The 41,924-nt window shown below is 75.0% G+C and carries 39 protein-coding genes and 3 pseudogenes; 17 read left to right on the forward strand and 25 right to left on the reverse strand.

Translation table 11 applies throughout. The features are described from left to right. Positions 1-447 precede the first annotated feature (447 nt). On the reverse strand, positions 448-1,458 hold the full coding sequence (locus LG634_RS30095; protein WP_226738369.1) for an alpha/beta hydrolase: 1,011 nt from the start codon (positions 1,456-1,458) through the stop codon (positions 448-450). A 167-nt stretch (positions 1,459-1,625) separates the two neighbouring features. Here LG634_RS30095 and LG634_RS30100 point away from each other — a divergent pair, with 167 nt between their 5' ends. The 4 genes from LG634_RS30100 to LG634_RS30115 all read left to right on the forward strand — a co-directional run bounded on the left by LG634_RS30100 (position 1,626) and on the right by LG634_RS30115 (position 5,303). Continuing rightward, positions 1,626-2,852, forward strand: a complete 1,227-nt coding sequence (locus LG634_RS30100) for a serpin family protein (RefSeq protein ID WP_226738371.1) — start codon at positions 1,626-1,628, stop codon at positions 2,850-2,852. 382 nt (positions 2,853-3,234) lie between these two features. Further along, positions 3,235-3,960, forward strand: a complete 726-nt coding sequence (locus LG634_RS30105) for a bifunctional 4-hydroxy-2-oxoglutarate aldolase/2-dehydro-3-deoxy-phosphogluconate aldolase (protein WP_226738373.1) — start codon at positions 3,235-3,237, stop codon at positions 3,958-3,960. Continuing rightward, complete coding sequence (locus LG634_RS38030) at positions 3,957-4,790, forward strand: PfkB family carbohydrate kinase (RefSeq protein ID WP_264203784.1); 834 nt, start codon at positions 3,957-3,959, stop codon at positions 4,788-4,790. The genes LG634_RS30105 and LG634_RS38030 overlap by 4 nt, the downstream gene beginning before the upstream one ends. Before the next feature lie 204 nt (positions 4,791-4,994). Continuing rightward, on the forward strand, positions 4,995-5,303 hold the full coding sequence (locus tag LG634_RS30115) for a hypothetical protein (protein WP_226738375.1): 309 nt from the start codon (positions 4,995-4,997) through the stop codon (positions 5,301-5,303). Positions 5,304-5,327: 24 nt separating this feature from the next. Here LG634_RS30115 and LG634_RS30120 read toward each other — a convergent pair whose 3' ends face one another. Next, positions 5,328-5,654: a hypothetical protein gene (locus LG634_RS30120; protein ID WP_226738377.1), complete on the reverse strand. Its 327-nt coding sequence runs from the start codon at positions 5,652-5,654 to the stop codon at positions 5,328-5,330. Positions 5,655-5,794: 140 nt separating this feature from the next. Here LG634_RS30120 and LG634_RS30125 point away from each other — a divergent pair, with 140 nt between their 5' ends. Together LG634_RS30125 and LG634_RS30130 are read left to right on the forward strand one after the other, a co-directional pair. Next, positions 5,795-6,331 carry a GNAT family N-acetyltransferase gene (locus LG634_RS30125; RefSeq protein ID WP_226738379.1) on the forward strand — a complete coding sequence of 179 codons (537 nt, stop codon included), beginning with the start codon at positions 5,795-5,797 and terminating at the stop codon, positions 6,329-6,331. A gap of 268 nt (positions 6,332-6,599) precedes the next feature. Then, on the forward strand, positions 6,600-8,267 hold the full coding sequence (locus LG634_RS30130; RefSeq protein ID WP_226738381.1) for an ATP-binding cassette domain-containing protein: 1,668 nt from the start codon (positions 6,600-6,602) through the stop codon (positions 8,265-8,267). Positions 8,268-8,358: 91 nt separating this feature from the next. Here the strand turns inward: LG634_RS30130 and LG634_RS30135 are convergent, their stop codons facing one another. From LG634_RS30135 to LG634_RS30145, 3 genes are all read right to left on the reverse strand, one after another. Beyond that, positions 8,359-9,033, reverse strand: a complete 675-nt coding sequence (locus LG634_RS30135; RefSeq protein WP_226738382.1) for a YoaK family protein — start codon at positions 9,031-9,033, stop codon at positions 8,359-8,361. A 53-nt stretch (positions 9,034-9,086) separates the two neighbouring features. Next, complete coding sequence (locus tag LG634_RS30140; protein ID WP_226738384.1) at positions 9,087-9,887, reverse strand: hypothetical protein; 801 nt, start codon at positions 9,885-9,887, stop codon at positions 9,087-9,089. Positions 9,888-9,955: 68 nt separating this feature from the next. Then, positions 9,956-10,420, reverse strand: coding sequence for a MarR family winged helix-turn-helix transcriptional regulator (locus LG634_RS30145; protein WP_226738386.1), 465 nt, complete (start codon positions 10,418-10,420; stop codon positions 9,956-9,958). 204 nt (positions 10,421-10,624) lie between these two features. On the opposite strand from LG634_RS30145, the gene LG634_RS30150 reads away from it, so the two are divergent. Together LG634_RS30150 and LG634_RS30155 are read left to right on the forward strand one after the other, a co-directional pair. Continuing rightward, complete coding sequence (locus tag LG634_RS30150) at positions 10,625-11,893, forward strand: MFS transporter (protein WP_226738388.1); 1,269 nt, start codon at positions 10,625-10,627, stop codon at positions 11,891-11,893. Between the two features lie 101 nt (positions 11,894-11,994). Beyond that, positions 11,995-13,647: a beta-N-acetylhexosaminidase gene (locus LG634_RS30155; RefSeq protein ID WP_226738390.1), complete on the forward strand. Its 1,653-nt coding sequence runs from the start codon at positions 11,995-11,997 to the stop codon at positions 13,645-13,647. Positions 13,648-13,671: 24 nt separating this feature from the next. On the opposite strand, the gene LG634_RS30160 is transcribed toward LG634_RS30155, so the two are convergent. The 4 genes from LG634_RS30160 to LG634_RS30175 all read right to left on the reverse strand — a co-directional run bounded on the left by LG634_RS30160 (position 13,672) and on the right by LG634_RS30175 (position 18,272). Further along, a complete protein-coding gene (locus LG634_RS30160) occupies positions 13,672-14,706 on the reverse strand; it encodes a sulfotransferase family protein (RefSeq protein WP_226738392.1) in 1,035 nt (344 codons plus the stop codon). Positions 14,707-14,832: 126 nt separating this feature from the next. After that, entirely contained in the window at positions 14,833-16,605 is a 1,773-nt protein-coding gene (locus LG634_RS30165; protein ID WP_308072705.1) for an immunity 49 family protein, read from the reverse strand. Between the two features lie 29 nt (positions 16,606-16,634). After that, positions 16,635-17,582 (reverse strand): allantoinase PuuE, encoded by a 948-nt coding sequence (gene puuE, locus LG634_RS30170; RefSeq protein ID WP_226738394.1) that lies wholly within the window; start codon positions 17,580-17,582, stop codon positions 16,635-16,637. Between the two features lie 123 nt (positions 17,583-17,705). Beyond that, on the reverse strand, positions 17,706-18,272 hold the full coding sequence (locus LG634_RS30175; RefSeq protein ID WP_226738396.1) for a 3'-5' exonuclease: 567 nt from the start codon (positions 18,270-18,272) through the stop codon (positions 17,706-17,708). A 121-nt stretch (positions 18,273-18,393) separates the two neighbouring features. Between LG634_RS30175 and LG634_RS30180 the strand changes: the two genes are divergently transcribed. Beyond that, positions 18,394-18,573 (forward strand): hypothetical protein, encoded by a 180-nt coding sequence (locus tag LG634_RS30180; protein ID WP_226738398.1) that lies wholly within the window; start codon positions 18,394-18,396, stop codon positions 18,571-18,573. A gap of 79 nt (positions 18,574-18,652) precedes the next feature. Here LG634_RS30180 and cpt read toward each other — a convergent pair whose 3' ends face one another. The 3 genes from cpt to LG634_RS30195 all read right to left on the reverse strand — a co-directional run bounded on the left by cpt (position 18,653) and on the right by LG634_RS30195 (position 20,588). Further along, positions 18,653-19,174, reverse strand: a complete 522-nt coding sequence (gene cpt, locus LG634_RS30185; RefSeq protein WP_372482519.1) for a chloramphenicol phosphotransferase CPT — start codon at positions 19,172-19,174, stop codon at positions 18,653-18,655. Between the two features lie 63 nt (positions 19,175-19,237). Continuing rightward, on the reverse strand, positions 19,238-19,636 hold the full coding sequence (locus tag LG634_RS30190; RefSeq protein WP_226738402.1) for a hypothetical protein: 399 nt from the start codon (positions 19,634-19,636) through the stop codon (positions 19,238-19,240). A 55-nt stretch (positions 19,637-19,691) separates the two neighbouring features. Next, the gene (locus tag LG634_RS30195) at positions 19,692-20,588 is read right to left on the reverse strand and encodes an RNA polymerase sigma-70 factor (protein WP_226738404.1); all 897 of its coding nucleotides are present in this window, start codon (positions 20,586-20,588) and stop codon (positions 19,692-19,694) included. A gap of 136 nt (positions 20,589-20,724) precedes the next feature. Here LG634_RS30195 and LG634_RS30200 point away from each other — a divergent pair. Continuing rightward, a pseudogene (locus LG634_RS30200) lies at positions 20,725-21,414 on the forward strand (MBL fold metallo-hydrolase); the annotation flags it as partial. 65 nt (positions 21,415-21,479) lie between these two features. Here the strand turns inward: LG634_RS30200 and LG634_RS30205 are convergent. Then, a complete protein-coding gene (locus LG634_RS30205; RefSeq protein WP_226738406.1) occupies positions 21,480-22,142 on the reverse strand; it encodes a CAP domain-containing protein in 663 nt (220 codons plus the stop codon). 178 nt (positions 22,143-22,320) lie between these two features. After that, a complete protein-coding gene (locus tag LG634_RS30210) occupies positions 22,321-23,736 on the reverse strand; it encodes a M1 family metallopeptidase (RefSeq protein ID WP_226738408.1) in 1,416 nt (471 codons plus the stop codon). A 230-nt stretch (positions 23,737-23,966) separates the two neighbouring features. Between LG634_RS30210 and LG634_RS30215 the strand changes: the two genes are divergently transcribed. Both LG634_RS30215 and LG634_RS30220 read left to right on the forward strand, forming a co-directional pair. Beyond that, complete coding sequence (locus LG634_RS30215; RefSeq protein WP_226738410.1) at positions 23,967-24,710, forward strand: M15 family metallopeptidase; 744 nt, start codon at positions 23,967-23,969, stop codon at positions 24,708-24,710. Positions 24,711-24,840: 130 nt separating this feature from the next. After that, on the forward strand, positions 24,841-25,320 hold the full coding sequence (locus tag LG634_RS30220) for a phospholipase (protein ID WP_226738412.1): 480 nt from the start codon (positions 24,841-24,843) through the stop codon (positions 25,318-25,320). Between the two features lie 36 nt (positions 25,321-25,356). On the opposite strand, the gene LG634_RS30225 is transcribed toward LG634_RS30220, so the two are convergent. The 4 genes from LG634_RS30225 to LG634_RS30240 all read right to left on the reverse strand — a co-directional run bounded on the left by LG634_RS30225 (position 25,357) and on the right by LG634_RS30240 (position 28,559). After that, complete coding sequence (locus LG634_RS30225; protein ID WP_226738413.1) at positions 25,357-25,977, reverse strand: L-threonylcarbamoyladenylate synthase; 621 nt, start codon at positions 25,975-25,977, stop codon at positions 25,357-25,359. 41 nt (positions 25,978-26,018) lie between these two features. Continuing rightward, positions 26,019-26,276 (reverse strand): hypothetical protein, encoded by a 258-nt coding sequence (locus LG634_RS30230; protein ID WP_226738415.1) that lies wholly within the window; start codon positions 26,274-26,276, stop codon positions 26,019-26,021. A gap of 201 nt (positions 26,277-26,477) precedes the next feature. Continuing rightward, the gene (gene gap, locus LG634_RS30235) at positions 26,478-27,473 is read right to left on the reverse strand and encodes a type I glyceraldehyde-3-phosphate dehydrogenase (protein ID WP_226738417.1); all 996 of its coding nucleotides are present in this window, start codon (positions 27,471-27,473) and stop codon (positions 26,478-26,480) included. Between the two features lie 129 nt (positions 27,474-27,602). Next, positions 27,603-28,559, reverse strand: coding sequence for a GlxA family transcriptional regulator (locus tag LG634_RS30240; RefSeq protein ID WP_226738419.1), 957 nt, complete (start codon positions 28,557-28,559; stop codon positions 27,603-27,605). Between the two features lie 435 nt (positions 28,560-28,994). On the opposite strand from LG634_RS30240, the gene LG634_RS30245 reads away from it, so the two are divergent. Beyond that, positions 28,995-29,561 (forward strand): CAP domain-containing protein, encoded by a 567-nt coding sequence (locus LG634_RS30245; protein ID WP_226738421.1) that lies wholly within the window; start codon positions 28,995-28,997, stop codon positions 29,559-29,561. A gap of 103 nt (positions 29,562-29,664) precedes the next feature. On the opposite strand, the pseudogene LG634_RS30250 reads toward LG634_RS30245, so the two are convergent. Together LG634_RS30250 and LG634_RS30255 are read right to left on the reverse strand one after the other, a co-directional pair. Beyond that, positions 29,665-29,850: pseudogene (locus LG634_RS30250) on the reverse strand (response regulator transcription factor); the annotation flags it as partial. Positions 29,851-29,945: 95 nt separating this feature from the next. After that, positions 29,946-31,127, reverse strand: coding sequence for an alpha/beta hydrolase family protein (locus tag LG634_RS30255; protein ID WP_226738423.1), 1,182 nt, complete (start codon positions 31,125-31,127; stop codon positions 29,946-29,948). Between the two features lie 297 nt (positions 31,128-31,424). Between LG634_RS30255 and LG634_RS30260 the strand changes: the two genes are divergently transcribed. Beyond that, positions 31,425-31,706, forward strand: coding sequence for a hypothetical protein (locus LG634_RS30260; RefSeq protein WP_226738425.1), 282 nt, complete (start codon positions 31,425-31,427; stop codon positions 31,704-31,706). A gap of 124 nt (positions 31,707-31,830) precedes the next feature. Here LG634_RS30260 and LG634_RS30265 read toward each other — a convergent pair whose 3' ends face one another. Continuing rightward, a complete protein-coding gene (locus LG634_RS30265) occupies positions 31,831-32,772 on the reverse strand; it encodes a CPBP family intramembrane glutamic endopeptidase (RefSeq protein WP_308072706.1) in 942 nt (313 codons plus the stop codon). Positions 32,773-33,206: 434 nt separating this feature from the next. On the opposite strand from LG634_RS30265, the gene LG634_RS30270 reads away from it, so the two are divergent. After that, the gene (locus LG634_RS30270; protein WP_226738427.1) at positions 33,207-36,239 is read left to right on the forward strand and encodes an AfsR/SARP family transcriptional regulator; all 3,033 of its coding nucleotides are present in this window, start codon (positions 33,207-33,209) and stop codon (positions 36,237-36,239) included. Positions 36,240-36,357: 118 nt separating this feature from the next. Then, a complete protein-coding gene (locus LG634_RS30275; protein WP_226738428.1) occupies positions 36,358-37,662 on the forward strand; it encodes a CHAP domain-containing protein in 1,305 nt (434 codons plus the stop codon). Positions 37,663-37,722: 60 nt separating this feature from the next. On the opposite strand, the gene LG634_RS30280 is transcribed toward LG634_RS30275, so the two are convergent. The 3 genes and pseudogenes from LG634_RS30280 to LG634_RS30290 all read right to left on the reverse strand — a co-directional run bounded on the left by LG634_RS30280 (position 37,723) and on the right by LG634_RS30290 (position 39,530). Then, complete coding sequence (locus LG634_RS30280; protein WP_226738430.1) at positions 37,723-37,986, reverse strand: thioredoxin domain-containing protein; 264 nt, start codon at positions 37,984-37,986, stop codon at positions 37,723-37,725. Positions 37,987-38,398: 412 nt separating this feature from the next. Continuing rightward, a pseudogene (locus LG634_RS38035) lies at positions 38,399-38,524 on the reverse strand (MerR family transcriptional regulator); the annotation flags it as partial. A 70-nt stretch (positions 38,525-38,594) separates the two neighbouring features. After that, positions 38,595-39,530: a DMT family transporter gene (locus LG634_RS30290; protein ID WP_226738432.1), complete on the reverse strand. Its 936-nt coding sequence runs from the start codon at positions 39,528-39,530 to the stop codon at positions 38,595-38,597. 71 nt (positions 39,531-39,601) lie between these two features. Between LG634_RS30290 and pdxR the strand changes: the two genes are divergently transcribed. Beyond that, complete coding sequence (gene pdxR / locus LG634_RS30295) at positions 39,602-41,155, forward strand: MocR-like pyridoxine biosynthesis transcription factor PdxR (RefSeq protein WP_226738434.1); 1,554 nt, start codon at positions 39,602-39,604, stop codon at positions 41,153-41,155. 28 nt (positions 41,156-41,183) lie between these two features. Here pdxR and LG634_RS30300 read toward each other — a convergent pair whose 3' ends face one another. Further along, positions 41,184-41,720, reverse strand: a complete 537-nt coding sequence (locus LG634_RS30300) for an NUDIX hydrolase family protein (RefSeq protein ID WP_226738436.1) — start codon at positions 41,718-41,720, stop codon at positions 41,184-41,186. Positions 41,721-41,924: the final 204 nt, after the last annotated feature.

Below are 41,924 nucleotides of genomic sequence, written 5' to 3' on the forward strand. Positions count from 1 at the left end.
CCCGGTGCCCGGCGCCGGCCGGGTTGCAGTTCTGGGGGCTCCGCCCCAAACCCCGCTCCTCAAACGCCGGAGGGGCTGGATTTTGCCCTGCCCGTTGGGCAACCGGTCCGGGCGGGCTGGATTTTGCCCCCGCCCGGTGGGCGACCGGTCCGGGCGGGGTGGAGGGCGGGGTGGAGTTCCCCCACCCGGTGGGCGACCGGTCCCGGCAGGGTGGGTGGCCCAGCCTGGTGTGCAGCTCCGGCAGAGCGGGTTAGCCCGCCTGGTGTGCAGCCGGACCCGGGAGGGTGGACGGGCCCGCGTGGCGGGAAGGCGGAACCGGGAGGGCGGGTGGGCCCGACTGGCGGGCCGCCGGATCCGGCCAGGTGGGTGGCTCCCTTACGGCGGGGAGGCGGTCGAGAGCGGGGTCGCCCCACCGGCGCGGCGGCCGCGGGTGGCAGACCCCGCGGGTCAGAGCGTGCCGGGCGGGGGCGGCGCGAGGAGGCGGCGGAGCCAGCGCGTGCGGGCCTGCGCCGCGTCACGGCTGACGGCCGCCCGGGGTGCGACCGAGTCGAAGCCGTGGAACGCCCCCGGCCAGACGTGCAGTTCGGCCTGACCCCCGGCCCGCCACAACGCATCCGCGTAAGCCACGTCCTCGTCCCGGAACGTCTCGGCCGCCCCCACGTCGACGTACGCCGGCGGCAGCCCCGACAGATCAACCGCACGCGCCGGCGCCGCATACGGCGGCAGCTCCTCGTCCCCCCACCGGTCACCCAGCAGCGCCTGCCACGCAGTGGTGTTGGAGGTCCGGTCCCACAGGTCCACCCCGGCCATCTGCCGGCTGGAGAACGTCACGCCGCGATCGTCCAGCATCGGGCACAGCAGCAGCTGCCCGATCAGCGCCGGCCCGCCCCGGTCCCGCACCAGCAGGGCCAGCGCCGCCGCCAGCCCGCCGCCCGCGCTCTTCCCGCCGACCACGATCCGGTCCGGGTCCACCCCCAACCGGTCCGCGTTCCCCGCCGCCCACAGCAGTCCGGCGTAGCAGTCCTCCAACGGCTCCGGATACCGCGCCTGCGGCGCCAGCCGGTACTCCACGGACACGACGGCCAGCCCCAGCGGGAGCGCCCACTCGCGCAGCACCCCCGGCAGCACCGACCACGCATTCCCGGTGATCATGCCGCCGCCGTGCAGGTAGTACAGCAGCGGCAGCGGCCCGACGGCACCGGCGGGCCGGGCACTGACCAGCGTCACGTCCGGCGCCCCCGCATGCCCCGGCACCCGGTGCTCCGCCACCTCGAACCGGCCGCCGTCCGCCAACTCCCTCACCCCGGGCCGCGGCCGGCGCACGGCATCCCGCTCCTGCACCGCCGCCAGGTTCTCCGGCGTGACCGGCTCCCGCACCTCCTCGTCCAACGCGGCCAGTGCCGCCCCCAGTTCGGGATCGAAGGCCGGTGGCGGGGGAGTTGGAGGAACTCCTGACACGCCTGTTTTCCCAAACACATGATGGTCAGTCATGATCGCAGTCAACCACCGCGCCCGTCCGCACGCACCGCACCGTGCACGGCCACCCGACGGCCGGTGATCAGCCGGTGATCAGCAGGTGATCAAAGGAGATGCCCGTGAGCCCGCCGGTGCGTACCCTCCCCGGAATGAGAGATGCGACGGTACGCGCGGTCAACGGCCTCACGGCACACTGGGCCGGAGCGGCAGTGACCGGCGAGCAGGGCACGGTACTCACGGCCGCCGGGGTCTGGCCCCTGCTTGCCCTCCTCGCCGACGGCGCCGGCGGACCGGCCCGCGGCGAACTCGCCGCAGCCGTCGGCCTCCCGGCGGACGGCGCGGCAACCGCCGCCGGCGACTTCCTCGCCGGTCTCGGCCGCGTCCCCGGCCTGGTCACCGCCACCGGGCTCTGGACCCGCCACGACCTGCCGCTGTCGGAAGGCTGGACCGGCCGGCTGCCCGCCGGCACCCGCGGGCAGCTCACCGGCGACGCCGACGCCGACCGCACCACCCTCGACGAGTGGGCGGTACGGCAGACCGGCGGACTGGTCGACCACATGCCGGTGCCGCTCGACACGGACCCGCCCATGGTCCTGGCCTCGGCCCTCGCCCTGCGGCTGAAGTGGATACGCCCCTTCCACCCGGTGCCGCAGGACTTCACCGAAGGACCGTGGGCCGGGCAGGAAGCCCTGGGCCTGGTCCGCAGCACAGCCCTCCTCGACCGGGTGCGGGTCGCCGAAACGGCCACCGGCCCGGTCACCCTGCTGGAGGTGGTCGGCGCCGGCGGGGTCGACGTCCACCTCGTGCTCGGCGAACCGCACGCCCGCCCGGGGGAGGTGCTGGACGGCGGCATCGCCGCCGTGACCCGCGCCGTCCCCTCGGTCGACGGCCGCGCCCTGCCCGAGGGCACGCCCGGCCCCGGCCTCCACATCGGCACCCGCCTGTCGTACGACCGCGAACCCCGACTGGACGTCGGCACGGTCGCCTTCTCCGTCACCGGCACCCACGACCTGCTGGCCCACCGCCGCCTGTTCGGCCTGGAGACGGCCACCGACAGCCGCTTCGGCCACTTCCCGGACATCAGCAGCCACCCGCTCGCCGTCGGCTCGGCCCGGCAGTCCGCCGTCGCCCGCTTCGACGCCGAGGGCTTCGAGGCGTCCGCCGTCACCGCGATCGGCATGGCGGCGGGCTGCGGCCTCCCCGCCCGCGTGATGTACCGGACGCGCCACATCCGGGCCTTGTTCGACCGCCCGTTCGGCTTCCTCGCCGTCCACCGCACCTCCCGTCTCGTCCTCGCCGCCGGCTGGGTCGCCGAGCCGCTGCCGTGCCCGGAGGACGACTGGGGGTACGACTCGGACGAGGAGGACGACTTCTAGGGTCCGATCCGGAACGCAGCCCCTGAGGCGGTCCCCTGTCGTCGCCATCGGCCGGTTGCTACCGGCACGTAGCGTGGCCGGGACCAAAGGCCGTCGCCACTCGGGGCCAACGGATGTGGCCGGGGCGCGCGGCCGCCGGAACACTGGGGGAGTGCCGGGACCTCCCGGCCGCCCCTGAACCGAACGGATCCGGGCCCCGGAGCGAAGCCGCGCTCCGGGGCCCGTCCGTGCGCAGCGGTGCCCAGGCCGGACGGTGCCGTCCGGGCGGGGCGCCGCCGCGTACCGCAGTGCATCGGCACGGCGTCCGTACGCCCCCAGCCGTGCCGCGTACCGCCGCGCAGCCGAAGCGTCCGTCCACCTTCCGACCCCCCTGGAGACCGTCGTGCCGACCGCCCTGACCGCGCCGATCGCCGCGGGACACCGACCCCCGACCCGCGGCGGCCGTGCGCCGTCCTGCGACAACGTTGTCAGAGAGGGCCACTCCGCGCAGGCCCTCCGTGGCGCCCTCCGCGAGAGCCGTCTCATCGGCATCGTGCGCGGCCGGGACGCCGACGCGGCCTTCCGGACGGTCCTCACCCTGGTCGAGCACGGTCTCGACCTCGTCGAGGTGTCGCTCAGCGGGGCCGACGCCCTGGACGTCATCCACCGCGCCCGGCAGGCCCTCGGGGTCCGGGCCTGGCTCGGCGCGGGTGCCGTCACCACCGCCGGGGACGTCCACCGGGCCGCCGACGCGGGCGCGAACTTCATCGTGACCACGGGCGCCGGAACCGCGCTGACCGAGGCGGTCCGCCGCCGCGTTCCCGTGCTCGCAGGCGCCAGCACCCCCGAGGAGATCCGGCGCGCCGACACCGCCGGCGCCACCGCCCTGCGCGTCGTCCCGGGTTCCGTGGGCGGGGCCTCCTACCTGCGGTCCCTGCGCGGCCGGTTCCCCCGCCTGTGCCTGGTCCCGTCCGGCGCGGCGACCGCGGCCGAAGCCGCCGCGTTCCTCGATGCCGGGGCGTGCGCGGTCGGCGCCGGCCGCATCCTCACCGGCGACGCGGCCGATGGCGGCGACCTGCACGCACTGCGCAGCCAGGTCGCGCGGTTCCGAGCGGAGTGCGCGGCATGAGCGTGTTCATGTTCGGCCCCGCCGAGTCCGACGTGGCCCGGCGGCTCGCCCGGCACGGCCGACCCGTCGTGTGGGCGGGTGCCGTCGGGAACGACGAGCTGGGGGAGGCCCACCTGGCCGCCCTGGCCGCCGCCGGTGTGGACGTGTCGTACGCACAGCGCGACCCCCGCGCCGCCACCGGCGCGGCGGCCGTCCGCATCCTGTCCTGTGCCCTGCACGCGGCGTTCGTGGCGACCGGGCCGCGGGTCCTCTACCTGACCGGCGTCACGCCCGCGTTGGGCCGGCAGGCGCGCTCGGCCGCCCGGCTGGCGCTCCAACTCGCCGCCGAGCACTCGGCGCTCGTCGTTGTGGACGTCCACCACCGCCCCCACCTGTGGTCTTCGGACGAGGCCAGGACCGTGCTGTCGGAGTGGGCCCCGCACGCCGACGTATTGCTCGCCACCCACCGGGAGCTGGCCCTCTGCCTGCCGGACCCGCCGGGCGGCACGGACGCCGGCGCCGCGGACGCCAACGCCACGGACGCCGGCGGCACCGACGTCCAGATCAAGGAGCTGCTCGCCCTGGGCCCCGGTGAAGTCGTGCTGAAGGCCGCCGCCCCGCACCCCGTGCCCGCCGACGGCGCACCGCACACCGCCACTTCGCACGCCGCCACTTCGCACACCGTCACCTCCTACACCGACGACGGGCCGACCGCTGCCCTGCCCCTCGGAACGCCGGCCGCAACGCCCGACGACGACACGTTCGCGGCCGGCTACCTGGCGGGCCTCCTCGACGGCCTGCCCGCCGCCGCCCGCCTGGCCCGTGCGGCCGGGCATCCGCCGCGCCCCTGACGGGGCCGCCGCCCCGCCCCGGGGTACTGTTCCGGCATGGCATCCGCACGCGCGACCGGACCGACGGGCTTCGGCTAGCCCGCCAGGAGATCCCTGGCGGTGGCTGCGAACGGAGTCCCCGTGGCACGCACCGCCCGTCACCGTCCCCCGACCGCCCCTCGCCGAAAAGATGTTGACGATTCGTCAGGAAACCCCTGGCATCACGTGGTCCTGTACGACCTCCGGTACAGCGCGGCCGACCTCGGCGAGGCGGCCCGCGCCTCCCGCAGGCCGCAGCCGCGCCGCATCCGCCGCACGGTGGCCGTCTACGCGTTCCCGCGCTACGCCCAGGACCGCTCGGTCGCCGAGTCCTCCACCCGGGCGGAACGCCGCGAGCGGCAGCGGCTGCGCACCCGTACGGGCCTGCTGCTCCGCCTCCTGCACTCCGCCCCGCCCGCCCGCGCCGCCGCCCTCGCCGGCCTGGTCGACGTGGCACCGGCACGGCACCGGCGCAGCTCGCTCTGGTTGGCGTGACCGGAACGCCACCCCGGGCCGGGCTCAGGCCGTCATCACCAGCCATGCGACCGCCAGGGAGGCGGCGTAGAGGAGGGCGCCCGCCGGCAGGAACGGCCACGGTGTGGCACCCCGGCGGGCCGCCCGCAGGCCCAGGCCGAAGCAGCAGAGCAGGGCGGCGGCCAGCCCGGCCCAGGGGAGGGCCCACAGGGTGAGCAGCCCGGCCCCGGTGCAGCGGAGGGCCGGGCGGGCCGGTCCACAGCTGTCGGTGGCGAAGATCGAAACGTACAGGGCGAGGGTGTTGACGAAGACGGCCAGGGCCGTGAGCGCGCTGACCGTGACCCCGTAACCGGCCGTCGACTTCTGGTTCATGTCCACCGACGGTAGGACCCGCGCCCACCGCGGTCCTGAGCACCGGTACTCAGCCTCCGTGGGTCCGGTCCCCCAGGGGCAACCGGGCTGTGGAACAAAGCAGTTGTGCCCGTGCGGCCTCGCCGACTACAACGATGCGCGTGATCCGAGGAACCAGAACGGTCCTGCGCGCCCGCCGCGACGAAGACCTGCCCGTGCTCCACCGCGAGCTGTACGACGACGTGGCCACCCGGTCCCGGGCCGACTCCCGGCCCTGGCGGCCGCTGCCCGCCACCGGCCCCGAGGCCCCCTACTCCGCCGCCGGCCCGGGTGAGGACGTCGTCCTGTTCTCCGCGGTCGACGCGGAGAGCGGCGAGCTGGTCGGCGAGGCGCTGCTGTGGGGGATCGACACCTACAACCGGCTGGCCCACCTCGGCATCTCCCTGCGGCCGGACTGCCGGGGCACCGGCCGCGGCACGGAGATCGTCGGGCTGCTGTGCCACTACGGGTTCACCGTGCGCGGCCTGCACCGCCTCCAGCTGGAGACCCTCGCCGGCAACATCCCGATGATCACCGCCGCCGAGAAGTCCGGCTTCACGGTCGAGGGCCGCCTGCGCCGCTCCGCATGGGTCAGCGGCACCTTCGAGGACGAGGTCGTCCTCGGGCTCCTGGCCGCGGACTGGCTCCCGCACTCCTGACCGGCACCGCACCCTGCCCCACCGCACCCTGCCCCACCGCACCCGTCCCCGGATAAATCGGGCGATCCGAGAAGACCCCGCGGCTAGCATGACTCCCATGGCACGAGGCATCTGGTCGCAGAGGACCCGCTCCGCCCGCTGACGGCGGCGCCCCTTCCCTGTCGAATCCGCGCTCGCCGTCCCGGTTCCCGCCGGGCGGCCGCCTCCCGCTGCCCGGCTCCCTGCGAGCTGCGGAGCACCGTTGCACCCCACCACGACCCCCCATGCCATGCCCCTGTCCGCCGCGGCGGACGGCCGGGCCCACCTCCGCGCCGACGGCATCACCGTCACCCGCGGATCCCGCCGCGTCCTCGACGAGGTCTCCGTCACCGTCGCGGCCGGCACCCGGACCGCCGTCGTCGGCGAGAACGGCCGCGGCAAGACCACGCTGCTGCACGTCCTCGCCGGCCTGATCACGCCCGACACCGGCACCGTGCACCGCGCCGGTACGGTCGGGCTGGCCCGGCAGGAGCTGTCCGCACGCGACGGCGAGACCGTCGGCACCCTCACCGCCGAAGCCCTCGCCGCCTCGCTCGCGGCCCTCACCGCCCTGGACGCGGCCGCCCGCGCCATGGCCGCGGGCGAGCCCACGGCCGGCGAGCGGTACGCCGCCGCGCTCGACACCGCCACCCGGCTCGACGCGTGGGACGCCGAACGCCGCATCGACGTCGCCCTCGAAGCCCTCGGCGCGTGCACCGACCGCGGCCGCCCGCTGTCCACCCTGTCGGTCGGGCAGCGCTACCGGATCCGGCTGGCCTGCCTGCTCGGCGCCCGCCACGACATCCTGCTGCTCGACGAGCCGACCAACCACCTCGACGCCGCCGGGCTGGACTTCCTCACCCGGCGCCTGCGCGCGCACGACGGCGCCCTCGCCCTCGTCAGCCACGACCGGACACTGCTGCGCGACGTGGCCGACCGGTTCCTCGACCTCGACCCGTCCCGCGACGGCAGGCCGCGCCGGTACGCCGGCGGCTACGACGCCTGGCAGGAGGCCCGGCGCCGCGACCGCGACCGCTGGGAGCAGGACCACGAGGAACAGCAGGCCGAGCACCGGCGGCTGCAGGGCGAGGTGGCGCGGGCCCGCGACCGGCTCAGCACCGGCTGGCGGCCCCCCAAGGGCACCGGAAAGCACCAGCGGCAGTCCCGGGCGCCCGGCACCGTCCAGGCCCTGCACCGGCAGCAGCAGGCGCTGGCCGCCCACCGCGTCGACGTGCCCGAACCGCCGCCGGCGCTGCACTGGCCCGACCCCGGCATCCGGCCCGGCGCCCCGCAGCTGCGCGCCCACGGCCTGTCCGTCGTCGGCCGCCTGACCGGGCCCGTCGACCTCACGCTCGACGGCGGCGACCGCCTCCTGGTCACCGGCCCCAACGGCGCCGGCAAGTCCACCCTGCTCGCCGTGCTGGCCGGTGCCGTCGACCCGGCCGGCGGCTCCGTCCGTACGGCCGAGGGCGCGCGGATCGTCCACGTCACACAGGAGACCGCCGACCACGACCCCGCGCGCACCGCCCGCGAGACCCTCGAACGGCACGCGGCGCGGCTGGTGGCCGCCGGCACGAGCCGCACCGTCGAGGAGCTGCCCGCCGGGGCCTGCGGGCTGCTCGACGCCGACGCGCTCGGCACTCCCGTCGGGCGGCTGTCCCAGGGGCAGCGCCGCCGCCTCGACCTGGCCCTCGCGCTGGCCGCACGGCCCGGCCTGATCCTGTTCGACGAGCCGACCAACCACCTGTCGGCGGCCCTGGTCGACGAGCTGACCGCGGCGATCCGCACCACGACCGCCGCCGTCGTCGTCGCCACCCACGACCGCCGCCTGCTGCACGACCTCGCAGACTGGCCCCGCCTGGCCATCGACGCGCACCCGGCTGCGCCGCATCCCACCGCGCCGCGGTCTGCCGCCTGATGCGCCCCGGTCCGCCGGACGCGGGCCAGTCACACCCCACGGAACCGCTCCGGCCCCCGTAACCGTTCCGGCCCGCCGGGCCGGAGCGGGCTCACCCGTCCACCCCGCCCGCCATTCGCCGGGCGGCCACCGCCACCCCGGCCGGCAGGACGACCGCCATGCCCAGTGCCCAGCCCGGCCCCGGACCGGCGTACAGCAGGCCGCCGGCCAGCGCGCCGAGGAACAGCACGGTCACGGACAGCCCCCGGCGTACCGCCGCCGCCCGGTCCCGGGCGGCGGCCAGCCCGGTCAGGGTGCCGGTCATCACCGTGGTCACCAGGTCGGGAACGCCGAGCCGGCGCACCGCCCCGTTCTGCATCCCCATCGCCACCGCGAGCGGCACCAGCACGGCGTACCGCCCGGCCCCGCACGCGTGGCAGACCAGCGCCGCCCCGGCCAGCACCGCCTGGGTGGCGGCCGTCCCTGCGAGCAGCCGGTCCGCACCGGCCTCCGGCCACCGTCCGGCCACCGCGGCGCCCGCCAGGAACGCGGCCAGTGCGGTCAGCGACGCCGCGACGGAGAAACCGCCGGCCCCGGCCAGCGCGAAGCCGAGGAACACGACGTTCCCCGTCATGTTCGCCACGAACACCCGCCCCAGCGCCAGGAAGCTGACCGCGTCCACCAGCCCGCTGACCAGCGTCAGCACCAGCAGCAGCGGCGCCTGCCGGGCCCGCGGATGGCCCTCCGGGAACAGCCACCGGGCCGGCCCGCGCTCCGCACCCCGCATGCCCCCAGTGCACCAGCCGGGGCGCCGCCCCGCGACTTGCGCCCGGCGCGGCCCTACAGCGCGAGCACCGGCCGGACCGAGAGGCAGTCCCACAGGCCCCCGCCGTCCGGCCCGTACACGAACTCGGCCGTGTACGGGTTCCGGTTGGCGGTGGCCAGCGGGAGCCACGACAGCAGGGTGCCGTAGCCGCCGCAGACGGACTCGCCGCCGTCGCCGCCGTGGACCGCGGTGCCGTCGGTGGACATCTCCGCGCGGTAGGTGTCGTACGCGATGCGCAGCCCGAAGGCGTTCGGCAGGTTCTGCGGGCCGTCGGCGTCGCCGTAGGGGATGCGGTCGAGGGGGCATGCGTCGCCCCAGCGGAACAGGGTGCCGCGGCCGGCGCCGCACGCGTGCTCCCACTCGTCGGGGCCGGGTATCCGCAGGCCGTCGGCCGCGAGCAGGGCCGGCAGCCCGTCGGGCTCCTCGGTCAGGTCCTCGTCCTGCACGGCCATCAGCACGGCGGGCAGGACGACCTCGCGGCGCGGGCTCAGCAGCTGCGCGAGGTGGCCGCGCAGGTCCTCGGCGCCGTACCCGTACCCCTCCGCCGCGCTCTCGGCGAAGTCGGCCTCCTGCTCCGGCGTCGGCTGCCAGGCGTCCGGGTCGAAGCCCAGGGTCACCCGGCCGCCCGGTATCAGTGCGAAGTCCCGCCCCGCCCGCTCGATCCGTACGCGGTGCAGCGGCGCGCCGAGGTGCGCGGCGGTCGTGACGGCGGCCACCCGGCCGCCGGCCTGCGCCGCGGCCCGCTCGGCGAACCGGCGTGCGGTGGCCCCGTCGAAGGAGCGCCACTGGTCGAGGGTGAGATCAGCGAGGGACATGACCGGAGTGTTCCACAGGGGTCCGACAGCGCCCCCGGTGCAGGCGGCGGCTGTGGAAAACCCCCGGGTCACGCTCCCTCGCGCCCCAGCCCCTCCACCGCGGCCACCAGCGGAGCCAGCTCCGGCACGGCCGCCGCCGCGGCCAGCGCCTCGCGCAGCGCGGCGTCGTTGGTCGGGCGGGCCTCCTCCAGCAGGGTCCGGCCCGCCTCGGAGACGTCGGTGTAGATGCCCCGGCGGTCGGTCGGGCACAGGTACCGGGACAGCAGGCCGCGGTCCTCCAGGCGCGTGACCAGCCGGGTCGTCGCGCTCTGGCTGAGCACCACGGCATCCGCGACCTGCTTCATCTGCAGGTGCCCGCCCGGCCCGTCGTGCTGCTTGCCCAGCACGTTGAGCAGGGAGAACTCGCGGACGCTCAGCCCGTGTCCGGCCTGGAGGGCCTTCTCGACATGGGCCTCGATCCGGCCGTGCAGCAGGGACAGGGCGCACCAGCCCTGCGCCAGGGCGGCGGCGGGTGCGCTCTCCGTGGCGGTCATCGCGGCTCCTTCTCCGGTTTCCGGGCGTCCGGCGCCTTCCCGGCGTGCCCGCCCCGCCCAGGATAGTCGACCACCGCGATAGCCCGCGTTTGCAAGTATCAGGCGTCTGCAATTAATGTGGACGCATGCAAACCGCGGACGCCGTGCAGTTCCTGCCCCCGACCCGCGGACCACCCCCTCCGGACCTCTGTGAAGGACCCCGCCATGCCCCTCGCCCTCCTCGCCCTCGCCATCGGGGCCTTCGGGATCGGCACCACCGAGTTCGTCATCATGGGCCTGCTCCCCGAGGTCGCCGCCGACTACGGGGTCCCCATCCCCACCGCCGGCCTGCTGGTCACCGGATACGCACTGGGCGTGGTGCTGGGCGCGCCGCTCATGACGGTCCTCGGCACCCGGATCCCCCGCAAGCGCATGCTGATGCTGCTCATGGGCCTCTTCATCGCCGGAAACCTGCTCTCCGCCCTGGCCCCGGCCTTCGGCCTGATGCTGGCCGGCCGGGTCGTCGCCTCGCTCGCCCACGGCGCCTTCTTCGGCATCGGCGCCGTCGTCGCCGCCGAGCTGGTGGCCCCGGAGCGACGGGCCGGCGCCATCGCCCTGATGTTCACCGGCCTCACCACCGCCAACGTGGTCGGCGTCCCGCTCGGCACCGTCGTCGGGCAGCACCTCGGCTGGCGGATCACCTTCTTCGCCGTCGCCGGCCTCGGCGTCCTCGGCCTGCTCGGCATCGCCCGACTGGTCCCCGACCTGCCCCGGCAGGAAGGCGTCCGGATCCGCCACGAACTGGCCGCCCTCCGCCAGGTCCAGGTGCTGCTCGCCATGGCGATGACCGTGCTCGGCTTCGGCGGGGTGTTCGCCGCCATCACCTACATCACGCCGATGATGACCGAGGTCGCCGGCTTCGCCGACGGCTCCGTCAGCTGGCTGCTGGTCCTGTTCGGTCTCGGCATGGTCGCCGGCAACCTGCTCGGCGGCCGGTTCGCCGACCGCGCCCTGATGCCCATGCTGTACGGCTCCCTGGGCGCGCTGGCCCTCGTCCTCGCCCTGTTCACGCTGACCGCCCACAGCAAGGCCGGCGCCGCCGTCACCGTCGTCCTCATCGGCGCCCTCGGCTTCGCGACCGTGCCCCCGCTGCAGAAGCGGGTCCTCGACCAGGCCGCCGGCGCCCCCACCCTGGCCTCCGCCGTCAACATCGGCGCCTTCAACCTCGGCAACGCACTCGCCGCCTGGCTCGGCGGCCTGGTGATCTCCGCCGGCCTCGGCTGGACCGCCCCGAACTGGGTCGGTGCCGCCCTCGCCGCCTCCGCCCTGGTGCTCGCCCTGGTCTCCGGCGCCCTGGAACGGCGTACCGCAGCCCGCCCGGGCCGCATCGTCACCGCCGGCGCCGCGCCCGCAGGCGCCACCGGGCCGGACGCCGCCACCGCCCCCTCCGGCACCGGGCCGGACGCCGCCGCCCTCGCCCGCACCGCCGGCTGACGCCCGCCGGACCCGCCCCGCCGCCCACCCCTCAGGTCGCGCCGCACCCCCGCCCATGGCACGTTGGAGGAACCGTGGAGCGGGGCGTACGGGTACACACGATGATGCGGCAGCGAACCAGCAGCAGTGCCATCGCGACGGCAACCGCCGCCGCGATCCTGCTGCTCGCCGCCCCCGCCTGCAGCGCCGCCGACGGCCCGGACGACACCCGCCCCGGCACCGCGCCGGCCTCGGCACCCCGGACCCCGACCGCCGGGCAGTCCCGTACCCCGGCGGCCGCGCCCACCCCCGCGGACAGCCCGCCGCCGCCCTCCCGGCCGCCCCGGGCCATCCCCGCCGTCCGGGAGTTCGAGCCCGCCACCGGCCCCGGCTGGCGGCCCACGCCAGGCGCCCGGGTCGTCACCGCCGCCGGGGCCGCCGGAGCCGGACTCGCCGACGAGGCCCGGCTGCTGGCCGGCGAACTCGACCTTGGCGTCGCCGAAGGCGCCGCCCCCGGCCCGGGCGACATCCAGCTCGCCCTCGCCCCGAAGCAGCCCGGCGGTCCCGAGTCCTACACCCTCACCACCCGCGGCGGCCGGGTCGTCATCAGCGGTCCCGACCAGGCCGGCGTCTTCTACGGCACCCGCACCCTCGGCCAGGCCGTACGCGCCGACGGGTTCCTCGGCGAGGGCACCGTCCGCGACCGGCCCGCCAAGCCGCAGCGCGGCCTGCACCTCGACATCGCCCGGAAGTCCTTCACCGCCGACTGGATCGAGGCCCGAGTCCGCGAACTCGCCGACCTCAAACTCAACCAGCTCGCCCTGCACTTCTCCGACGACCAGGGCTTCCGCATCGAATCCACCCGCCACCCCGAGATCGTCTCCACCCCGCACCTCACCAAGGCCGAGGTGCGGCGCATCGTGGACCTCGCCACCCGCCTGCACGTCACGGTGATCCCCGAGATCGACTCGCCCGGACACCTCGGCGCCGTGCTCCGCGCCCACCCCGCCCTCCAACTGCGCGACAGCCAGGGCCGCACGGTCCGCGGCGCGGTCGACATCTCCGACCCGGCCGCCGCGAAACTCGTCGACGAGCTGCTGCGCGAATACCTCCCGCTGTTCCCCGGCCGCCCCTGGCACCTGGGCGCCGACGAGTACCAGGCCCTGGTGTACCGGAACCCGGAGGCCTCCTTCCCGCAGCTCGCCGCCGCGGCCCGGCAGCGGTACGGGGCCGGCGCCACCGTCGGCGACCTGGCCACCGGCTGGCTCAACGACCGGGCCGCCGTGGTCGCGGGCGCCGGCCGGCAGCCCAAGGCGTGGAACGACGGCTTCTTCCACGGCAGCAAGGCCGCCGCGGACCCCGCCATCGAAGTCGAGTACTGGACCGGCAAGGAGATCGGAGCCCGGCCCCCGCTGGACTACCTCAACGCGGGCCGCCGGCTGGTCAACCTCAACGACGAGTACCTCTACTACGTCCTCGGCCAGCCGAACGACTTCACCTACCCCACCGGCCGGCGCATCTACCGGGAATGGACGCCGCTCGTCCTGCGCGGCACCGCCCCGGTCCCGGCCCGCTGGGCCGACCGCATCCTCGGCGCCCGGCTCGCCGTCTGGTGCGACCTGGCCGGCGCCCAGACGCAGGCGCAGGTGGCCGCCGGCATCCGGCTGCCGCTGGCCGCCCTCTCCCAGAAGGTCTGGGACGCGCGGACCCCCACCCGCACCTGGACCGCCTTCACCGCCCTCGCGGACGAACTCCGCCGCCCGCCCGGCCCCTGACCCGCCCGCCCGGCCCCTGACCCGTCACCCGGCCCCGGCCGCGAGCGCCCGCTCCCCGGGCGCACACGCCGCGCGCAGCACCGCCAGCTCGTCCGCGGGCAGCCGCAGGGCGGCCCCGCGCCGGGTGCCGTCGAGCCGCGCGCAGCCGGTGTCCAGCCACTCCGGGAGCGGTTCCACCCCGATGAACCCGGCCAGCCTGCCCAGCTCCCTGCGGGGCTCGTCGAGCAGGTCCTCGTACGCGAGGGAGGTCCGCGCCGGTGGCGGGACCGCGCCCAGGAACTCCACCCCCCGCCCGACCAGCTCCGACCACAGCGCCCCGAACCCGGCCGACGGCAGCACGCGCCCCATCAGCAGTGCCGGATCAAAACGTTCGGACGCCAGCAGCCCCGACAACTCCGGCGGCAGCGACCGGACCTGCGCCGGCGTCAGGTCCTCCACCCGCCGCACCCCCGTCCGCGCGGCCACCTCCCGGAGCAGCAGGATCATCCGGTAGCCCGTGTGGCGGCTCATCGACAGCGCGCAGTCGGGCCCGTCCCGGAACAGGTGCACGAACCGTGCCTGCGGAAACACCCGCCGCAGCAGCGGCACCCGCTCCAGCGAATAGCCGGACCGCTCCACCACGGCCGTCCGCCCGAACCTCCCGCACAACAGGCCGAACAGCGCCTCGTAGTGCCCGGCGGCCGTCCGCTCCGGCCACCGCACCACCCGGGCCGCCAGCCAGTCCAGCAGCCCGTCCGGATCGTCGGTGAGGTGGGGGAGCACCATCATGGACAGCGCCGGGACGCCGGTGGTCTCCGTCGCGAACCGCCCCGGACGCCGGGGGTACAGAAACTCCGGCAGCGGCACCCCGCTGCGGATCATGCGCTCGAACATCGGGTTGGGCCCGGCGAGGAGCCGCCAGAACTCCCCGCCGCCGAGGACGCCGTCCGGGAAGCCGCGGCTCTGCACCGACGACAGCAGCTCGTTGAGGCTGAGCACGTCAGGATGCGCGTTCAGGATCCCGGACAGCGCGGTCGAACCGCTGCGGCCCGTCCCGACGACGAATGTCAGCGTGCGCACCGGACGCCTCCTCCTTCGACAGCGGCCCGCGCCGAGCACGCCACGGCGAGTCGGAGCCGCGGCAGCGGGCCGCGGCTCCGGACGATCCCCACCAGACTTCCCCGCCCGGCCGGCATCACACCGGCATCACACCGGCCCCGCCCCCGACAGCAGCCGGGCCGGCAGGTACGCCGACTCCACCCGGATCCGCCAGCCCCGCCGCTGCGCCAGGCAGGCCAGGGCCAGCACGTCGAGGTCGAACAGGGCGTCCGTGGTCTCCCCGCGGTCGGCCACCGAGTGGTACGCCCGGTGCGCCTCCAGCGCGTCCAGCAGCGCCAGGTTGAAACTCTCCTCGTCGCCGCCCACCAGCTGCGACAGCAGCACCGCCGGCGGCGGGACGAACCCCCACTCCCGAGCCTGCTCCATGCCGCGCACCGCCCGCACCACGGCCTGCTCCACGTCCACGCCCCGCAGACAGGCGTGCAGCGCCTCCCGGTACGAGGCGTACGCCGACCCGTCCGCGCCGTTGACGGCCGGACCCGCCGCCACCAGCGGAGCGAGATCCTCCGGCGCGCCGCCGATCAGCGCCAGCGCCACCGCGTTCTGCCAGTGGCCGGGCCCCGCCTGGCGGCCGCGGAACGCCGGGCAGACCAGGTCGAACCCGCCGCACTCGCCCCGGACCTCGGTCCCCTCCTCGGCCACCGCCGCCCGGAACACCAGCGCACCCAGCTGCGAGGCGAACCGCAGCGCCGCGACCTGCCGGTCCGAACCCGGCCCGCCGTCGGCGCCGCGCAGCACGAACAGCCTCTCCTGCCGGCGCATCGCCTCCGCCACGTCGCGCGCGGCGACCCGTCCGTCCGGGCCGGGCGTCAGGTCCTCCCGGGTGTGCTTCTCGTACCAGCCGTCGATGTCCCAGGTCGGCTCCACGGGCCAGGCGGGCCGCTCGCACACCAGCGGACCGGCGGCCAGCGCCGCCACCGCGTCCGGACGCCGGTCCCGGCCGAACGCACCGACCCGCGGACCCTCCGGCGCGTACCCCGTCACCAGGCCCCGCGGCAGGTACGCCGTCTGCACCGGCACCTCCCAGCCCTCCGTGCGGTGGCCCAGCGCCGCCAGGGCCAGCGGCACCAGCGGCAGCAGGCTCCGCGGCGGCGCCGACGGTCCGTGCGCCGCCGGCACGGCCGCCAGCAGGGCGGTCAGCTCTCGGTCATACGCCTCCCGGTCGCCGCTCACCAGCGCCCGGATCACCCGCAGGGCGACGGCGTCCGACTGCTCCTGCAGCGCCTGCCCCGTCTCCTCGGCCCGCGCGGCGATCCGCGCCAGCGCGGCGTCCACCGCCGCGATCCTGGCCTCCCGCGGCGGCGGGAACTCCTGGTCGTCCGCGTTCAGATCCCCCGCGACACACACGAGGAACCCGGCGACCAGCTCGGCCGCCGGCATCCCGGCCGTGCCCTTCAGCACTTCCTTGCGCGCGAAGTGGAACGCCTCGCCGTCCCGCTCGACCCGGTCCGCGAGGATCGCCAGGCAGTACGCGTCGAGCCAGTCCCCGGCGCCCGCCTTGTCCCACCCCTCCGCCTCGTCACCCCGGTCGTACGACATGCCGAAGTTCACGTAGTCCAGGAATACGCTGAACGGCTCCCACGGGTGGTACGCGGTGTACCGGACCACGGCGCACGCCGCCTCGGCCGCGTCGGCCAGGACCGCCCAGGCCTCCGCCGAGTCCAGCGCGGGTTCGTCCAGCGACAGCGCCGCCAGGTGGTCGCGCATCTCGTCGCCGAGGTACTCCCACTCGTACGAACCCATCGGGCCCGCCTTCGACATGGACCGGGTCATCGAACCGATCCGGTTCGTGAAGTCCTTCCGTGCGGCCGCGAGCTTCTCCTCGGCCACCTGATGACGATCGATCACCATCTGCTGCATCTCCCCGCCTTGCTCGTACGCGCCCCAGGCTAACCGCGGCCACCGACAGCGCCCGGCGGCGAGGGTTCTCGGCGCGACGGCGGGTGGGTGGCCAGCCAGTGCCGGGCGATCTGCTCGCGCGTGGTCACCCACGCCCCGCCGCGCTGCGCGACGTGCTCCAGGAAGCCGTCGAGCACCCGGATCCGGCCGGGCTTCCCGATGATCCGGCAGTGCATGCCGACGCTCATCATCCGCGGCCGGTCCGCCCCCTCGGCGTGCAGCGTGTCGAAGGTGTCGACCAGGTACGCGAGCATGTCGTCGGCGGTCGTGAAGCCGTGCACGAGCAGGAACTTGAAGTCGTTGGCGTCCAGGCTGTACGGCAGCACGAGGTGCGGCCGGCCGGCCGCCGTCACGTAGAACGGCAGGTCGTCCGAGTAGTCGTCGGAGTCGTACAGGAAGCCGCCCGCCTCGGCGACCAGCCGCCGCGTGTGCGGGCTGGTCCGTCCGGTGTACCAGCCCACCGGACGCCGTCCGACCAGCCGCCGGATCGTCTCCGTCGCCTCCGCGATGTCGGCCCGCTCGGCCTCCTCGGGCATGTGGCGGTAGTCGATCCAGCGCCGGCCGTGGCTCGCCACCTCCCAGCCCGCGGCGCCCATCGCCCGGGCCGCGTCCGGGTTGCGTTCGAGCGCCTGCGCCACCGCGTACACCGTCAGCGGCACGCCGTGCGCCGCGAGCGTGCGGTGGATCCGCCAGAACCCGGCGCGCGCCCCGTACGCGAACATCGACTCGACGTTCAGGTCCCGCCCGCCGACCACCGGCGGCGCTCCGACCAGTTCGTGCAGGTACGCCTCGGAGGCGGGGTCGCCCTCCAGGACGTTCTGCTCGCCGCCCTCCTCGTAGTTGAGGACGAGGCTGACGGCCACCCGGGCGCCGCCGGGCCAGGCGGCGTGCGGCGGCTCGGCGCCGTAGCCGACGAGATCGCGCTGATGCTCGGACACCCGCGGCACCCTACCGCCGGCGTCCCGTCCGGCACCGGTACGGCACGGCGTACGGGTCCGCCGGTCGCCCCCGCCCCCGCCCCCGGTGCCGGTGCCGGTGCCGCGGGCACAAGGCGCGGGGTCTCAGACGCCGGCCGGCGCGGGCCAGGCGTCGCGTCCGGCCAGGTCCAGGACGAGCGCGGCGATGTTCCAGGCGTCGTCCTCGCCGCGGTGGTGGCGGCCCTCCAGCGGGAGGCCCGCGACGGTCAGGGCGCGTGCCATGCCGGGGCGTTTGCGCAGGCCGTGGGCCTCTGCGAAGACGGCCTTCGCATTGGTGTGGTGCTGCCCGAACGGGTACGCGGTGTCCGTGGCCCGGCACTGGCGGGTGAACTGGAGCCGGTCGTAGTCGCCCCAGCTCGCCCACGGCCGCACACCCGCCCCGTGCTCGGCCGCCAGCATCCGGCAGGCCTCGGCGAAGCCGACGCCCGTGTCCACCTCCTCCTGGGTGAGGCCGGTCAGCTGCGTGCAGAACGCGCTCACCGACGACCGGGCGGGCCGCACGAGAATGCGGTGCCGCGCCACCCGCTCGCGCCGGCCGAGGTCGACGACGGTCAGGCCGATCTCGATGATCTCGCTGACGGCTCCGGGCGGCTCCTGGCCCTCCCAGCAGGTGGCTTCGACATCGATGACGTTCAACAGATTCGGGTTCACCGCCCCGATGATGGCGGGCGGGCCGCGATCGCCCAACCGGTTTTCCGGTGCCGCAGCCGCCCCGACCCGGCCGGAGCAGCGCCGGCTGCGCGGACGGCCCGGCCGTGGTCGTATCGGTGGGATGAAGGACCCCTTCGCCTGCGACGAGCCGGCACTCCTGGCCCGGTCGGGCCCGGCGGACCGGGCCGCGGCCCGCCGCACCGTGGCCTCCCGGGCCACCGGAAGCGCCGACCTGCAAGACCTGCTGGACATGCTCGGCCTGTGGCCCCGGGACGACCCGCCGGACCACCCCGCCCGGTGACCGCCCGGCCCCGCGGGCGTGCGGCGGGGGCCGCCGCACGCCTGCGGGGCGCGGTGCGTCGGGGCCTTCGCGGTCCGCGTCAGCCGACGCGGGCCGCGATGGTCCGCGCGCACTCCAGGGACTCGGTCCGCGTCGTGTCCACCTCCACGTCGTAGCGCACGCCCCGGTGGACCGCGTCCGCCTGCTGTGCGGCCATGCCCCGGGCCCGGTCTCCGCGGGCCACCTCGCGGCCCGCGGCGACGGCCCCCTCGCACCGGACGCCGACCCACAGCACGGGCAGGTCGCCCACCGCGTCCCGCCACCGCTGCTGGGAGCCCGCGCCGCTCAGGAACACGTCGTCGACGACGACCCGGGCACCCGCCCGCGCCATCGCGACGATCCCCGCCCGCCACGCCGCCTCCAGCTCCCGGAAGCCGGCCCCGACGCTCACCCCGCCGTCCGCCGCGAAGGAGATCCCCTCGTCCGCCTCCTGCATGCGCGCAGGCAACGCGTCGACGAACGAGTCGATGCCGAAGGCCACCCACGGATCCGGCAGCACGTCCTGCAGACACCGCACGATGCCCGTCTTCCCCGCACTGGACCCGCCGTTGATGATGATCATCCGAATGCTCATCGCGCCACGGTACGACGGGGCCCGCCCGGCCCGCCCGCGAGTTCCGTGCGCCTACGACCGCGCCCGGGCCCGTCCCGGCAGGACCGACTGGGCGAACGCCAGGGTGCTCAGGCCGAACATCAGGACGCCCAGCGGGACGTGCCACGCGGACAGGTGCGCGATGCCGAGCACCACCTGCACCGAGGCGAGGACCAGGAAGCCGGCCGAGTAGAGGACGGGGCGGCGCGAGCCGCCGCCCGGCCGCCAGCCCAGGACCGCGGCGACCACGTACAGCATGGTGGCGCCGTACATCACGCGGGACCCCGCGTGGTGCAGCGTCCCGCCGGCCTCGCCGGCCAGCAGGGCGCCGGCGGTGGCCGCCTGGAAGAACAGGGTCAGGGCCTGGAGCGCTGCCGCGGTGCGCAGGAACGTGATGCCGCCCGGAGCGGCCGTCGTCGTGTGCGAAGCCATGATGGATCCCCCTCGTGTCGATGCGTCGGTGGAGCGGTGTGCCGGGCCGGCGGTGTCAGCGCAGGCCGAGTGGGGTCCCGGAGCCGATGTGCGTCAGCTTCGCCGGGTTGCGCACCAGGTAGAGGCCGGTGATGCCGGTCTCCTCGACGCGGACGGCCAGGACGCCCTCCAGTTCGCCGTCGAGGTGCACCGCGAGTGCGGTGGAGCCGTTGACCACCGCCGGCTCGCAGGTGACCGCCACCCCGGACGAGGCAGCGCCCCCCAGGTAGAAGCGGACGAACTTCTCGGCACCGACGACGGGCCGCAGCGAGGCCCGCTTCACGCCGCCGCCGTCGCTCACCAGCACGACATCGGGGGCGAGCACGTCCAGCAGCGCCTGCGGGTCGCCGGTCTCCAGCGCCCGCCGGAACGACTCCACGGCCGCCCGGGTCTCGCGCGCCGTGACCGACCGCCGGGGCCGCCGGGCGTCGACGTGCCGGCGGGCCCGGTGCGCGATCTGCCGGACGGCCGGCAGGGTCTTGCCGACGGCCTCGGCTATCTCGTCGTAGCCGACGTCGAACACCTCGCGGAGCACGAACACCGCCCGCTCGGTGGGCGACAGGCTCTCCAGGACCAGCATCATCGCCATCGACATGCTCTCCGCGAGTTCCACGTCCTCGGCGACATCGGGTGCGGTGAGCAGCGGTTCCGGCAGCCACTGCCCCACGTACGCTTCCCGGCGGCGCTTGACGGTGCGCATCCGGTTGAGCGCCAGCCGGGTCGTGATCCGCACCAAGTACGCACGCGGATCGGCCACTTGGGACATGTCCGCGGCGCTCCAGCGCAGCCACGTCTCCTGCAGCACGTCCTCGGTGTCGGCGGCCGAACCGAGCATCTCGTAGGCGACGGTGAACAGCAGGTTGCGGTGGCCGACGAACGCGTCGGTCGCCGGATCGGCGGCGTGGTCGGTCATCTCTCGCTCCATCTCCCTCGGTTGCCCGGTCGGACAGCCCGACTCAAGGGGTCCGACCTCAAGACACCGGCCGGCGCACGGCCGTGACGCGATGTGACGCAGTTCACCAGCCGGGCGCCGCGACGAGGTCGCGGGCGGCGGCCGGCGGATCCTCGTCGACACCGGCATCGGCAACGGCAAGTCCCGCGCCAACCCGGCCTGGAACGGCCTGCGGACGGACTACCTCGACCGCCTCACCGCGGCCGGCTTCGCCCCCGACCGCATCGACCTGGTCGTCCTCACCCACCTGCACACGGACCACGTCGGCTGGAACACCCGCGACGACAACGGCACGTGGGTGCCGACGTTCCCGCGCGCCCGCTACGTCACCTCCCGTGCGGAACGGGCCTACTGGGCCGGCCAGGCCATGGACGAAGCCCGCACGCAGATGTTCCGGGACTCCGTCCTCCCCGTCGAGGACGCCGGCCTGCTCGACCTGGTCGACGTACCCGACGGCGGCACCGGCATCGCGCCCGGCGTACGCCTCGTCCCCACGCCGGGCCACACGCCCGGGCACATCGCCGTCCGCCTCACCGCCGGCGGCCACACCGCGCTGATCACCGGCGACTGCATCCACCACCCCGTCCAGCTCGCCCGGCCCGCCATCGGATCCTGCGTCGACACCGACCCGGCCCGGGCCGCGGCCACCCGCACCCGCCTGCTCGACGACCTCGCCGGTACCGACACCCTCCTCCTCGGCACCCACTTCCCCCCTCCCACCGCCGGCCGCGTCCACCGGGCCGGCACCGGCTACCGCCTGCTCCCGGTCCCCGCGCGCACGGCCTGAGCGCGCTCTGCCGAGAAGGAGCGGCCTGAGAGCGCCCGGCCGGAACGGCCCGCCGCGGCGCCGCGCTACGCCTCGCAGCGCCCGAAGGTCACCACGTACGTGCCCGCGTCGCCGAAGCCGGCGCCGCGGGGGTCGGCCGCGCCACCGCGCGGGGCGATGCCGATCTGGGTGAAGGCGGGGTCGCGGATGATCTCGGCGTGGCCTTCCTTGCTCTCGTACAGCCACCAGTTGACGGCCGCACGGGGGGTGCCCTGGCCGCCCCACCCGTTGTAGGTGATCTCGGCGTTCCGCCACGATCGCCCGCCGGCGCAGTAGCCCTCACCGCGGATCCGGTTCGAGATCTGCTCCTCACGGGTGCCCGCGACTTGCGGGTTGCGGTGCGGATCCTTCTTGTCGCCCCACCACTTCTGCGCCAAGGCGGCCGTCACGTGCTTGTTCGCCGCCTCCCGCAACTGCCCGGAATCCTCCAGCTCCTGGAGGCCCAGCCGCCGCCGTTCCGCGTTGATCAGGCAGTACACACCGCCCGTCGCGGGCAGCACGCCGAAGCCGAACCGGCCCGGATCGGCGGGCGGCGGCCGGTCGTAGGCGTCCGACCCCAGCGAGCCGCACTCCTGCCACGGCGCGGCGGCATACGCAGCTGCCGGCACCCCCGGCAGAACCAGAGCGGGCAACAGCCCCGCCGCGGCGGCCAGCAGTACGGCCCGGGTGTGCCCGGTGCGTGCCCTCATTGGGAATCTCTTCTCTCCCCGAGGCCGGAAGGGCCGGACCGGGCCGGGCCCGCAGCGGGGCCCGCCGGCCACACCCCATCCCATGATGCGCCGCGGCCGGGGGCGCCGCCATCCGGGCCGCGCCCGGCCGCCCGGCCGCCCGGCCGCCCGGCCGCCCGGCCGCCCGGGCGACGCGCCGTCAGCGGATCCGGTGCTCCTTCCAGAACGGCCCGAGGTCCGTCGCCGTGGCCGCCTGGGCCGCGCGCTTGAAGCGGGCCGTGGTGGCGACGCCCAGCCAGTGGTCGCGCACGTAGCCGCGCAGCATCCGCGCCATCGCCGGTTTGCCCAGCACGCGTTCCAGGTCGTGGAGCGAACAGGCGCCGCGGCGGTAGACGACCCGCGAGAACTCCGAGCGGTGCCCGTCCGCGTAGTACGCCATGGACCGGGTGACGGCCGAGGTCGCGCTGGGCCACGCCCCCAGGTCGGCCCAGCACGTGGCCGTGTCGAAGCCGGCATACGACTCGTACGCGTACTGGGCGAACGCCTCGTCCAGCCACGGCTCCGCGAACTGGTCGTTCCCGACGATCCCGTAGAACCACTGGTGCGCGATCTCGTGCAGGGCGCCGGACCCGTCCGGCTCGGTCCACAGCAGGACCAGCCCCGGGAACTCCATGCTGCCGAAGGTGTCCAGGTTGTCGCTCATCACGAGGTCGAGCTCGCCGTACGGATACCGCCCGAACCGCTTCCCGAGCGCATCGACCGAACCGACGCCGTCCTTCAGCGCCCCGGTGACGCCCTCGTCCGAAGTCGTCCTGGTCCAGTACGCGTTGAGCCGGACCCCGCCGGGCGTGGTCACCCGCTTCGACCGGAACGGCCCGGCCGCCCACGCGAAGTCCCGCACCCCCCGCGCCACGCTCGTGGTCACCGTGCGGCCGGGCGCGCCCGCCCGCCGGGTGGTGGTCCCGGTGGCGGGTACGACCAGTGCCTTCGGGTGGTCGAGCACGACCCGGAAGTCCCCGGCCAGGCTGAAGAAGCTCTCCCCGAAACCGACGTCCGGATCGAGGTGGCGCCCCTTCGCGTCGCGGACGGACAGCAGCGGCAGCGCATTGCCGAGGTACCGGTACGCGCCGTCCTTGCCGAAGCGGTGCACCCGGTCCGGCACCCGGATCGCCACGTCGAACGACACGCTCGCCCGTTTCCCGTACGCCAGCGGTGCCGCCAGATCGACCGTGAGCGCGGAGCACCGTACGGTCAGCGGCCGCGCCGTGCCGCCGGCGACCCGGCTCACCCGCACCGGCGACGGCTTGCCCCGGCCTCGGCACCCCTCGGTGCCGTTGCCCCACAACCGCAGGTCCACCGAACGCAGCGGAGTCCGCGCGGAGTTGCGGAACGACACCGTCTGCCGGCCGGTCCACCGCGATCCGTCGCCGTCGGCCCGCAGTGCCACGTCGTACGAGGGCCGGTCCGGCGTGGCCGCGATCCGGCCACCGGCCGGGGCGGCACCCGCGCGAGCCGGGGAACGACCGGGGCCCTGCACCGCGGCCGCCGGCGGGACCAGCAGCAGGACGGCCGCAACCGCGGCCAGCGTCCCCCGTCCATACGTGAGAGAGGTCATGCCCCGCACGCTAGGACGCCCGTTCGCCCGGACGGGCAAGTTCCGTGCAGCGTAGGCAAGTTGGCCGAATGTCCCACGACTTCATCACGGCACCGGCACCGCTCCGCCACCGGTCCGCCGCCGCTCCGGCACGGTTCGAGCGATTCTCCACCGATCGTTGATCTGCTGTGGCCCGGGCGCGGCGGCCGGGGCGCGCCGGGCACGCACACTTCACGCCAAGGAGCGAGCACATGTCGGCAGTCGGACTTCTGATCCCCACCGTCTCGTCCCCCGCAGCGCCAGGGCCTCAGGACCCGGCCGTGGCGCCACCGGAGTTCATCGACCTGGCATCGCTGGACACCGGAATCGCCCTCGACATCCGCTACGCCGGCCGGGACAACTTCGTCGGAAGACCCCTGGCCGGCTACGAGGCGGGCCTGTGCCTCCTGACGCGTGAGGCCGCCCACGCCCTGGCCGCCGTACAGCAGGAGGCGGCCGCCCTCGGCTACGGCCTGCTCGTGTACGACGCGTACCGGCCGGCCCGGGCCGTCGCCCACATCGAGCGCTGGGCCGCCGACCCCGACGACCAGGACACGAAGGCGGAGTACTACCCGAACCTCGACAAGTCCCGCCTCTTCCACGACGGTTACATCCACGCGAGGTCCGGCCACAGCCGGGGCGGCACGGTCGACGTGACCCTCGTGCACCCCTGCGGGACACCGGTCGACATGGGCACCGGCTTCGACTGCTTCGACACCCGGTCCCACACCCTCGATCCGCGCACCACCGGTCCCCGGCGCGCGCACCGGCTGCTCCTCAAGTCCGCCATGGAGCGGGCCGGTTTCGTGAACCTCCCCGAGGAGTGGTGGCACTTCACCCACCGCAGCGAGCCGTACCCGGACACCTACTTCGACTTCCCGGTCGCCCGGTCGTCCCTCGCGAGGCCCGGCGCCCTCGCCGGCGGCGGCCCGGCACTCCTGCAGTCCGCGGCCTGACCCGCGTCCCGACGCAGAGGTGTAACCCCCGGTACAGCGGCGCTCCAGCACCGCGATATCCGCCACTCCCACGCTGTGAGGCACCCCGGCGCCGGAACCGTTCCGGTGCCCCTCTCCCGGGAGTTGCCCCATGCGCCGTCGCCTCGCCACCGCACTGGCCGCCACCGCCGCCGCGCTGCTCGCCTTCGCCACCCCGGCCGCCGCCGCGCCGGCCGACAAGCCGCAGGTCCTCAGCAGCTGGACCCAGACCGGCGTGTCCAGCTACAACGCCTGGGTGTCGGCCAACGGCAACAAGGGCGCCTGGTCGGCGTACGGGTTCGACTGGTCGACCGACTACTGCTCCAGCTCCCCGGACAACCCGTTCGGCTTCCCGTTCCAGACCGCCTGCGCCCGCCACGACTTCGGCTACCGCAACTACAAGGCGGCCGGCACCTTCGGCTCCAACAAGGCCCGCCTCGACGACGCGTTCCACGCCGACCTCAAGCGGGTCTGCGGCGCCTACTCCGGCGTGAAGAAGACCTCGTGCGACTCCACGGCCTGGACCTACTACCAGGCCGTGAAGGCGTTCGGCTTCAGCGCCGCGGTCGACGGCACCGCAAGCACCGTCTGACCGGCGGCCGGAACGGCGCCGTAACCGCCCCGCGGGCTACTCGAACCGGAGGGTGTCCCCGGCCCCCCGGCGCACCACCTCGGCCGTGCCGCCCGAGAAGTCGATGACGGTGGTGGGCTCGGTGCCGCAGTCACCGGAGTCCACCACGACGTCCACGACGTGGTCGAGCCGCTCCTTGATCTCCCAGCCCTGCGTCAGCGGCTCGGCCTCGTCGGGCAGCAGCAGCGTGCTGGACAGGAGCGGCTCGCCCAGCTCGGCGAGCACGGCCTGGGTGACGACGTGGTCCGGGATCCGGACCCCGACCGTCTTCTTCTTCGGGTGCTGGAGCTGCCTCGGCACCTCCCTGGTCGCCGGCAGGATGAACGTGTAACTGCCCGGCGTGGCCGCCTTGATGGCCCGGAACACGTCGTTGTCGATCTGGACGAACTGCCCCAGCTGCGCGAAGTTCTGGCAGACGAGGGTGAAGTGGTGCCGGTCGTCGAGGTTGCGGATCGTGCGGATCCGGCCGAGCCCCTCGCGGTTGCCCAGCTGGCAGCCGAGCGCGTAGCAGGAGTCCGTCGGATACGCGACGAGCCCGCCGGACCGGATGCTGTCCACGATCGAGCCGATGGTGCGCGGCTGGGGGTTGTCGGGGTGCACGTCGAAGTACTTGGCCATCGCCCGAGCCTACCGGGGATCGGACCGGGCGGCGCGGCCGGTCAGGCGCGCTGGGCGCGCTCGTACACCTTCCGGGCGGTGGCCCGGAAGACCTCACCGTACATACGGGTCGGGGTGAGGGAGTCCAGCGCGCTGTTGACCGGGACCAGCACGCCCTTGCCGGTGGTGCGGTCGAAGTCGGCCGGCCACGGGCCGCCGCTCGCGCCGCCGCTCATGAGGACGAGGGCGGTGGCGGCGAGCGCCGCGGCCCGGCGGGCGGCTCGGGGGCGTCGGATCGCGGAAGCGGGCTGGTGCGGCACAGCCGGTGTCTCCTCGTCAGGTGCGCGGCGGTACGCGCGGACCGTCGGCCCGCTCTGGGGGAGAGGAGTTCCCGCAGGCTCCGGTTGGCCCTGTCGACGAACTGTGACGATCGGGCCGGGCGGGCGGGGCGTACCGGAAACGGCCCGGCCCGGGGCGGCCGCAGGGGCCGTCCCGGGCCGGGCGCGCAGGCCCGCGGTCCGTCAGCCGGCGAGCAGCAGGAGCGTGTCGATCACGCGGTTCGAGAAGCCCCACTCGTTGTCGTACCAGGCCACGACCTTGATGTGGCGGCCCTCGACCCGGGTGAGGGCCGAGTCGAAGATCGACGAGGCCGGGTTGCCGGTGATGTCCGACGACACCAGCGGGTCGTCCGAGTACTCCAGCACACCGGCGAGCGGGCCCTCGGCCGCCGCCTTGTACGCCGCCAGCACGTCCTCGAGGGTCACGTCACGGGCCACGGTGGTGTTGAGCTCGACGATCGAGCCCACCGGCACCGGCACCCGGATCGAGTCTCCCGACAGCTTGCCGTCGAGGTTCGGGAGAACCAGGCCGATGGCCTTCGCGGCGCCCGTCGTGGTCGGCACGATGTTCACGCCGGCGGCGCGGGCGCGCCGCGGGTCGCGGTGCGGACCGTCCTGGAGGTTCTGCTCCTGCGTGTAGGCGTGCACGGTCGTCATGAAGCCGTGCTCGATGCCCGCGAGGTCGTCGAGGACCGCGGCGAGCGGTGCCAGCGCGTTGGTCGTGCAGGAGGCGTTCGAGACGATCGTGTGCACGTCCGGGTCGTACGCGTCGGTGTTGACGCCGTACGCCAGGGTCACGTCGGCGCCGTCGGCCGGCGCGCTGACCAGGACCCGCTTCGCGCCCGCGTCGATGTGGGCCCGGGCGGCCTTGGCCGAGGTGAAGCGGCCGGTGGCCTCCAGCACGATGTCGACACCCAGCTCGGCCCAGGGCAGCTGGGCCGGCTCGCGCTCGGCCAGCACCTTGATCCGGCGGCCGTCCACGACCAGCGTGTCGCCCTCGACGCTCACCGGGCGACCCAGGCGGCCCGAGGTCGAGTCGAACGCGAGCAGCCGCGCGAGGGCCACCGGCTCCGTGAGGTCGTTGATGGCGACGACCTCAAGGTCGCTTCCGCGTTCCAGCAGGGCGCGCAGCACGTTGCGTCCGATGCGGCCGAATCCGTTGATGGCGATGCGAGTCATTGAGGTGTCCTTTCGGGTCAGCCCCAGACTCGCTTCCCGCGCCTGCCGGTGACAGCGGCGAGATCGCCATGGTTCGCAAGGATCGCGCCACCGGCCGGCGAGGGCGCCGCCGTCGCGGGGAAGGGCGGCCTACTCGCCCTGGGTGAAGGTCCTGCGGTACTCGCTCGGTGTGGTGCCGAGGATCCGCTGGAAGTGCAGCCGCAGGTTCGCGCCGGTGCCCAGCCCGGCGTCCGCGGCGATCTGCTCGACACTGCGCTCCGAGCGTTCCAGCAGCTCACGCGCCATGTCGATGCGGGAGCGCATCACCCACTGCATCGGTGTGTAGCCGGTGTCCTTGGCGAACTGCCGCGAGAACGTACGGGCCGACACGCCCGCGTGCCGTGCCAGTACCTCCAGCGTCAGGTGCTCGCCCAGCCGGCGCAGCGCCCACTCGCGCGTCGCGGCGAACCGCTCGCCCAACGGCTCGGGCACGCTGCGCGGCACGTACTGCGCCTGGCCGCCGCTGCGGTAGGGCGCGGCGACCAGGCGCCGGGCGGCGTGGTTGGAGACGGCGACCCCGTGGTCGCTGCGCAGGATGTGCAGGCACAGGTCGATGCCGGAGGCCGCGCCCGCCGACGTCAGCACGCTGCCCTCGTCGACGAACAGGACGTTCTCGTCGACCCGGACGAGCGGCCACTTCGCCGCGAGCGCGCGCGTGTAGTGCCAGTGCGTCGTGGCGCGCCTGCCGTCGAGCAGCCCGGTCGCCGCGAGGGCGAAGGCGCCCGTGGAGATGGCGGCGAGCCGCGCCCCGCGGGCATGCGCGGCGATCAGCGCGTCGACGACGGCCGGCGGCGGGTCCTCGCGGTCCGGATGCCGGTAGCCGGGGACGAAGACGATGTCGGCCCACTCCAGTGCGTCGAGGCCGTGCGCGACGGCGTACGACAGTCCGTCGCCGCCGGTCACCAGCCCGGGCGCCGCCCCGCACACCCGCACCTCGTACGGCATGCTCGCCCGGGTGGTGAACACCTGTGCGGGGATGCCGACGTCGAGGGGCTTCGCGCCTTCGAGGACGAGGACGGCGACGTGTTGCAGACGGGAGGGCGGCACGGGACGAGGGTACGCGCGGGGACGTGCGCGCCCGCGCGGGCAGGCCCCCGGCGGTCCGCACGGTGACATGGATCACCCGCACCGGGCGGGTCACGGAAGGATTACGACCGCCCTCTCCGCCGGGTTATGTCCGGACATGGGCAGCCGGGGCGGATATTCCCCGCACCGCCGAAATGGCCGTCTCGTGTATTGAGATGAAGGCGTCGACTTGCCTGCTCCGCTGCATGTTTGACGGTCCGTCACATATCTCACGGAGGTCACTTCGGAGGACCCCTGCATGTCGACGCGTCCATTTCAAGTCGAGGCGCACCCGGCCGGCACCCCCGCAAGTGCCGCGACTTGTCAGCCCGTTGCAGGGCTTCTAAGAATGGCGGCCCCGTCGGGGCTCCCACGGCCGGCGCCCCGATGCTTCGCGAACACCGAACGAGGTCACGCATGCAGAAGCACCGCAAGAAGAGGCACTACAAGGCGATGGCCATCGGCGCCGTCACCCTCGGCGTCGTGGGCATACCCGTGGCCCTCGCGGGCCTGGGCACCGAAGAGGCCGGAGCCACCCCGGTCGCCGCGCAGGCGGCCGCACCGGCCGCCGGCACGCAGGAGGCGGCCGCCTCGGCGGCCTCCGCCACCACCGCGGCCGAGCGCGTCGTCGCCCTCGTCAACAAGGAGCGCGCCAAGGTCGGCTGCAAGGCCGTCAAGGCCAACAAGAAGCTGACCACGGCCGCCCTCAAGCACAGCAAGGACATGGCGGCCCACCGCACCATGTCGCACACCGGATCCGACGGCTCCGACCCCGGCCAGCGGATCACACGGGCCGGCTACCAGTGGCGCACCTACGGCGAGAACGTCGCCTACGGCTACACCACGTCCACCAAGGTCATGAAGGGCTGGATGAACAGCCCGGGCCACAAGCGCAACATCCTGAACTGCGCCTTCAAGGAGATCGGCGTCGCCCGTGCCCAGCCGGGCAACTACTGGACCCAGGTCTTCGCCACCCGCCGCTGACCCTGCGCGGAGCCGGACCCCGCCCCGGGGCCGCACCGGGGGCCGGAGCCGGCCGCGCCGCAGCAGCGGCGCCCGGCTCCGGCCCTTCCTGGCAGATCCCTGGACGGCAGACGTCGAGCCCGTCGGCATCGGGCAGCCCCAGGTCCAGCAGCACGAGGTCGTACGTCGCCCCCACCGCCAGCGCCACCGCACCCGTGGTCACCCACTCCACCCCGAACCCGTACCGCAGCAGTCCGCGCCGCAGCGATTCGGCAACCGGCTCGTCGTCTTCCACCAGCAATACACGCACGCAAGAACCTCAGGTCGACCGGAGCCCGCCCTTCCCGAGGGCGGCGCGCCGGGCGGGGCCGGCGGCAGCCGCAGGCCCCGCGCCGCCGGGGGCGGTCAGCGCCCGGCGACGAACTCGATCTCCGGATGCCGCGTCGACGCCCCCATGAGCAGCCGCCCGGTGTCGGGACGCCCCCGCAGCTGCGCGTCGAAGAACGCCCGCACGGTCGCGCGCACCGCCGCCACCGCGCGGTCGGCCGGGACGGTCCCCAGCTGGAGGGGCAGCGGCACGCCCAACTGGGGCCCGACGGACACCAGGTCGGTGAACGCGTTGTGGTCCGCACCGGCGCCCAGCCGAAGGCACCGGCGCCAGCCGCGCAGGTTCGGCCACAGCGCGGACCAGGTCGCATCCCGGCGCAGTCCGTCGTGCACGGCGGTGTCCACCAGCAGGAACGGCCGGTCGAGCCCCCGCTCCACAACCGGCCCGTGAACGGAGCCGTCGAGGTTGATGCCGGCCCGCACCCGGGCGTCCCCGCCCAGCAGCGCGGCTGCCGCGGCGCCGCCCCGGGAATGGCCGAACACCCCGGTCCGGGACAGGTCCAGCGCCCGGGACAGGCCGCGCGGCAGTGGCCGCCGCCCGGCGTCCGGATTGCCGCCCCGGGCGAGCTCCGCCAGCCGGTCCAGGACGAACCGCAGATCAGCGGCGCGCACCGCGACCGCCTCCGCGGGGTCCCCGGGCCGCGAGAGCACGACGCGCCCGTCGGGGAACTCCACCTCGCCCGAGTCGTACGGGTGGTCGACGGTGACCACGACGTACCCGTGGGAGGCCAGGTCCTCGACGACGAGGGTGTTGAAGCCGCGGTCCGCCGCGTAGCCGGGCGAGTACAGGACCACGGGGTGCCGGCCGCAGCGCGCCGGGGCGCCGTCCGCGCTGTGCGTCGCCGGCAGGACGACGGCGTCCAGCGCGCCCCCGAACTTCGCCTTGAGGGCGCGTTCGGCGCCCGGCGGCAGCCACGGGAGCACCGGCCTTCCCTGCGTGTCGCCCGCCGGGTAGGTCACGGTCACCATCAGCTCGCGGGGCCGGCCGGGACCCGCTGCGGGTTCGGTCCGGGTGGGGTCGACCAGGTGCAGCTCCACCGCGCCCACCGGCGCGGGCCCCGTCGGCCCGGCGAGCCGCACGACGGGACCGGCCGCAGGGGCCGCGGCTGCGGCGAGGGCGGAGGGCCCTGCAACGGACGCGGTGAAGGCGGCGAGGCCACCGGCCATCAGAACGCGGCGGGGCGGGCGAACGGCGGACATGGCGCTCCTTCCGCGGCCCGGCCGTCCGACACCGCACAGAAGCACCCGGCGACCGGCCCGGTGATCGTCAACTGCCGCAAATCGTAGATCATTTAGATCCGGGCGCCGCGGGCGGCCCCCGCGTGACGGCCACCCGAGCGCCGCGCAGAACGCCCTGCCGTGCCCGACATCTCACGGAAGGGCCGGTTCCTTGGCTTCTGTGGCGTGAACGGTGGGTCACGGAGGCGAGGGCTCCGGGGTACGTTCCACGGGCGCCCCGGCGCACCCGGCGCCGGGCGCCGATCAAAAGGGGGGGACATGAAGTCCAGGAACAAGGTGCTCGGGCTTGCCGCGGCCGCCGCATTCGGGCTGAGCCTCGTGCTGGGGGGCGCCGGAAGCGCCGGCGCGGTGGGGCACTGCGACGACGTCTGGGACAGCGAGGTCCGCTCGTACGAGGTCACCTTCAGCTACGAGGGCGAGTGGGTCTCCGACGAGGGCGTGACGATGTACAAGTACTCCGGGATGGTCAACGGCACCTGGCAGAACGCGTACGAGACCAACTACCAGGGGTCCAGCATGACGCTCAACATCCCGTGCTGACCGCCTGACCGCCTGACCGCCTGACCGCCTGACCGCCTGACCGCCTGACCGCCTGACCGCGCCCGACACCCGCCGGCCGCGTGCCCGTGACGACCCACGGGCCGCGGCCGGCGGCCGGCGGCGGTCAGAGGGCGGGCTCCGGGGTACGGGAGTCGATCCGGCGCCGGCCCGCCAGGCGGGCGGTGGCCAGGCAGAACAGCGGGGTGAACACGAACTCGACGGCGAGCGCCTCCCACGGGGCGTCGGCGGCGGTGCTCTGGTCGTTCAGCCCGCCGAAGGCCGCGGAGAGCGAGAAGGCGATCAGGTTGTTGACGGTGTGTGCGGCGATGACGGCTTCCAGGCCGCCGGTCCTGACGGTCAGCCAGCCCCACCAGGCCGCCGAGTAGCACAGCAGCAGGAACCCGGACAGCTGCCCGAAGCCGTGCGCCAGTGCGAACAGCAGCGAGGCCACCGCCACCCCCGGCCAGGGGGACCGCAGGAACCCGCCGAAGAACTGCGCCATCCACCCCCGGAACACGAACTCCTCGGCCGCCGCCTGGAACGGCACCAGCGCCCACAGCACCAGCAGGCTCAGCACCAGGGAGGACCACCCGGGGAATTCCCCGGCCACGGCCTCCGACCCGTCCTGGAACAGGCCCCAGACGATCAGCACGACGTTCTGGAGCACGAGGCACACCGCGGCCACGCCCAGGCACCACCCCAGCCACCCCCACCGCATCCGCCCGACCACGGACACGAGCGTGCCCGGAGGCCGCCGCCCGCAGACCCGGACCGCGATCAGCACGGCCGGCGTCCACAGCGCCAGGGCCACCAGCATCACCGCGTTGTCGAGCAGCGGGTCGGCGAAGAAGGCGTCACTGCCGGCCGGCGCGGACTCCAGCCCGAACACCACTCCGACGACGGCCGCGCCGCCGAACGCGACGATCAGCCCGGCGATCAGGAGCACCAGGACCAGGAAGAACTCACCGACCCGCCCCCACCCGCCCTGCCGCCCGTTGCGCCCCTGCCCGTGGTACGCGGTCCCCGCCGGCGCGGCCACCGGCCCGGGCGGCGGCGCCGGCGGCACCCACCCGTACCCGGGGCCCGGACCCGGACCCGGCGGCCCGGGCCAGGCCTGCCCCGGCGGACCGTGCGCCCCGGCCGGAACGGGCCCGCCCGCATCCGACGGCGGCGCCGCCCAGGGGTCGTGGGCGTGCGGCGGAGGGCCCGGTATCGGGTGCGACATCAGCGGCTGCTTTCTCGGATCACGTGTGCGCGCGGCGCGCACCGCCCTCGAGTCTGCCAAGCCCCCGCCCGCACCCGCAGTCCACCATCCCCGCCATCCCCCCAAACACCGCGCTGACCTCCCCGGTTGCGGATTAAGCCAGGACGGAATCGTGGAGCCGAACCACCCGCCCGCGCGAGAGTCGGTCCGGACATACCGGACTACATGCGGCGCCGACGGCACCACCCGCACGGATCCGGACGGCTTTCGCGGAGGGGACGTACACGGAGATGGGAATGGAGTTCCGGCTGCTCGGCCCGGTCGAGGTGTGGAGCGACGGAGAGCGCGTGACACTGGGCGGCCCCAAACCGCGCGCCCTGCTCGCCGTCCTGCTCCTCGCCCACGGCCGGGTGCTCTCGATGGACCGCCTGGTCGACCAGGTGTGGAGCGAGGACCCGCCGCCGACCGCCCGCGCCCTCATCCAGTCGTACGTGTCGTCCCTGCGCCGCGCCCTGGGCGGGCAGATGCTGGAGACCCGCCCGCCCGGGTACGTCCTCCACCTGCCGCCGGACTCCCTGGACCTCGCCCGGTTCGAGTGGCTGACCGGCCAGGGCCGCAAAGCACTGGCCGAGGACGACCCCGAACGCGCCGCAGGCCTCCTGCGCACCGCTCTGAACCTGTGGCGCGGCGCCCCCCTCGGGGGGATCGGCGAGGCACTCAGGATGGACGCCCACCGGCTGGACGAGCTGCGCCTGGCCGCGCTGGAAGACCGGGCGGCCGCCGATCTGGCCCTCGACCGGACGGCCGAACTCCTCAGCGAACTGCCCACGTTGCTCGCCGACGCCCCGCTGCGCGAGCGACTGCGCGGCCACCTGATCACGGCGCTCTACCGGGTCGGCCGGCAGGCGGACGCACTGGCCACCTACCACGAGGGCCGCCGCCTCCTGGCCGACGAACTCGGCGTCGACCCCTCGCCCGAACTCCGCCGTCTGTACGAGTCGATCATCCGCGCCGACGAGCCTGGCACCCCACCGGAACGGCCCGCCCCGGAGGCCGAGCCCGTACCGGAGCCGCCGGCTGCTGCCGTACCCGTCCCCACCCCCGCCCAGCTCCCGCCGTCCGTATCCGACTTCGTCGGCCGCGACGACGCCCTCGGCACGCTCGTCGAAGGGCTCACCACCGCCGGCCGTCCCGTCTGGCTCGTCTCGGGCACCGGCGGCGTCGGCAAGTCCACCCTGGCCGTACAGGCCGCACACCGGGCGGCCGAGGCCTACCCCGACGGGCAGCTCTACGCCCACCTGCGCGGCGCCGGCGGGCCCCAGGCCGGACCCGGCGAGGTGATCGGCGGCTTCCTCCGGGCCCTCGGCGTACCCGACGGCGCGGTCCCCGACCGGCTGGAGGACCGCGTCAGCCAGTTCCGCAGCCTGGTCAGCGGCCGCCGCATGCTCCTCGTCCTGGACGACGCCGGCGACGAGGCCCAGGTGCGGCCGCTGCTGCCCGGCACCCCCACCTGCGCAGTCCTCCTCACCAGCCGCAACCGGCTGGCCGGGCTCGACGCCGTGGCCCGCATCGAACTGGACGTGCTGTCAGGGCCCGCCGCAGTGGACCTCCTGGCCCGGATCGTCGGCCCGGAACGGGTCGCCGCCGAGCCGGACGCCGCCGCCGCGGTGGTCAGGATGTGCGGTCACCTGCCGCTGGCCGTCCGCGTGGCGGGCGCCCGGCTCGCCATTCGCCGGCACTGGACGCCGGCCACCCTGCAGACGCGGCTGGCCGACGAGCGGCGCAGGCTGGACGAGTTGCGCGTCGGCGACCTGGAGGTCCGGGCGACCTTCGCCCTCAGCTTCCGCGCCCTGGACGACCCGGCGCGCACGGCCTTCGCCCGGCTGGGTCTGCTCGGCTTGCCGGACTTCCCCTGCTGGGTGCTCCAAGCCCTGCTCGGCGTGCCGGAGGAGGAGGCCGAGGAGGCCGGTGAGGGGCTGGTGGACGCCCAGCTCCTCGAGGTCCTCGGCTGCGACGCGGCCGGCCGCCCCCGCTACCGCATGCACGACCTGCTCCGCGTGTACGCGGCCGAACAGGCCGACGCAGCCGGGCCGCCCGCAGAGCGGGCCGCCGCACTGGAACGGGTGGTGAACACCTGGCTCTGGCTCCTCACACGGACCGAGGCCGCCCGGGCCGCCGTGACCGTACCGGCTCCGGCCGCAGGCGCGCACGCCCTGCCGCCGGAGCCCGGAGCAGCGGTGGCGGCGGCAGACGCCGCGGCCGCCGATCCCGTCGCCTGGTTCGCCGTGGAGGAGCCCGCCCTGTGCGCCACCGTGGACCGGGCCGCCGGGCTCGACCTCGACGAGGCCGCCTGCGCCCTGGCCACCGCACTGGCCGGCTCCGCCTTCGCCATCGGCAACCGCTTCCGGCAGTGGCACCGCGCGCACACCACCGCCCTCGCCGCCGCCCGCCGGGCCGGCAACCTCGCCGGCCAGGCCACCCTGCTCGCCGGTCTCGGAAGGCTCCGGTACGAAGAGGACCGGTACGCCGACGCCGAAGGCCACTTCGAGCAGGCCCTCCCGCTGTTCGAGTCGGCGGGCGACTCCCGGGGCGTCGCCGAGGCCCTGGCGGGCCTCGGTGCGGTCAACCGGGAGCGCGGCCGGTTCGAGCCCGCCCTCGACCAGCTCACCCGCGCCCTCACCGGCTTCCGGGGCCTCGTCGACCACGCCGGCATCGGGTACACGGCCCGCCTCGCCGCATCCGTCCACCTCGAACGGGGCGACCACGACGCCGTGCCCGGCCTGCTCGGCGAATCCCTCGAGGCCTACCGCCGGATCGGCAGCGTCCGCGGCGAGGCCCTGGCCCTGCGCACGGCGGGCCTGGCCCGGCGGGCCGTCGGCGACCACACCACCGCGGCGGACCTCTGCACCCGGGCGGCCGCCCTGTGCCGTTCCCTCGGCGACGTCCTCATGGCCGCGTACGCCGACCAGGCGGCCGCCAAGGCGCGGATCCGGCTCGGCGAGACCGACGGGCTGCGGGCGCAGCTGGCCGACGCCCTCCAGGTGTGCCGCGACCACACCGACCCGTTCGGCGAGGGCCTCGTCCTGCGCACCCTCGGCGAACTCTCCTTGACCGAAGGCCGCTTGGACGATGCGGACTGCCGGCTCGGCGCCGCCGTGGACATCTGGGAGGCCCTGGGGCTGCCGCTGTTCTGCGCCCGGGCCCGGCGCGACCTCGCGGCCGTACGGGAAGCCGCCGGCGACGCCCCGGGCGCCACCGCCCTGCGGGCCGCCGCCCGGCAGGTCTTCGCCGCGTACGGGTCCCGCGAGCACCGCGAACTGTCCGGGTGAGGAGCCTTGCAGCGCACTCACAGCCGCCTTGCACGGCCCTTGCAGGGGACTTGCAGCACGTCCCGCGAATCTCTCTCCAACGGGCCGGACACCGCGGCCCACCCGAGAGGAGCCCACCATGAAGTCCACCCTGTTCCGCCGCGCCGCCGCCACCGTCCTCGGCATGTCCCTGGCCGCCGGCCTGTCGGTCCTCGCGGCCGCGCCCGCCCAGGCGGCCACAGGCTCGGACATCGCCCGGATCGCCCTCCAGGAGGCGGAGGCGAGCCACGGCTGCTCGTACTACGGCAGCTGCCCGGGCGGCGGCTGGTGCGCCGTGTTCGCCACCTGGGTCTGGCGGCAGGCCGGCGTGACCGACCTGGGCGGCCTGAGCATCAGCGCCCGCGACTTCTACAACTACGGCCAGCAGCGCGGCACCCTCGACCACGTGCCGGACGTCGGAGACGCGGTCGTCTACAACTACAGCGCGGCCGGCAACTGGGCCGACCACGTGAACATCGTCGTGAAGGTCGAGGGCGACATGGTCACCACGGTCGGCGGCAACGAGAGCAACAGCGTGCAGGAGACCACCTGGAACTGGCGCCGGGGCTACAACACCGGCGGCCAGTACGCCAGTGCCTACATCGCCCCGGCCGGCCTGACCGCCTCCCCGCCGTCGTCCAAGCTCGCCGGCGTGGGCGACGTCTTCGGCAACGGCCGTGAGAGCTTCGTCCAGGTCAAGGGCGACCAGGCGATCCTGTTCTACGGCAACGGCACGGGCTCCTACGCGAGTTCGATCTCGCTCGGCTACGGCTGGTCGAACACGGCGGCGATCACCGGTGTCGGCAACTTCGGCGGCAAGGGCGGCCGGGGTCTGCTCCAGCTCCGCAAGGACGGCTCGCTGTGGCTGTACGACATCGTCAACAACGGCGGCTATGCCGACCTCGCCGGACCGGGCGTCCGCGTCGACGCGGGCTTCGCCGGCACCACCGCCATCGCCGGCGTGGGCGACGTCTTCGGCAACGGCCGTGAGAGCTTCGTCCAGGTCAAGGGCGACCAGGCGATCCTGTTCTACGGCAACGGCACGGGCTCCTACGCGAGTTCGATATCCCTCGGCTACGGCTGGTCGAACACGGCGGCGATCACCGGTGTCGGCAACTTCGACGGCAAGGGCGCCCGCGGCATGCTCCAGCTCCGCAAGGACGGCTCGCTGTGGCTCTACGACATCGTCAACAACGGCGGCTATGCCGACCTCGCCGGACCGGGCGTCCGCGTCGACGCGGGCTTCGCCGGCACCACCGGCATCGCCGGCGTCGGCAACTTCGACGGTGTTCCCGGCACGGACTTCCTCTTCGTCAAGTCCGCCGACAACTCCCTGAACCTGGCCAGCGGCAACGGCACCGGCTCCTACCGCTCGCTGTCCCGCGTGACCACCGGCTGGGAGTGACCCCCCCCACGCCGCCCCCGGCCCTCCAAAGGGCCGGGGGCGGTCGTGCGTACTCCCGTCTCAGTGCTCGCGCAGCCAGTCGAGCACCTGCCCGGCGTGCGCGTCCGGCGGGAAGACGGGGTAGAAGACGTGCTCCACCACGCCGTCCCGGACGATCAGGGTGATCCGCTTGAACAGCCGGCCGCCCTGCCAGTCGAACGTGGGCAGCCCGAGGACGTCGGCCAGCCGCAGCCCCGGGTCCGACAGCATGGCGAACGGCAGCCGCAGCCGCTCCACCACCTCCCGCTGGTAGCCGGTGGGCTGACCGGACGTACAGCACCGCACGGCCCGGGCCGAAGGCGTCGAGGCGGACCGTGCCGCCTGCCGTCGAGCCCAGGGCGAGGGCCGGCAGCGCCGCCCCCGGCAGGTGGGCTGCGGCCCCTTCGTCGACGGGCACCGGCAGCCCGGCCGGCAGCCGGGTCAGGTCGTGCCCCGGCCCGCCCGCCGCAGACGGTACGGCGGCACTCCCGCGGTAGGCGGGGGCCCGGAGCTGTGCGGTCAGCGCCGCCCGGCGGGCCGCGAGCACGTCGATCCGCCGGCTCAGGTCGTCGATGGCCTCGCGGTACCCGGTCAGCGACGCCGGACAGTCGTCCCCGCGCTCGCCCCCGGTGGCCAGGCACTCCAGGAACGGCCGGGTCCGCTCCACCCGTATGCCCAGCGCGCCGAGCGTCCGGATCTCACGCACCAGCCGGACGTCCCGGTCGGTGTAGTCGCGGTACCCGTTGGCCAGCCGGCCCGGCGACACCAGGCCCAGTGACTCGTAATACCGCACCGCCTTGACGGTCACCTGCGCCCGCCGGGCCAGCTCCCCGATCAGCACCACGCCACCTCCTGCTCGCTGTTTCCGCAGGTCACGCTAGACCTTGCCCCCAGGGTCAAGGTCAACAGGCGGCCTACACCCGGGGCGCGACCCGGCGCCCGGACGCGGCACGCACGGGAGCGGCCGCGGTCCTGCCCGGCCGCAGGCCGACCGCGAGCCCCGCCAGCACCAGCCCCATGCCCAGCCACACCGGCAGCCGCGGCACGCTGCCGTCCGCGGCGGTCCCGGCCAGCACCGCGGCCACGGGGGCGACCCCACTGAGCAGCCCGGCCCGCGCGGATCCCACCCGGGACACCGTGAAGTACCACAGCACGAACGCCACCGCGGTCACCAGCACCGCCAGGTACGCCATCGCCGCCCACGCCGGGCCGTCCAGCCGGGCCGCGGCCGTCGGACCCTCGACCACGACCCCGAGCACCGCCAGCAGCACCGCGCCCATCCACACCGAGTGCAGCGACACCCCCCACGGCCCGTGCTCCCGCAGCACCGGCACCGCCAGCAGCGTGAACGCCGCCTCGCAGGCCAGCGCCACCGCCGCCCACACCACCCCCTCGGCGTCCGCCCGGCCCGTCCCCTGCACCATCACGGCGCCCGCCACCACCACGGGCGCCGCGAGCAGCACCCGCCCGCCCGGCCGCTGCCGCTCCCACAGCGGCCCCACCACGCCCAGGACCAGCGGCACGCAGGCCACGGCGACGGCGATCACGGCCGGCTCGGCGTGCGCGACCCCGCGTACGACGGCCACGTTGAACAGCGCCAGCCCACTCGCCGCGATCCCCCCGAGCCACAGCCAGGCCCGCCCCCGCGGCCGGTGCACCGGGATCCGCAGCGCCTTGGCCAGGGCGAACAGTACGAGCGCGGCGGCCGCGTACCGGATCGCCTGTGCGGTCAGCAGCGGCGCCCCGACCAGCGCCCGCGACACGGTCACGCTCGCCCCCACCAGAGCCATGCCCGCGAACCCCGGCCCCAGGGTGCGCACGGCGTCGTACCTGTCATTCGACGTCTTCATGCCCTTCAGCGTGGGGGAGTATTGGACCCATGAGCAGGTCCAAACAAGGCTCGGCAGAGAGGTCCAAAGCGATGGATCCCGACCAGCGGGACGCCGGCGGACGGGCGGCCGGCTCCGACTTCCTCCAGCTCGACATCGCCCAGGCACCTCCCGGCCGGCGCACCGACTGGCTCACGGACCGGCTCCGCACCGCCATCGCGGACGGCACCCTGCCCCTCGGCAGCCGCCTCCCGCCCACCCGGGTCCTGGCGGCCGACCTGCACGTCTCCCGCGGCCTGGTCACCGAGGCCTACCAACGCCTCACCGAATCCGGACATCTCGCCACCCGCGGCCGCCACGGCACGATCGTGGTGGCCGCCCCCGTCGCCCCGGCCACCGACCCGATCCCGGCCGCCACCCCGCCGCCGTCCCCGCCGGCCACCCGTAGCGGTGCCCGGACGGCCGCCATCCGCACCCCCTTCGCGGGCCCCCCGAGCGACGGCGTCGTCGACTCCCTGCGCACCGTGCCCTGCCGCTTCGACCTCAGCCCCGGCGTCCCCGACCTCGCCGCGTTCCCCCGTACCGCCTGGCTGCGCGCCGAACGGGCCGTCCTCGACGGAGTCGCCCCCGGCGACCTCGGCTACGGCGACCCGCAGGGCGCCCTCGTCCTGCGCCGGGCGGTGGCCGGCTGGCTCGCCCGCAACCGCGGCATCCGGGCCGACCCCGCGGAGGTCGTCATCGTCGCGGGCGTGGCCCAGGCGATCGCCCTGCTCGGCGGGCTGCTCCGGGAGGACGGCATCGACCGGCTGGCCGTGGAGGACCCGGGCTCGCTCGGGGCCCGCCAGCAGCTCGCGTACGGGAAGCTCACCACGGTCCCCGTGCCGGTCGACGCCGGCGGGCTTCGCGTCGACGCCCTGCGTGCGAGCGGCGTCCGCGTCGTCGTGACCACCCCGGCCCACCAGTTCCCCACCGGCGTCGTCCTCGACGGGGAACGCCGCCGGGACCTGCTGGCCTGGGCGGGGGAGGGAGGCCTGATCATCGAGGACGACTACGACGCCGAGCACCGCTACGACCGCCCCGCCGTCCCCGCCCTGCGCGCGATGCTGCCCGAGCGGATCTGTCACACGGGCAGCGTCTCCAAGCTGCTCGCCCCCGCCCTGCGCGTGGGCTGGCTCCTCGTCCCGCAGACCCTGCGCGAACGCGTGATCGCAGCCAAGCGCTACACCGACCTGGGCAACGCCGTCCTGCCCCAGCTGGTCCTCGCCCACCTCATGGACTCCGGCGACCTGGAACGCCACCTGAGGTTCGTCCGCCGGCGCCACCAGCGCCGCCGGGACGCGATGCTCGACGCGATCCGCACCCGCCTGCCCGGTGCCACCGTCCACGGCGCGGCCGCGGGCCTGCACCTCACGGTGACCTTCGACGCCGCCTTCCCGGACACGGCCCTGGCCGAGGCCGCCCTGGACGCGGGCGTCAAGGTCCACCCCCTGTCCTGGCACCGCATCCGGCCCGGCCCCCCGGGACTGGTCCTCGGCTACGCCGCCACCGCCCCGGCCCACCTCGCCGAAGCCGTCGGAGTCCTCGCCGCCGCCCTCGGCGGCCTGACCGGCTCCGGCCGCGTCCCGCCCCACGGCACCGGCACGTAGGGCGGGACGCGGCATGCGCCGCGGGTTCTCAGTACACGTGTCCCACGTGCGCCAGAGCCTGCTTCAGCAGCACCCCCTGCCCGCCCGGCATCTCGCTCTCGACCGCCTGGGAGGCCGCCTCCTCGGGGCTGAACCAGACCAGGTCGAGGGCGTCCTGCCGGGGCCGGCAGTCACCGCTCACGGGCACGATGTAGGCGAGGGACACGGCGTGCTGGCGCGGATCGTGGTACGAACTGACGCCCGCGGTCGGGAAGTACTCGGCAACGGTGAACGGCTGCAGCGATGCGGGAACGCGCGGCAGCGCGACCGGACCGAGATCCTTCTCCAGATGCCGCAGCAGCGCGTCCCGCACCCGCTCGTGATAGAGGACCCGGCCGCTCACCAGCGTCCGGCTCACCGTCCCGTCCGGACCGATGCGCAGCAGCAGTCCGATGCTGACGACCTGGCCGCTGTCGTCCACCCGGACGGGGACCGCTTCTACGTACAGGATCGGCATCTGGGCCCGCGCTGTCTCCAGATCATCGGAGCTCAGCCAGCCGGGAGTGGTCTCGGTAGTGTCAGACATTGCTTGATCGTACTTTTCAGGCGCGGCGCTACGAAGGACCTGGCGGGGCCTGATTCTGTTCGACCACGCCCCGCGCAGCACGCCACCGCCGAATGGCGGCGTTCGATGCCCCGGTTTCCTTCGATTCGGGTGCCGGATCGGGCCCGGAGCACCCCGGCGGAAGGGGTACGGGTGGTCACGGTGGGTGAGATCCGGGCCGGGATA

The organism is Streptomyces bambusae (genome assembly GCF_020532645.1).
Classification (GTDB): Bacteria; Actinomycetota; Actinomycetes; order Streptomycetales; family Streptomycetaceae; genus Streptomyces; species Streptomyces bambusae.

Bases quoted from the DNA above. Each gene is read 5' to 3' on its own strand.
- LG634_RS30100 (WP_226738371.1), top strand. From the start codon at position 1,626: ATGAGAGATGCGACGGTACGCGCGGTCAACGGCCTCACGGCACACTGG.
- LG634_RS38030 (WP_264203784.1), top strand. From the start codon at position 3,957: ATGAGCGTGTTCATGTTCGGCCCCGCCGAGTCCGACGTGGCCCGGCGG.
- LG634_RS30120 (WP_226738377.1), bottom strand. From the start codon at position 5,654: ATGAACCAGAAGTCGACGGCCGGTTACGGGGTCACGGTCAGCGCGCTC.
- LG634_RS30130 (WP_226738381.1), top strand. From the start codon at position 6,600: ATGCCCCTGTCCGCCGCGGCGGACGGCCGGGCCCACCTCCGCGCCGAC.
- LG634_RS30135 (WP_226738382.1), bottom strand. From the start codon at position 9,033: ATGCGGGGTGCGGAGCGCGGGCCGGCCCGGTGGCTGTTCCCGGAGGGC.
- LG634_RS30140 (WP_226738384.1), bottom strand. From the start codon at position 9,887: ATGTCCCTCGCTGATCTCACCCTCGACCAGTGGCGCTCCTTCGACGGG.
- LG634_RS30145 (WP_226738386.1), bottom strand. From the start codon at position 10,420: ATGACCGCCACGGAGAGCGCACCCGCCGCCGCCCTGGCGCAGGGCTGG.
- LG634_RS30150 (WP_226738388.1), top strand. From the start codon at position 10,625: ATGCCCCTCGCCCTCCTCGCCCTCGCCATCGGGGCCTTCGGGATCGGC.
- LG634_RS30155 (WP_226738390.1), top strand. From the start codon at position 11,995: ATGATGCGGCAGCGAACCAGCAGCAGTGCCATCGCGACGGCAACCGCC.
- LG634_RS30165 (WP_308072705.1), bottom strand. From the start codon at position 16,605: ATGCAGCAGATGGTGATCGATCGTCATCAGGTGGCCGAGGAGAAGCTC.
- LG634_RS30180 (WP_226738398.1), top strand. From the start codon at position 18,394: ATGAAGGACCCCTTCGCCTGCGACGAGCCGGCACTCCTGGCCCGGTCG.
- cpt (WP_372482519.1), bottom strand. From the start codon at position 19,174: ATGATCATCATCAACGGCGGGTCCAGTGCGGGGAAGACGGGCATCGTG.
- LG634_RS30190 (WP_226738402.1), bottom strand. From the start codon at position 19,636: ATGGCTTCGCACACGACGACGGCCGCTCCGGGCGGCATCACGTTCCTG.
- LG634_RS30195 (WP_226738404.1), bottom strand. From the start codon at position 20,588: ATGACCGACCACGCCGCCGATCCGGCGACCGACGCGTTCGTCGGCCAC.
- LG634_RS30205 (WP_226738406.1), bottom strand. From the start codon at position 22,142: ATGAGGGCACGCACCGGGCACACCCGGGCCGTACTGCTGGCCGCCGCG.
- LG634_RS30210 (WP_226738408.1), bottom strand. From the start codon at position 23,736: ATGACCTCTCTCACGTATGGACGGGGGACGCTGGCCGCGGTTGCGGCC.
- LG634_RS30215 (WP_226738410.1), top strand. From the start codon at position 23,967: ATGTCGGCAGTCGGACTTCTGATCCCCACCGTCTCGTCCCCCGCAGCG.
- LG634_RS30220 (WP_226738412.1), top strand. From the start codon at position 24,841: ATGCGCCGTCGCCTCGCCACCGCACTGGCCGCCACCGCCGCCGCGCTG.
- LG634_RS30225 (WP_226738413.1), bottom strand. From the start codon at position 25,977: ATGGCCAAGTACTTCGACGTGCACCCCGACAACCCCCAGCCGCGCACC.
- gap (WP_226738417.1), bottom strand. From the start codon at position 27,473: ATGACTCGCATCGCCATCAACGGATTCGGCCGCATCGGACGCAACGTG.
- LG634_RS30245 (WP_226738421.1), top strand. From the start codon at position 28,995: ATGCAGAAGCACCGCAAGAAGAGGCACTACAAGGCGATGGCCATCGGC.
- LG634_RS30255 (WP_226738423.1), bottom strand. From the start codon at position 31,127: ATGTCCGCCGTTCGCCCGCCCCGCCGCGTTCTGATGGCCGGTGGCCTC.
- LG634_RS30260 (WP_226738425.1), top strand. From the start codon at position 31,425: ATGAAGTCCAGGAACAAGGTGCTCGGGCTTGCCGCGGCCGCCGCATTC.
- LG634_RS30270 (WP_226738427.1), top strand. From the start codon at position 33,207: ATGGAGTTCCGGCTGCTCGGCCCGGTCGAGGTGTGGAGCGACGGAGAG.
- LG634_RS30275 (WP_226738428.1), top strand. From the start codon at position 36,358: ATGAAGTCCACCCTGTTCCGCCGCGCCGCCGCCACCGTCCTCGGCATG.
- LG634_RS30290 (WP_226738432.1), bottom strand. From the start codon at position 39,530: ATGAAGACGTCGAATGACAGGTACGACGCCGTGCGCACCCTGGGGCCG.
- pdxR (WP_226738434.1), top strand. From the start codon at position 39,602: ATGGATCCCGACCAGCGGGACGCCGGCGGACGGGCGGCCGGCTCCGAC.
- LG634_RS30300 (WP_226738436.1), bottom strand. From the start codon at position 41,720: ATGTCTGACACTACCGAGACCACTCCCGGCTGGCTGAGCTCCGATGAT.